This window comes from Mycobacterium sp. IDUB_1, assembly GCF_055419625.1.
Map to the genome: position 1 here is coordinate 169,930 of NZ_JBVAYA010000001.1, position 54,649 is coordinate 224,578.

A 54,649-nucleotide genomic window follows, 5' to 3' on the forward strand; every position below is an offset into this window, starting at 1 on the left:
TCCACCGGGCTCGACGGTGACGACGCTGCCGCCGGGCAGCGGGGGCAGCGTCGCGATGGTGGCGGTCAGCTCGTCCCAGCCGGGACGGCGCCCCGGATCGGCCAAGACGAAGCAATGGGCCTCGACCTCGAGGCCCACCCCGCCGACCGGCCCGTCGACGAGGCAGCTGGCGACGAGACGCTCCGCGGCGGCTTCGGCGCTGGCCAGGGTGTCGCCGGGCGAAGCGTCGCACGGCATGGTGCGGGCCATATCAGGCGCCCTCTTTCCATCGTTGGCGATCTGCGAAGAGAAGTCTTCCCGTTTATCTTCCAGATCGCACCGACAATTCCCCGTCCGCGCCGTGACACACCCATGACGTGCCTGCCAGGGCTTGCAGCGTTACTGCCCGAGCGTGTTCTGCATGGCGCCGGCGAGCACGTTGACCGCGGGTCCGCCGTTGCCCGACTGGCACACCTTGGCTTGCAGCAGCACGTTCTCCCTCAAGCGGGTGGTGACGAAGCACCGCCTGTCGGTGGCTGCGCCCGAGGTCGCCGGCCACGCGGCTCCGACCTCCTGCTTGACCCAGTCGGCCTGTGCGGCGCCCGCGGGCCCGCCCGTGAAGCTCCACACCTGGGTGCTGCCGTTGTCCAGGTGCATCGCGGTGGTCTGACCGCTGCAGCCGACGGTCCGATCGACGACCCGGTGGTAGGCGCGCCCGGCGGCGTCGGCGGTGGCGAAGACGCCGACCGCCTGTTTGACGAAGTGGGTCATGTCGGACGGGGATTCCTGCGCCGTCGCGCCGCTGAACGCGGCGAGGTCGGGGTCCAGGTACACCTCGGGCAACCCGATGTCAGCCCAGTTGTTGCACACCGGGTTGTCGACCCAATAGGCCTGGGACGGCGCGGTGAACGTCGACTCGAGCCCGAGGCGAGCACCCACGATGTTGCCGACAGAGCCCTTGTTCAGTACGGCGTAGTTCACGACTCCGGGGTCGGAGGGCCGGGCGGCGGCAGGGGCTGCGAACGCGAGGCCTAGACCGACACCCACAGTGGCGACACAGCCCACGGCGACGGCTTTCACCTCACCGATCATGCCAGCCCCTACGGGGCGGCTCCGACGACGCTCAGCAGCCGCAGGTTCGCCAACGCCGCGGACCCGGGCGGGGGTGTGAGCACCACCAGCTTCTGTCCGTGGGTGGCTGCCAGGACCTCGCAGTCCAAGGTGAGTGGGCCGACGGTGGTGAGAAATGTCTTGCGCTGCATCCGCCGGACGGCCACTTCGTGGCGCTCCCACAGTTCGGCGAACTCCGAACTCTGCTGTAGGAGAGCGTCGACGAGTTCCCTGACGTCCGGGTCCGCACGCCGACGCGCCCACACCGCGCGAAGGTCGGCCACAATGATCCGACTGTGCTCGGCGCGCTCGTGCGGTGGGACCCGCTCACGCATCCGCGGTTCGGTGAACCACCGATAGCTCATGCTGGCCGACAGGCCGCTGTGGGCGTGCGCGTCGACGAGATCACCCATCAGCACCGTGGCGAGATCGTTCTGCGCCAGCACGACGTAGGTGTCCGAGGTGACGAATGCGGCTGCGTCGCGCAGCTGGTCGAGCACGAACATCAACGCGGGACCGACGTGCATCGACCGGCTCCCGCGATCGGGCGCGGCGTGGCCTGCGAGGTGGTACAGATGGTCGGTCTCGTCCTCGGAGAGTCGGAGCGCCCGCGCCATCGCCCGGACCATCTGGGTGGACGGTTGCGTGCTCCTGCCCTGTTCCAGCCGGCCGTAGTAGTCAGCCGACATTCCTGCCAGCTGGGCCACCTCCTCGCGCCGCAGTCCTGCGGTGCGGCGACGCGCGCCGTCGGGTAGACCGACCTCGGCCGGCGTGATGGCCTCCCGGCGTCGGCGCAGGAAGCCGGCGAGCGCGTCACGATCCATAGGGGAATTGTCGTCGCGACGTCCCCGTTCAGCCAGGGACTCCGAGTCCCCGGCAGAACGTGCCGTGGCTGCCAACTCGCAGTGCGTCGACAGTGAGGTCATGCGAACCGCCACACTCAGAACACTGACCACATCCGCACTCGGGCTCGGCTGCATGGGCATGTCGGGTGCCTACGGCCACGCCGACCGAACGGAGAGCATGGCGACGATCCATGCGGCCCTCGACGCGGGAATCACGCTGCTGGACACCGGAGATTTCTACGGCATGGGCCACAACGAACTGGTGCTGGGCGAGGCACTGAGGTCGATCCCCCGCGACTCGTACCAGCTGAGCGTCAAGTTCGGTGGGCAACTCGGTCCGGACGGCGCATGGCTCGGCTTCGATGCTCGTCCGGCGTCGGTGAAGGCCGCCGCAGCCTATTCGTTGCAGCGACTGGGCACCGATCACATCGACGTCTACCGTCCCGCACGCCTGGATCCGATGGTGCCGATCGAGGAAACCGTAGGTGCCATCGGCGAACTCGTCGACAGCGGCTACGTCCGGCACATCGGGTTGTCCGAGGTCGGCGCCGACACCATACGGCGGGCCACCACGGTACGGCCGATCACGGATCTGCAGATCGAGTACTCCCTCGCCTCCCGCGGTGTGGAACGCGAGATCCGTTCGGTCTGCCGGGAACTCGGCATCGGAATCACTGCCTACGGCGTGTTGGGCCGTGGCCTCCTGGGCGGACATTGGACCGCGTCCGGCGCCGGCGACATGCGGACCCGCAGTCCGCGGTTCTCCGGTGAAAACCTCACGCGCAACCTCGATCTGGTCGAATCTCTCCGCGCAGTGGCCGAGGACCTCGGCATCTCTGTGGCACAGGCCGCCATCGCGTGGGTGGTGGCACGTGGCACCGACGTCGTCGCGTTGATCGGCGCGCGCACTCGCATCCGGCTGCAGGAGGCCCTCGGCGCGATCGACGTGGACCTGACCGAGGCCCAGCTCGCCCGCATCGAGTCCGCGGTGCCCGCGAACCAGGTGGCCGGTGACCGCTACCCCGCCGCGCACCTGGCGTCGCTCGACTCGGAACGGTGAGCATCCACCGCCTCAGCCGTCGGCACGGTCTTCGCGCTCGGTCGGCCCCGCGGACACAGCGTCCCCACACGGGTCGGTGTGCCAGTCCCCGAAAGGGTCCGCGTAGCTGGACCATTCGTGTGCACTGTTCATCTCGGTGTCGGTGAGCACAGCGTCGCGCAGTGCACGCGTGATGTCCCGGGCGTGCGCGCCGCACGTCAGCACCGCCAACGAGGTGTGCCGGTCGCCGTGGCGCGCGTCCCACATCAGGTTCGCCATCGCCCGACGTTCCGGATTGACATAGGCGACCTCACGAGTTGTCATCGCAGCCAACCACTTTCCTGCGTTGCTCACCCTCAGTCCTCCGCCGGCGGACTCCAACCACATCACCCGGTCGGGCCGGTTGGCCAGCCAGAGCCGGCCTCGGCTGCGGATCACGCCGTCGAGCAGCACGTCGAGTGCGTCGTGTAGGCGTTGGGGATGAAAGGGACGCCGCGCGGTGAACTCGACCAATCCGACGCGGCCGTCGGAATCCAACGGCGGTTGACCACCCAACAGCGATGCGTGCGGATCGTCGCTGCGCCCGCGCCGCGCGTCGGGTTCCAGGTGCGCGAGTGAGAGTTCGAGCCGGTGGGTGCCGACGGTGACGCGGGCTCGCGGCGCGAGTCGGCGAACCACGGCGAGTGTCTCGGGCTCCGGGGCGCTTGCGACGACGACGTCGGCGAATTCGACCTGCCCGACGACCACCTGCGCCACAGTGCGACCGTCGGCCAGCTCCTCCTCGCCGAGCGCCTGGGACAGCCAACTGTGGGCGTCGACGGCGCTGATCACTGCTGCGAGGGACACCTCACGCGAAGCGGGCGAATGCGTGATCGCGACACAGACGGGTTCGGGTTCCAGCCACGGCGCGAGGCGCACGACGATCCGGTCGACGCGGCCGCGGCGGTGTAGGTGGCACAGATGGGCCAGCAGATCCTCGCGCACGGTGCAGCCGAGGCAGCAGTTCCTCAATTCCAGCACGGTATCGGCCTTCACGGTGATCCCGCGCTGCATCGACGCGGTGGTGCGGTGCACCACGTGGCCGTCGAAGTAGTGCTCTACCAGCGTCGTCCCCGGCCGTTCGAGAAGAACTCGGGCAATCTCGCCGGTGCCGTCCTGGCCGGTTACGACGATGACGGGGGTGCGCATCGGCAGACTCCTTATCGGGAATGATTTTCAATAATGACGCGTTCACGCTACAGTTCGGTCCGCATCTTGTCGAAAACGATTTCCATTAAGGAGGGTGTCGTGTCTGCTCACTGCCAAGTCACCGGCCGCGCACCCAGCTTCGGCAACGCGGTGTCGCACTCGCACCGCCGCACCCGTCGGCGCTGGGACCCCAACATCCAACACAAGACCTATTACCTACCGTCCGAAGGTCGCCGAATCACGTTGCGCGTCAGCGCTAAAGGCATCAAGACCATCGACCGTGACGGCATCGAATCGGTGGTGGCCCGCCTCCGCCGGGAAGGAAAGATCTGATGGCACGCACCACTGATGTCCGCCCTGTGGTCAAGCTCCGCTCGACGGCAGGCACGGGCTACACCTATGTCACGCGCAAGAACCGGCGCAATGATCCGGATCGGATTGTGTTGCGCAAGTACGACCCTGTCGCTCGCCGGCACGTCGATTTCCGCGAAGAGCGCTGATGGCCAAGAAATCGAAGGTCGTCGCTGACGCACCGGATCACCCGAGGCGCGCGCAGGGGCTCAGGTGAAGCAGGGGCTCAGGTGGAGCTGAACCGGATGCGCGGGCTCGCCCACCGCGGCGAGATGCCCGTCGCACTGGCGATCAAGACGGCGCGGGAGATGGCGCTGCTGCCCTATCCGGGTCAGCGCTGAGCGCACGGTTTCTGACGGATTTCGCGCGAAAACTGTCAGAAACCGTGCACTCGCTGCAGACCTAGGCGCCTCGCACGCCCTCTTCGACCTTCTTGCCCAGATCGGGATCGACGTTGCGCCAGTATTCGAAGACCCGGGACAGCACCGGCTCCTTCACACCGTCAGACACGTGACCGACGATGTTGTGCACCAGTCGATCTCGCGCGTCGTCGTCGAGAACGTCCCGCACGAGGGTGCCGGCCTGACTCCAGTCGTCGTCCTCGGCCCGCAACGCGTACGCCGAGCGCACCATGTCCCCGTCGGACGCCCAGTGCACTTCCGAAGCCCGCCGCGGATCAGCCTCGGGTCCGCCCATCGAGTTCGGCGCGTACACGGGATCGGTGACGTTGTGGATGCGCATCGGCCCGTCCTTGGAGTAGGCGCGCACCTCGACCTTGGGTTCGTTGACCGGAATCTGCTTGTAGTTCACCCCGAGCCGGTGCCGGTGGGCGTCGGCGTAGGAGAAGCCGCGTGCCAGCAACATCTTGTCGGGGCTCAGACCGGTGCCCGGCACGATGTTGTTCGGTTCGAACGCGGCCTGCTCGATCTGGGCGTGGTAGTCGACGACGTTGCGGTTGAGCGTCATCTTGCCGACCTGCTGCAGCGGGTAGTCGCTGTGCGGCCACACCTTCGTGAGATCGAAGGGGTTGAAGCGGTAGGTCTTCGCGTCCTCGAACGGCATCACCTGTACGTGCAGAGTCCAGCTCGGGAAGTTGCCGTCCTCGATCGCGGTGAACAAGTCCCGCTGGTGGTAGTCACCGTCTTCGCCCGCCAGCCGGTCGGCGTCCTCCTGGGTGAGGAAGTCGATGCCCTGATCGGTCTTGAAGTGGTACTTCACCCAGAACAGCTCATCGCTGGCGTTGACCCAGCTGTAGGTGTGGCTGGAGTAGCCGTTCATGTTCCGCCATGTCTTCGGGATGCCACGGTCCCCCATCAGCCACGTGACCTGATGCGCCGACTCCGGGGACAACGTCCAGAAGTCCCACTGCATGTGGTGATCGCGCACGTTGGAGGCCTGCAGCCGCTTCTGGCTGCGGATGAAGTTCTGGAACTTCATCGGATCGCGCAGGAAGAACACCGGCGTGTTGTTGCCGACCATGTCGAAGTTGCCCTCCGACGTGTAGAACTTCAGGGCGAACCCGCGCGGGTCACGCCAGGTGTCTGGGCTGCCCCGCTCGCCGGCCACCGTCGAAAACCGGGCCACCATCTCGGTTTTGACGCCCTGTTGCAGGAAAGCCGCCTTGGTGAACGCGCTGACGTCGTGTGTCACCTCGAACTCTCCGAAGGCGCCCCCACCCTTGGCGTGGGGCTGACGCTCGGGGATGCGCTCCCGGTTGAAGTTGGCCATCTGTTCGAGCAGATAGTGGTCCTGCAGCAGGATGGGCCCGTCGGGACCGACGGTCAGCGAGTGCTCGAGGCTGGGGACCGGTGCCCCGCCGTCGGTGGTCGCGTACTTCTCAGACATCTGATCTCCTCGGCGCTGGGCGGCTGTCGGGCTGAGCCGCCATCCACCGCCGCATACCCCCAAAGCCGCGCGAAAAATCCGCCCTCAGGGCCGCGGCGGCGCCGGCGTGTCGGGAGCCTGCGGAGAACCGCCGGGTGGGCGCGGGATCTCGATGATCTGTCCCGGGCCGAAGGGACCCGAAAAGGAGGGACCGCGCTGGAACCCTCCCGGCGGGCCCATCGGGAACATCGCCGGGCCGGGGCGCATCATCATCTCGTGGCCGCGGTCGTAGTCGCGGTGGTTGCCGACGGCCTTCCCGGTGAAGAAGCCCGCACCGAAGATCACGACCACGATGAACAGCGACCCGGCGACGATGCCGACCCAAGCGGCCACCTTGCTGAGGCGGCTGGACCGCTCGACGTACACGGTCTGGGGCGGGCCCGGGTAGGTGGCCGGCTGCTCGGTGGAGGTGGGAGGTGGCGGCGTGAAGACGGGTCCAGTAACGGGCTCGTTGTGGTCCGGCGGGGGTGACGAGGGTGTCGACGGTGGCGGTGTCTCACTCATGCGCACGATCCTGCTCCACGACGCACAACAACGGTTAGGTGTGGCCTGTGAATTGGCTATGAGGCTGCGCTGGTAGTCAGTCGAAGCTCGGGATATCTTGCGGAAACGTCACCGTGGGGAGAAGCCATGATCGGCATCGACGGACCCTGGCCCGGCGGACGTTGGCGCGGCGGCGGTGGGGTCACGTTCTGAGCTACCAAAGGCCCACCTCCCTGTCGATCTTTGTCATCGTCGTCATCCTCAGCGCCTGCGCGGGCCACGGCCCCGAGGTGGTCACGTCGATCCAGTACGACGGCGAACGCCGTACCATCACCACCCGGGATGTGAGCTGTGTCAGACAGCCGGATGACAGTGTGGTGATCCTGGTGAGCGAGGGGCGACGTCGAATGGTCCGCCTGCACATTGGCCGTCATCGCCAAATCACGGTGTTCAGAGTCGGGCTCCGCCACGACGACCTCAGGGGTTTCGTCGCCGACCCGGACGCCGTCGTCGGCACGAAGGTCGACGACACCTACACCGTCCGCGGGCGGATGCCGCCGAACGACAGCGAGCTCGAGGGGCACAGCTTCAGCATCGAAACCAGCTGCCCGGGATACCGCGATGCGGCGCCCGACGAGATGGTGCCGGCGCTCGGGGTGCCATGAGGCTCGCTCGGTGGATCTCGGTGAGAGACCTGCGATCAGGGTTTGAGCGGGTTCACCGCGAACTGAATGACGCGGTACGGGCTTCCGCCACGGGGGGCGGTGTTCCACTGGCTGACGAACACGCGCACGGCATCGGGTGTGGAGGCAGGCGAGAGATAGCCGCCGTAGGGCTGGGCGAGCCGATTGTCCTGTGGCGCAGGCAGATCGTCGGCCTGCTCCGGCCAGGGCGCCGCGACGACGACGGTGGTCACCGGTGCGGTTCCGAGCTGGGTCGGATCGTCGGCGACGCGCATCTCCATGTTCCCGGTGCTGGCATTGAAGTACGACAGCACTGTCCGCCCGTCGATCTGGCGCACGCTCATCTCACCGATCCGGTCACCCCACAGCGGGGCCGGCCGCATGCCCCATCCGGCGGGAGACCACGCCTGCCAGGAAGCCCGATCGGTGAACGTCTGCGGCGGAGTCCGGTAGAGGGTCAGCGGGCCGGTGCGATCGAAATTGTTCGCGACGATGTACACCCAACCCCGCGGCGAGTCAGGAGTCGGGATCGGATCGTAGTAACCGCTGATCTGGGACTGCCCGCCGCCGGCATAGCCGGCGTCGCGCACAGAGCCGGGCACGGTGGCCCATCTGCCCTGTCCTGCATCAGCTTTGACCAGCCGTGACGACTGGGGGCGCAGATCCTTGGTCGTGGTGACGAGCAGATAGTTCTCGCGGTTGATCTCGACGATGCCCGCGGGCAGCTGTGACGAACCCGGCGGCGTCGGGTCGGCGAGCAGCGGAGTGCCGATACCCGTCACTCCGTCGTAGCGCACTCCGCCGGGGTCTTCCAGCGAGCCGTCGACGACATGTAGTGCGATCGGCGAGTACCACCCGCCGAAGCCGACGCCCTGGCCGGCGAAGCTGTCACCGCACACCTGCAGGATGCCGGAGGGGAACTGCATGAACTCGCACAGGTCCGTCGCACCGATACCGTAATCGGCTGTCGGCGTTCCGGTTCCGGCCACCGGGCCGACGCGCAGCACCTGCCCCGGCTGCAGCGGCGGCAGTTCGACCGGCGTGGCATTCGCCCCGGCAGCGAGCACGAGGGTGAGCGCGGGCGGCAGCAGCAGCGCCGAGATCGACGAAATGGCGCCCATCTCTCGCACTTACCCGCCCAAACGTCGGTTTCGGCGTACTAGAGCTGGGCGGCCAGTAACTCGGCGATCTGAATGGTGTTCAGCGCCGCGCCTTTTCGCAGATTGTCGCCGGAGACGAACAGCGCGAGCCCTCGACCGTCGGGCACGCCCGGGTCCTGCCGAATGCGGCCGACCAGCGACTCATCGGCACCGGCGGCCGCCAGCGGCGTCGGGACGTCGACCAGCGTGACGCCCGGCGCGCCGGAGAGGATCTCGGTGGCTTCGGCGGCCGACAACGGCTGTGCGAACTCGACATTCAGCGACAGCGAATGCCCGGTGTAGACCGGCACCCGCACACAGGTACCCGACACTGCGAGGTCAGGAATCCCGAGAATCTTGCGGCTCTCGTTGCGCAGCTTTTGGTCCTCGTCGGTCTCACCGGAGCCGTCGTCGACCAGCGATCCGGCCAGCGGAACGACGTTGAACGCGATCGGCGCCACGTACTTGTTCGGCGCCGGGAACGCCACGGCGCTCCCGTCGTGCACCAGCGCCTGACTCTCGGACACCACGGCGCTGGCCTGACCGAACAGTTCCTCGACACCGGCGAGCCCACTGCCCGAGACCGCCTGGTAGGTGGAGGCGATCATGCGCACCAGGCCGGCCTTCTCGTGCAGCGGCTTGAGCACCGGCATCGCGGCCATCGTCGTGCAGTTCGGGTTGGCGATGATGCCCTTGGGCCGCACCCCGGCGTCCCGCGCGAAGTTCACCTCCGAGACCACCAGCGGCACATCGGGATCCTTGCGCCACGCCGAGGAGTTGTCGATCACGACTGCGCCCGCGGCGGCGAATCTCGGCGCCTGCACCCGCGACATCGTCGCACCGGCGGAGAACAGCGCGATGTCCAGTCCGGACGGGTCGGCCGTCTCGGAGTCCTCGACCTCGATCTCCTGCCCGCGGAACTCCAACTTCTTGCCCGCCGAGCGGGCCGAGGCGAAGAACCGGACCTCGGTGGCCGGAAAGTCGCGCTGCACCAACAGGGTTCGCATGACCTGACCGACCTGGCCGGTCGCTCCCACAACACCGATGCTGACCATTATTTCCCCCGTCGCTTCGCTCGCCCGGCCATAGTCAGCGTCCCGTTCCCGCATAGACGACGGCTTCCTCGTCGCCCCCGAGCCCGAAGGCTTCGTGCAGGGCGGCGACGGCGCGGTCGAGTTCGGTGTCCTTGATCAGCACCGAGATACGGATCTCGGAGGTGGAGATCAGGTCGATGTTGATGCCGGCCTTGGCCAGCGCCTCGCAGAAGGTCGCCGTGACGCCGGGGTGGCTGCGCATGCCGGCACCGATGAGCGAGACCTTGCCGATGTGATCGTCGTAGAGCACCCGGGTGAAGCCGATCTCGTCCTGCAGGGAGGTCAGCTTCTCCACCGCGCCCGGCCCGCTCTCCCGCGAGCAGGTGAACGTGATGTCGGTCTTTCCGTCTTCGACCTTGGAGATGTTCTGCAGCACCATGTCGATGTTGACGTCGGTGTCGGCGATCGCGCGGAACACCTGGGCGGCGTAGCCGGGGACGTCGGGCAGGCCGACGACGGTCACCTTCGCCTCCCCGCGGTCGTGGGCTACTCCGGTGAGGATGGCGTCTTCCATGGGGATGTCCTCGATCGATCCTGTGACGATGGTGCCCGGCCGGTCGGAGTACGACGAGCGGACGTGGATGGGCAAATCGAACCGGCGGGCGTACTCGACGCACCGCAACATCAGCACCTTGGCGCCCGCCGCGGCCATCTCGAGCATCTCCTCGAAGGAGACGGTGTCCAGGCGCCGGGCGTTGGGCACGATTCGCGGGTCGGCGGTGAAGATGCCGTCGACGTCGGTGTAGATCTCACAGACGTCGGCGTTCAGGGCCGCTGCGACGGCGACGGCGGTGGTGTCGGAGCCGCCGCGGCCGAGGGTGGTGACGTCCTTGGTGTCCTGGCTGACGCCCTGGAAGCCGGCGACGAGCACGATCTGGCCCTCGTCGAGCGCCGAGCGCAGCCGGGTGGGGGTGACGTCGATGATCTTGGCGTTGCCGTGGGTGCCGGTGGTGACCACGCCGGCCTGGGAGCCGGTGAAGGAGCGGGCCTGGGCACCGAGCGACTCGATCGCCATCGCGACCAGCGCGTTGGAGATCCGCTCCCCAGCAGTCAGGAGCATGTCGAGTTCGCGAGCTGGCGGGGCCGGGCAGACTTGTTTGGCCAGGTCGAGCAGCTCGTCGGTGGTGTCGCCCATCGCCGAGACCACGACCACGACGTCGTTGCCGGCCTTCTTGGTTTCGACGATGCGCTCGGCCACACGGCGGATGCGCTCGGCGTCGGACACCGAGGATCCGCCGTACTTCTGTACGACGAGCGCCACTGCAGAACCTTTCATCACTGTTTCGACAGCCGGGGAGATCCCGAACAAGGATAAAGGCTGCGCGCTCCCGATTTATTCGCGCCAGTAGCGTCGCCGGTGTGACGTCCCCTGATCGGTTGGCCCAGACCTCGGTCCCCGTGCACCCGCCTATCGCTGCTCGCTGGAGTCCGCGCGCGTTCGATCCGGCGGCCGACCTCACCGACGACGAGCTGATCGCGCTCCTCGAGGCCGCCCGGTGGGCGCCGACGTGGGGGCGACGCCAGCCGGTGCGGTTCGTGGTGGCCCGCCGCGGCGACGAGACGTTCGGCACGTTGGCCGACCTGCTCAGGGGAGGGAACAGCTACGCCAAGGTGGCCAGCGCCCTGATCCTGTTGTGCGCCGATCAGGGACCTGACGAGAACACCGCGCAGTACGCCTGTGTCGACGCCGGGTCGGCCCTGGGGATGCTGTCGGTCGAGGCCGTCGCGCGGGGCCTCATCGTGCACCCGATGGCGGGCTTTTCTACCGAGGGGGCCGTCGAGGCGTTCGATCTGCCCGAAGAGCTGCGCCCGTTGATGGTGATCGCGGTCGGCCGGCTCGGCGACTACGCCGACGTAGACCCCGACATCGCCGAGCGCGATCGCGCGCCCCGCGAACGGCGCCCGCTGGACGAGATCGTGCTCAACTGGCCGCTGAGCTGATCAGCGCGGGTCCGGGATCGCCCGGATGGCCATGAAGCCGGTGGGTTCGTGGGTCAGCTGGCGGTACTTGTCCGCGTCGATGCTCGCCGCCTCCGGGACCGGCCGCGGTTCCGTCAACCGCTCGATCAGGAAGCCGGCGGCGCGCAGCTCGTCGCAGGTCTGCTCGAGCGGCGCCAGCCAGTAACGCACCCTCCAGCCACGACTCCACGTCTCCTCGATCACCCTGCTCTCGAAGTAGTTCCCCCCGTGGCGCAGCCAGTCGCCGGTGGGATGCTGGCGCGACAGCACGAGGGCACCGTCGGGGCGCAGCACCCGTCGCAACTCGCGCAGCGCGCCGACACGGTCGTCGACGTACTCCAGCGCCAGCGCGAACAGCACGAGATCGACGGACTCATCGGCGACCCAGTGCAGGGGTTCGGCGAGATCGTGGACCCGGAAGCGTCCGGCTGGGGCGTGCCGGCGCGCCAACTCGACCATCCGGGGACTCTGATCGAATCCGACGACGGCGGCGCCGCGCCGGATCAACTCGGCGGCGTAGAGCCCCGGACCGCAGGCCGCGTCCAGAACGGTCTTTGCTGCCACGTCGCCGAGGAGCGCAAGGCACGCCGGGCGGTCGTAGTGGGCATTGAACAGGCCGTCGTAGGCGTGATCACGGAATTCGTCGGCGAACACGTCGTACTGGGGCGCGCGCCCCACCTCGTCCGGCATGGCTCCCTCCAATCTCGTTACGCGCCCGAAACCTGAGGAAACAGTCCACGTAACAGAGACATCGGTAACTGTCGGTGAACGGCTCCGCAGCGGAGCCGGTAATCGCAGGAGAACTCTATGGATACAGGGACGACCGCGTTCATGCTGTGTTGCATCATCGGCCTCACGCTGATGATCCCCGGTCTCGCGTTGTTCTACGGCGGCATGGTGTCCGTCAAGAGCTCGACGAACATGATGATGATGACGTTCGGCGCGGTCGCCGTGGTCGGCGTGCTGTGGGTGCTGTTCGGCTTCTCGATGGTCTTCGGCACCTCCTACGGCGGCTTCCTCGGCAACCTGACCGAATTCGCCGGAATGAAGGATCTTCTCGAGACGCAGACCACGATCTCTGGCCTGCCGGTCAGTTTGTTCTCGATCTTCCAGGCGCTGTTCGCCGCCATCACCGTGGCGCTGATCTCCGGTGCGGTCGCCGACCGGATGAAGTTCGGCGCGTGGATGGGCTTCGCGACGCTGTGGGCGGTGCTGGTGTACTTCCCGGTCGCCCATTGGGTTTTCGCGTTCGACGGCGTGGTCACCGAGGATTCGGCCGGTGGCTGGATCGCCAACAAACTCAAGGCGATCGACTTCGCCGGCGGCACCGCGGTGCACATCAACGCCGGTGCGGCCGCGCTGGCCGTCGCCATCGTGCTCGGCAAGTCGGCGAGCTGGGGTCAGCTGCGCAAGCCGCACAACGTGCCTCTGACGCTGCTGGGTGCCGGCCTGCTGTGGGCCGGCTGGTATGCCTTCAACGGTGGTTCGGCCCTGGCAGCGGGCAATTCGGCCGCGATCGTCATGGTGACCACGTTTGTCGCGACCTGCGCGGCGACGCTGGCGTGGATCGCCGTGGAGAAGATCAAGGACGGTCACGTCACCGGCGTCGGCGCGGCCTCGGGTGCGATCACCGGCCTGGTCGCGATCACCCCCGCCTGCGGTGCGGTGACCCCCGTCGGTGCCATCATCCTCGGCGCGATCGCCGGCGCGGTGTGCGTCTACGCGGTGGGCCTGAAGGAGCGCTTCGGCTACGACGATTCGCTCGACGTGGTCGGGGTGCACCTGGTCGGTGGCGTCATCGGCACCCTGCTGATCGGCCTCCTGGCCAGCGACTCGATGCCCAATGCGACCAACGGCCTGTTCTACGGTGGCGGCTTCGACCAGCTGTGGCGCCAAGCCGTGGCAGCGGGCGCGGTCATGGTCTACTCGTTCGTCGTCGCCGGCATCATCGCTTATGCGCTGAAAAAGACTGTCGGCATCCGCATTTCGCCCGACGACGAGGAGAAGGGCATCGACGCCGCGTTCCACCGCGAGGCGTCGTACGAACTCGCTCCCGTCTAACGGATCACTCGGCCGGCCGGTGCGAACAGCTCCATCGTTCGCACCGGCCGTTCGATGTGCGGGGTGTTTCCGCTACTGATACATTGATTCCCTACAAGAGACACAAGGTGGACGCCATGACCCAGGACCTCGCGATCGCAGCCGAGAAGGCCGGTACCAAATTCATCCTCGCGCTCTTCGTCGACCTGCGCGGAAAGCCCTGCGCCAAGCTGGTTCCCGTCGAGGCCGTGGACCTTCTGGCCACCGACGGCGTCGGCTTCGCCGGCTACGCCGTCGGGGCCATGGGTCAGGAGCCCAAGGACCCGGACCTGATGGCCCTGCCCGACCCCGCCTCGTTCACCCCGGTCCCCTTCCTCAAGGAGGGCCTCGCGATCGTGCACTGCGACCCCCACGTCGACGGCGCACCCTGGCCCTACGCCCCTCGGGTCATCCTGAAGAATCTCGTACAACGTTGCAGCGACGGCGGATTCGAGCCGTGGGTGGGCGCGGAGGTCGAGTACTTCCTGCTGCGCCGCACCGCCGACGGTGGCGTCACGGTCGCCGACGCGGCAGACACGGCGTCCCAACCCTGCTATGACGCACGCGGGGTGACCCGAATGTACGACCACCTGACGACCGTCTCGGCCGCGATGAACGGTCTCGGCTGGTCCAACTACGCCAACGACCACGAAGACGGCAACGGCCAGTTCGAGCAGAATTTCACCTTCGCGGACGCGATCACCACGGCCGATCGTGTCGTCACGCTGCGGTACCTGCTGTCGATGATCGCCGCGGAGCGCGGCATGATCGCGACGTTCATGCCCAAACCGTTCTCCGACAAGACTGGCAGCGGCCTGCACCTGCACCTGTCGTTGACCAGCGCGGGCAACGCAGTGTTCCCCGTTGAGGGCGCCGACGACCGAGGCCTCGGGTTGTCCGACACCGCATACGGTTTCATCGGCGGAATCCTCGACCACGCCTGCGCCCTACAGGCGGTGATCGCACCGACGGTCAACTCCTACAAGAGAACCGGCGCAGTGTCCACGCGCTCCGGTGCGTCCTGGGCGCCCCGCCTGCCTACCTACGGCGGCAACGACCGTACCCACTACATCCGGGTGCCGGACAACCAACGTGTCGAGTTGCGCGGCGGCGACGGCTCCGCCAACCCCTACCTGGCGATCGCCGCGGCGCTCGGCGCCGGCCTCGACGGAATCAAACGCAGCACCGATCCCGGTGCAGTCGGATCAGGGATCAGCGCCCGCCCGCTGCCGCCCACGCTGCTGCACGCCGTCGACGAATTCGAGAACGACACCGTCATCTCAGGCGTGCTCGACGCCGCCGGCGACGGGGTCGCCGCGTACTTCGCCGGCCTCAAACGCGAAGAGTTCTTCGACTACCACAGCGCGGTCAGCCCGTGGGAGATCGACCAGTACCTGACCGCCTTCTGACAGCGCTGAACACGGAGGACACAATGTGCGGCATCGTCGGGTTGCACCTGCGCACACCTGAGCTCTACTCCCACCTGGGCACCCTGCTGAGCAGCATGCTCTGCGAAATGGGCGACCGGGGAAGCGATTCGGCCGGCGTCGCCGTCTACGGCGATCCCGCGTGGGCCCCGCCGGGTCAGGGCTGCGTATCGGTGGCCGATCTGGGCACCGGGCGGGCCGAAGACGTCGAGCTGGTCCGACGCACCGTGGCCACCGCCCTCGACGAGGATGTGGTCGCCGTCGACGTGGTCGCCGTCGGCGACAGCCACCTGCTGTCCTGCGACACGTCGTCGGAGGCGCTGCTGGCGGCGGTCAGGTCGTGCTACCCGCACGCGATCATCGCCGGTTTCGGCTCCGATATGGCGGTCCTCAAAGGTGTCGGCCACCCCCGCGCACTCACCGAGCAATGGGGACTGGCCGGGGCGCAGGGCTGGCAGGGCGTCGGCCACACACGGATGGCGACCGAGTCCGCGGTCACCCCGTCGGGTTGCCATCCCTACGCAGTCGGGCCGGGCCAGTGCATGGTCCACAACGGGTCATTCGCCAACCACGCCACCATCCGTCGTGAACTGCGTTCCCGCGGCGTGGTGTTCGACAGCGAGAACGACACCGAGGTCGGCGCCCGGTTCATCGCGGCGCAGCTGTCGGAGGGCCGCGACGTGGAGAGCGCGCTCAAGGAGCTCTGCGCGACCTTCGACGGCTTCTACACGCTGCTGGTGTCCAACCGCGACTCGTTCGCCGTGGTCCGGGATGCGATCGCGTGCAAACCCGCGGTCATCGCCGAGACCACCAACTGGGTGGCGATGGCCAGTGAATACCGCGCCTTGTCAGGACTTCCCGGCGTCGAGAATGCCCGCATCTGGGAACCCGAACCGGAGGTCGTCTACGCATGGAGCCGTTGATGACACGCTTCGACCTCCAGACCACGACACTGCGCGAGGTCAACGCCGCGCTGCACGCCCCGGACCTGCAGGGCGAGTTCGTCATCGACCATCCCGCCGGTGCGCACAACGTCGCCGTCGGCCTCGACGCGCAGATCAGCGTGACGGTCAACGGCCACGTCGGGTACTACGCCGCGGGCATGAATCAGCAGGCCGATGTCGTGATCGCCGGCAACGCAGGCACCGGTGTCGCGGAGAACATGATGAGCGGCTCGGTGTGGGTGAAAGGCAGCGCCTCCCAGTCCGCTGGTGCGACGGCACACGGTGGCCTGCTGGTGATCGAGGGCGACGCCGCGGCACGGTGCGGCATCTCGATGAAGGGCGTGGACATCGTGGTGGGCGGCACCGTCGGGCACATGAGCGCGTTCATGGCCCAGGCCGGCCGTCTCGTGGTGCGCGGCGACGCCGGCGAGGCACTCGGCGACTCGCTGTACGAGGCGCGCATCTACGTGCGGGGTGAGGTGGCCTCCCTCGGCGCCGACTGTGTGGCCAAGCCGATGCGCGCCGAACACCACGAAGAGCTCGAACAACTGCTCAAGGCAGCGGGTTTCGAGGACGACGACACCGCCGCCTACACCCGCTACGGCTCCGCGCGATCGCTGTATCACTTCCACGTCGACAACTCTGCGAGCTACTGATGACCGACACCGACGACCGCGCGCGCCTCGGCCTGCGCGAGTCCGCCACCTTCGACCGCGCCACCATCGCCGCGATCCAGCGCGCCGCCGACACCGGCGTCTACGACATCCGCGGCTGGGGCGCCAAACGCCGGCTCCCCCACTTCGACGACCTGCTGTTCCTGGGTGCGTCGATGTCGCGCTATCCGCTCGAGGGCTACCGCGAACGCTGCGCCACCGACGTGGTTCTCGGTGACCGGCACGCCAAACACCCGCTGCACCTGGCGATCCCGGTGACCATCGCCGGCATGAGCTTCGGCGCGTTGTCCGGACCGGCCAAGGAGGCGCTGGGCCGCGGCGCCAGTGAGGTCGGCACGTCGACGACCACCGGAGACGGCGGCATGACGCCCGAGGAGCGCGGCCAGAGCAAGCACCTGGTGTACCAGTACCTGCCGTCTCGGTACGGGATGAACCCCGCCGACCTCCGCAAGGCGGATGCGATCGAGGTGGTTCTCGGCCAGGGCGCGAAACCCGGTGGCGGTGGAATGTTGCTGGGGCAGAAGATCTCCGAACGCGTCGCTGCGATGCGCACGCTCCCTCAGGGCATCGATCAGCGCTCGGCGTGCCGCCATCCCGATTGGACCGGCCCCGACGATCTGACCATCAAGATCAACGAGCTGCGGGAGATCACCGACTGGGAGAAGCCGATCTACGTGAAGGTCGGCGCCACCCGCACCTACTACGACGTGAAACTCGCGGTGCATGCCGGCGCGGACGTCGTCGTCGTGGACGGCATGCAGGGCGGGACCGCCGCCACCCAAGAGGTGTTCATCGAACACGTCGGCATCCCCACTCTGGCCGCGATCCCCGAGGCGGTACGCGCGCTGCAGGAGCTGGGGGTCCACAGGACCGGGGCGAGCGGAGCGACGGGAAAGGCTGGAGTCCAGTTGATCGTCTCAGGTGGCATCCGCAACGGCGCCGACGTCGCCAAGGCGCTGGCGCTGGGCGCCGATGCTGTCGCGATCGGCACCGCTGCCCTGATCGCGCTGGGCGACAACCATCCACGCTACGCATCCGAGTACGAAAAACTGGGCAGCGCAGCAGGTTTCTACGACGATTACCAGGACGGCAACGATCCGGCGGGCATCAGCACCCAGGATCCCGAGCTCGCCGCCCGCCTCGACCCGGTGGCCGCCGGCCGGCGACTGGCCAACTACCTGCGGGTGCTGACGATGGAAGCGCAGACGATCGCGCGGGCATGCGGCAAGTCCCACGTCTGCCACCTCGAACCCGACGATCTGGTCGCGGTCAGCATCGAGGCCGCCGCGATGGCGAAGGTCCCTCTGGCCGGCACGTCGTGGATTCCGGGACTGTGAACATGGCCGACGTCGTCATCGTCGGCGGCGGGCTCGAGGGATGCGCGACGGCATGGGCACTCGCCGAGCGCGGCGTCACGGACGTCGTCGTCGTCGAACGCGGCACTGTCGGCTCCGGTATGACGGGCAAGTCCAGCGGCATCGTGCGCTGCCACTACGGGGTCAGCTCGCTGGCCGCGATGGCGGCCACCGGGCTGGAGGTGTTCGAGCAGGCCATCGACATCTTCGGCACCGACATCGGGTTCCGCCAGACCGGTTATGTCGTCGGCGTCGGCGAAGCCAACGTCGACGCGCTACGGAAAAGCCTTGCCGCCCAACAAGCCGTCGGCGTGCACACCGAGGAGATCGACCGCAGCGAGGTTGCGACACTGTGGCCGTTCGCCGATCTGGAGCCTTTCGCGGCCTTCGGGTACGAGTCGCGCGGCGGGTACGGCGACGCGTACCAGACCGCCCAGGCATTCGCCACGACAGCTCGGACAGCCGGTGTCCGCATCCTCCAGGGCTGTGCCGCAACGGGATTGACCACCAGTGGCGATCGCGTGACCGGGGTCGCACTGGCCGACGGCACCGAGATCGCCGCGGGCACCGTCGTCGTCGCCACCGGGGTGTGGACACAACCGTTCCTCGCGCCGTACGGCATCGACGTCCCCATCCGCGTCGTACGCGAGCAGATCGTGCTGATCGACCCCGGCGTCGATCTTCCTCCGGTGCCTGTGTTCTCCGATCTGGTCTCGCTGCAGTACGTGCGGCCCGAGGTGGGTGGCGAGATCCTCTTCGGCAACAGTGACCTCAGCGATGCGCAGACCGCCGACCCGGACAGCTATCTCAACCGGGCGACCGAAGAGTTCGTCGACCTCACCGTGGACAAGGTCGGCACCCGCTTCCCCGGTTTCCCCGATGCGGTCATCACCAGTAGCTACGCCGGCTGCTACGACGTGACGCCCGACTGGAATCCGGTGATCTCCCGCACCGATCTCGACGGCGTCGTCGTCGCCGCGGGCTTCTCCGGGCACGGCTTCAAGATCGCGCCTGCGGTGGGCAGGCTCGCCGCCGACATCGTCACCGACGGGCACAGCCGCGACCCCCGCATTCCCGCATCGGATTTTCGGCTGTCCCGCTTCGCCGAGGGCGACCTGCTCACCACGCCGTACCCGTACGTCGGCGCCGGACAGATGCGCTAGACAGGTGAGCTGTGACCTCTGCTGACGATCACGCATCGCTGCTGCGCAACAAGTCCGGCACCGCCCGCGACCGCGATCCGCAGGAGCCGGTCGACGAACTCGAGATCGAGACGGCGATCGGACGCAACGTGAGGCTTCTGCGGCTGCAGCAGGGCCTCACCGTCGCCGACACCGCCGCACGCATCGGCATCTCGAAGGCGATGATGAGCAAGATCGAGAACGCGCAGACGTCCTGCAGCCTGTCCACGCTGGCGCTGCTCGCCAAGGGTTTCGACGTGCCGGTGACGAGCCTGTTCCGCGGCGCCGACGTCGAGCGCCCAGCGGCGTTCGTGCGGTCGGGCACCGGCGCGCGGATCGTGCGCGAGGGTACCCGCGAGGGGCACGACTACGAACTGCTCGGCTCGCTGCGCGGCGAACACAAGCGCCTGGAGTGTCTGCAGGTCACGCTGTCGGAGAAAAGCCGGACGTATCCGCTGTTCCAGCACCCGGGCACCGAGTTCATCTACATGCTCGAAGGTGTCATGGACTACAGCCACAGTCGCTCGGTCTACCGGCTGCACCCCGGCGATTCGCTGCAGTTCGACGGCGAGGGCGCGCACGGTCCCGTCGACCTGGTCGAGGTACCGATCCGGTTCCTGTCGGTGATCGCGTTCCCCGACTCACACATCTGAGGCGCCGAGTGTGCGTCCCGATACGCCCGCCGCGGCGTGTCGCGGATGACACCGCACCACCGCGGTCGCACAACCGGCGTTTTGCCCGGCGCGCCCGCGGGAGTACAGTCATCCGCGTGCAGCGGGTGCTCCTTCTCGGACGCCGCGACGGGGTCTGATCCAGACTGGCCTCCCGTCGCGGGTATTCGCGATGCGCCGGTCTGAGATTCCCAAGACCAACCCGGAGCCCACATCATGACCGAGAACTTCACCCCCGACGCCTTCCATTCGGTACGCACGATCACCACGCCTGCCGGTCCCCGTCCTGACGGCCAGCCCGCCTGGAACACCCAGCGCTCCTCCGCGATGCCGGTCAACCGGTACCGCAGCTTCGCCGCTGAAGTAGAGCCCGTCACGCTGCCCGACCGCACCTGGCCCGACAAGGTCATCGACGTGGCCCCGCTGTGGTGCGCAGTGGACCTGCGCGACGGCAACCAGGCGCTGATCGACCCCATGAGCCCGGCCCGCAAGCGTCGGATGTTCGACCTGCTGGTCCGCATGGGCTACAAGGAGATCGAGGTCGGCTTCCCGTCGGCGAGTCAGACCGACTTCGACTTCGTTCGCGAGATCATCGAGCAGGGCGCGATCCCCGACGACGTGACGATCCAGGTGCTGACGCAGTGCCGCCCCGAGCTGATCGAGAAGACCTTCAAGGCTTGTGAAGGCGCGCCCCGCGCGATCGTGCACTTCTACAACTCGACGTCGATCTTGCAGCGCCGCGTCGTGTTCCGCGCCGACCGTGACGCCGTCAAGAAGATCGCCACCGACGGCGCCCGGATGTGCGTCGAGGAGGCCGAGAAGTACCCCGGCACCCAGTGGCGCTTCGAGTACTCCCCTGAGTCCTACACCGGCACCGAGCTGGAATACGCCGTCGAGGTCTGCAACGCCGTCGCCGAGATCGTGGCGCCGACGCCCGAGGTACCGCTGATCGTGAACCTGCCGGCGACGGTGGAGATGGCCACGCCGAACGTGTATGCCGACTCCATCGAGTGGATGAACCGGCACCTGACCCCGCGCAACAGCATCATCTTGAGCCTGCACCCGCACAACGATCGCGGAACTGCCGTCGCCGCAGCCGAACTCGGCTATCAGGCCGGCGCGGACCGCATCGAGGGATGCCTGTTCGGCAACGGCGAGCGCACCGGCAACGTGTGCCTGGTGACGCTGGGGCTGAACATGTTCTCCCGCGGCGTCGACCCGCAGATCGACTTCTCCAACATCGACGAGATCCGCCGCACCGTCGAGTACTGCAATCAGCTGCCCGTCCACGAACGGCACCCATACGGCGGCGATCTGGTGTACACGGCCTTCTCCGGCAGTCACCAAGACGCCATCAACAAGGGCCTGGATGCGATGAAAGTGTCGGCCGACGAACAGGATTCGGATGTCGACGACATCCTGTGGCAGGTTCCCTACCTGCCGATCGACCCCAAGGACGTCGGACGCACGTACGAGGCCGTGATCCGGGTGAACTCGCAGTCCGGCAAGGGCGGCGTGGCCTACATCATGAAGGCCGACCACGGGTTGGCGCTGCCCCGGCGACTGCAGATCGAGTTCTCCGCGGCCATCCAGGCGATCACCGATGGTGAGGGTGGCGAGGTGTCGCCGAAGGAGATGTGGGACGCGTTCCACGAGGAGTACCTGGCGCCGATCACACCGCTGGAGCGCATGCGGCAACGCGTCGACGCCGCCGAGGTGGACGGCGGGACCGACACCATCACCGCGGTCGTCAAGGTCGACGGCGCGGAACGTGAGATCGTCGGCGCCGGCAACGGGCCGCTGGCGGCGTTCTGTGATGCGCTGGGCGCGATCGGTTACGACGTCAACGTGCTCGACTACTCCGAGCACGCCATGTCCTCGGGCGAAGAAGCGCAGGCCGCGGCGTACGTGGAGGCCTCGATCGACGGCAAGACCGTGTGGGGTGTCGGGATCGCGACCTCGATCACGACGGCGTCGCTGCGCGCGGTGGTGTCGGCGGTGAACCGGGCCGCCCGGCGCTGAGCTGATCTTGAAAAGTGTTGTGTTGATACAGTTTCCGTGCGGGGTCTACGTCATCGCGACGATTAGGCCGTTTAAACAGCGATCACGCCGGTAATTCACAGCAGCATGAAACTCTTCACCTTCGGAACAGCCATGCTGACCGGGGCCGCCGCGACGGTCATCGCGATGGCACCCATCGCCGGTGCACAGCCCAATGTGCCGTGTGACGACCCGGGCGGTGCCGCACGTGGCGCCGCATGTGACGCGACGGCACCCGAGGGCGGTCCGCCGCCCATCGTCGGGGAAATTCCGCCGGGTCAGGACGGGATGCCTGACGTCGCGGGATGCACGCCGGGACGGATCTGCGAAGCGCCCTGATTCAGAACAAGGCGAGTTGGTCATCGCCCAGGTCGGAGCCGACGAAGTCTTCGACCTGGGTACCACCTATGACTGACACCACAGTATCCATGAACTCCGCCGACGCCATCACCGGAACGTCCAGTTCTTTCGCCTGAAAACCCTTGCCCTGCTGCACTTCCGGTGTATCGCAGACGACCAGTGACGTGTTCTGGTCGATGGACTCGGTGAAGGCGAGGCCCGCCTGAAGCGCGCGCTCGATCAACTCCTCGTGGGTACGTTCGACCTCGGCGGCCACCGCGATCCGCATGCCTTGCACCAGCGGACGCCCGGGAACGTACCGGCCGGGATTGGCGAAGCAACACGGGAGCCGCGTAGCCACCGCTCTCAATGGACGCAGCTCGTCGTGAGTGATGCGACCGTTGGGCCACGTGCGCCGCGACACCGGGTGCACCGGCAGCCACGCGCGCCGCTCGCAGGCGCGCACCAGCACCGGCTTGAGGATCTGCGCGAGCACCATCGCGTCGTCCAGAGCGTCATGGGGGCGCATCTGGGTCACCCCGTAGTGCGCGGCCAGAGTCTCGAGCCGCAGGTTCTCCAGTCCGAGGTCCAACCGGCGGGCGAGCTCGACGGTGCACATGACGGTGTCCGTCGGTAGGGCCGCACCCACCATCTCGGCCTCGGCGGCGAGAAACGCGTAGTCGAAGCCGACGTTGTGCGCGACCAGCGTGCGGCCCCGCAGCACCTCGCACAGATCCTGGACGACGTCTGCGAAGGTCGGCTGCCCGGCGAGCATCTCCGCGGTGAGGCCGTGAATATGGGTTGGGCCCGGATCGACCCCCGGATCGAGCAGCGAGTAGAGGCTCTTCTCCACGTTGCCGTCGTCACTGAGCGCGAGCGCGGCGACGCTGACGACGCGCGCCTGCCCGGGCCGGAAACCGGAGGTCTCGACGTCGACGACCGCCCACCCCGCGCCCGCCTGCTCGGCGGGCCGGCCCCAGGTGCTGACGGCGGTTGAGCTCACCCCCCGAGGATGGCACGCAGCCCCGACAAGCCTTGCTCCCCACGCCGCGTGTCGGCCCCTTCTCTAAACTGCCGGGAATGGTCTCGGTACGCGCACGGGCGGCGCTCGCAGCAGGTGCAGGCGCCCGTTGGGCGTCACGGGTCACCGGCCGCGGCGCGGGGGCGATGATCGGCGGGCTCGTCGCGATGACGATCGACCGCTCGATCCTGGCGCAGCTCGGACAGGGCCGCCGCACGGTCGTCATCACCGGCACCAACGGGAAATCCACCACCACCCGGATGACAGCTGCGGCGTTGGCCACCGTCGGGCCCGTCGCGACCAACGCCGAGGGCGCCAACATGGATGCCGGGCTGGTGGCCGCGCTGGCCGCCGCGCCGGATGCGCCCCTGGCTGCGCTCGAGGTCGACGAGATGCACGTCCCGCATGTCAGCGACGCCGTCTCCCCCTCGGTGATCGTGCTGCTCAACCTGTCGCGGGATCAGCTCGACCGCGTGGGTGAGATCAACCACATCGAGCGGACCCTGCGCGGGGGCTTGGCGCGCCACCGGGCCGCCGTGGTGGCCGCCAACTGTGACGACGTCCTGATGACCTCGGCCGCCTACGACCACCCCCATGTGGTGTGGGTGGCTGCCGGCGGTGGCTGGGCCAGCGATTCGGTGAGCTGCCCGCGGTCGGGTGAGGTGATCGTGCGCGAGGGAGCGGACTGGCACTCGACGGGCTGCGATTTCCGCCGGCCCACCCCGGACTGGTGGTACGACGACACCCACATCTACGGCCCCGACGGCCTGAGCCTGCCGATGACGCTCACCCTGCCCGGCACCGTCAACCGCGGCAACGCGACCCAGGCCGTCGCCGCGGCAGTCACCCTCGGCGCCGACCCCGCCGCCGCCGTCGCCGCCGTCTCGGCCGTCGACGAAGTGGCAGGCCGCTACCGCACCGTGCCGGTCGCCCCGTCGCACACCGCCCGCCTGCTGCTGGCCAAGAACCCCGCCGGATGGCAGGAGGCGCTGTCGATGCTCGACCGCGACGCAGCGGGGGTGGTGATCTCGGTCAACGGACAGGTACCCGACGGCGAAGACCTGTCCTGGCTGTGGGACGTCCGCTTCGAACACTTCGAGGACGTGCCGGTGGTCGCAGCCGGGGAACGCGGCACCGATCTCGCGGTGCGCCTCGGCTACGCCGGAGTCGAGCACACGCTGGTGCACGACACGATGGCCGCGATCCGCAGCTGCCCACCGGGCCACGTCGAGGTCCTGGCCAACTACACGGCGTTCCTCCAGCTGAACAGGCGGCTGCCATGAGCGAATCCGCGGTCCGCATCGGACTCGTCCTGCCCGACGTGATGGGCACCTACGGCGACGGCGGCAATTCGCTGGTGCTGCGTCAGCGCCTGCTGTTGCGCGGTATCGACGCCGACATCGTCGAGATCACGCTCGATGATCCGGTGCCCGCCGAGCTGGATCTCTACACCCTGGGCGGCGCAGAGGACTACGCACAGCGGCTCGCGACCAAACATCTGGCCCGCTATCCCGGCCTGCAACAGGCGGTTTCACGCGGCGCCCCGGTGCTGGCCATCTGCGCGGCGATCCAGGTGCTGGGACACTGGTACGAGACGTCGGCCGGGGAACGGGTGTCGGGAGTCGGACTGCTGGACGTGACGACATCGCCGCAGCCGGAACGCACGATCGGCGAGGTGGCCTCGACACCGTTGATCGAAGGGCTCACGCAGCAGTTGACGGGTTTCGAGAATCACCGCGGCGGAACCGATCTGGGCGCACAGGCGCGTCCGCTGGCCGCGGTCACCAAAGGCGCGGGCAACCGGGCGGGCTCGGGCTTCGACGGCGCGGTGCAGGACAGCATCGTGGCAACATATCTGCACGGATGCTGCCTCGCGCGCAACCCCGAGCTAGCCGACTACCTACTCACCAAGGTGGTGGGACCGCTTGCCCCCCTTGACCTTCCCGAGGTCGACACGCTGCGGCGCGAACGTCTCGCGGCGCCCAGACGCGTCTGATCAGCGGGCGGCGACGATGCCGTGCCGGTAGGCGTAGACGATCGCTGCCGGGCGGTCCCGCAATCCCAGCTTGCCGAAGATGCGGCCGATGTGACTCTTCACGGTTACCCCGGAGATCACCAACTCTTCGGCGATCTCACTGTTGGAGCGGCCCTTGGCGATCAGCGTCAACACGTCGAGCTCCCGCGGTGTCAGCTCCCGCACCACGTCGGGCGCAGGGCTGGTAGCCGCAGTGCGGTAGGTGGTCAACACACGCGCCGTCACCGACGGGTCGAGGTAGCCGTCGCCGCGCGCGACGGCGTGTACAGCCCGGATGAGCTCCTCCGCCGGTGAATCCTTCAGCACGAAACCTGCTGCCCCGGCGCGTAATACACCCGAGAGCAGCTCCTCGTCACTGAACGTCGTGAGCGCCAGCACCGGCGGTCCGCCACCCTCGGTCAGGGCGCGAGTCGCCTCGATCCCGTTGACGCGCTTCATCCGCAGATCCATCACGACCACGTCGGGGTCGTGCTCGGCCACGGCGCCGGGCACCTCGTCACCGTCGGCGCACTCGGCGACGACGGCGATCCCGTCACGGCGGCGCAGGATGCGCCGCAGGCCCGAGCGCACCAACTCCTGGTCGTCGACGAGCAACGCGCTCACCATCTCGGTGGTCACAGCGTGCCGCTCGGGATCACCGCGCGCACCGACCACTGCCCGCCGTCCTGGCCCGCGTCCAGGGTGCCGCCGAGAAGTTCGATCCGTTGGCGCATCCCACGCATGCCTCGCCCTTCCTGCCGGTCTTGCCGGCGCGCGCCGGCGACGAGAGCCGGCATCCGGTTCACGACCGTGAGCGCCGTCGCCGAACCCGCGACCTCGAGGGTGACCGCCGTCGTCGACTCGGGTGCGTGCTTGGCGACGTTGGCGAGCGACTCCTGAGCGATGCGATAGAGCGCGAGTCCTTCCGCGGCGGAGATCCGACCGGTGTCGCCGGTGATGCGCAGTGACACCGACAGTCCCGCCTGCACGAAATCGTCGACGAGCGCGGCGACATCGCCGATTCCTGGCTCGGGAACCGCGGTGCTGGTCGCGTCGTCGAGCAGGCCGACGGTGTGCCGGATGTCGGCCATCGCCTGACGTCCGAGGCGCTCCGCTTGTTCGAGCGCGTCCACGGCCTCGTCGACGTCGCGGTCGACCTGCAGGTCGCGACGGGCACCGGTGACGTGCAGCAGAGTCACGCTCAGGGAATGCGCGATGACGTCGTGGACCTCACGGGCGATGCGGCGACGCTCGTCGGCGGCGGCGTGCTCGGCGCGTTTGGCCTGGGCCCGCCGCTGTTCCAGGAGCAACTCCTGCTGGGTGCGCATCAGCGAGCCGACGAGCAGGCCGATGGCGACGAAGCTCAGGTACAGCCACGGCGTGTCCACCCGACCGGCCATCGCCGCCACCGCGACCAGGACCGCCGCCGACACGGCGACGAGCAGCCCACCCCGCGATGAGGTGAACGAACCGATCACGCCGGTCAGAAGGCCGAGAAGGATCGGCGCGAAATCGCCGGCGATCGGGGTCGGGAAGCCGAAAAGGAACACCGCGGTGGTCACCATCCACGCCAGCCACACCGTCGTCGCCTCGACGGTGACGGGCACGCGCCGGCCGGCGACGACGAACACGATGTCGGGCAGGACACCGATCAGCACGGCGACGGCTGCAAGCCACCAGTGCGACCACGGCCGCTGAAGGGCCGCGATCACTGCCACCACGACCATCGTCACGTCGATGCTGACGACGAACGGCCATGTGTAGCCGCCCGGCACGTCCTGCACTGTGCGCGCGGCGTACACGCGCACGCGGTGCCGCAGCGCATCGAGCATCGACCCAGTCTAGGAGCGGTCCCGCAGCCGCGGAACCGTCTGCGGGCGGCGGTCGGTCTCCTACCAGGGTAGGAGATCATGATCAGCTCCTGGGCCGATGCGCCCATGCGCTGGAGTGCCTACCGTCGAGGTATGGCTGGCAACCTATCGACCTGGATGCGCTGGACAGCGCTGCACGGGCTCCCGCGGGCCTTTCTCTCCTATCGAGCTCGCCACGGGGAACCGATGGCGGCGTTGACCCTCGGACGGGAGGATTCTGCGGGTCGGCTGCGTCGCATCGAAGAGATCCGCGCGGGCGGCCCCCTGACGCAGACGCCAGCGGTGATGGTCACCGCAGACCACGCGGTCTGCCGGGAGATACTGCGCGACAACGATTTCCGCGTGGCCGATCCGTCTGAGACCGGCCTGCCCGACGCTCTCGCGCGGGTCGTCCGCCGACTCGACCCCGAGCTGCCCAACCCCGTCGAGGCGCCGTCGATGCTGATGACCGACCCGCCCGTGCACACCGGCTATCGCAAGATGGTGGCGCGCAGCTTCACCCCACGCGCCATCGCCACTCTCGACGCCCGCATCGACGAGCTGACCCTCGAGCTCCTCGACGGGCTCGACGGGCGCGGTGAGGTCGATCTGATCGGGGACTACGCCGCTCAGGTGCCGGCCGCGGTGATCAGCGACCTGCTCGGCGTGCCAACCGCGGAGCGCGCCCGAATTCTCCGCTGGGGCAACACCATCGCCCCGTTGCTCGACATCGGCATCACCTGGTCGGCGTATCGCGGCGCGATCACCGAGCTGCGCGACGTCGAGGCCTACATGCGGGAGCACTTCCGTCGGCTGCGCGCCGGCGGCTCGGACGGCACCCCGTTCAGCACGATGGCACTCGAGAGCGGGCTGACCGATCGGGTGCTGCGCGCGAACGCGGCGCTGCTCGTGGGCGCCGGGGTCGAGACGACCGTGAACCTCATCGGTAACGGCATCGTCGCGCTCATGAACCACCCCGACCAGCTCGCGCTTCTGCGCGACGATCCCGACCTCTGGCCGTCGGCGATCGAAGAGATGCTGCGCTTCGACAGCCCCGTGCAGATGACGGCGCGTCAAGCCAGCCGCGACACCGAGATCGCCGGCGTGCCGATCCCGCGGGACACCGCGGTGGTGCTGCTGCTCGGCGGAGCCAACAGGGACCCCAAGGTGTTCGACCGACCCGACCGCTTCGACATCACGCGCCCCAACGCCCGCGACCACCTGGCGTTCGGCAGCGGCATCCACGTGTGCCTGGGCGCTGCGCTCGCGCGCAACGAGGCGGTGACCGCGCTGCGGGCCCTGTTCGACCGCTATCCCGACCTGCAGTTGCGTGGCGCACCGGAGCACCGCGGGTTGGTGAACCTGAACGGGTACCGTCGGCTCACCGCTCGGTTGCGGCACGAGGCCGTCACGCGCACTGCGTCGTGACGAGCGCCGCGGGCAGCTGGCAACCCCTGTCCCGCAACGCGGTTGCGACACGGGCAAGCCAGGCACTGGGACGGTCCTCGGCGATCGCCCGGATCACGATCCACTCACGCTGCTCCAGCATCCGCAGGCCGGCGATGTCCTTGACGTGGTGGTCGTCGCCGTCACACTCGACCGCGACGCCGTACTCCGGATAGGCGAGGTCGAGGAATGCGACGGGCCGCGATCCGTCGAGCACCGGATACTGCGTCTCGGGACAGGGAAAGCCGTTGTCGTGCAGCGCAAGCCGGATCGCACTCTCGCGCGGCGACGCGGCACCGCCGTCGACCAGCGGCAGCAGTTCGCGCAGTTGCGCGACACCCCGCACCCTGGGGAAACGATCCGCCAGCTCGACGACCTCGGCGACATCGAACCGCTGATTCCACATCAATGCATCCAGCCGAGCCAACGCCTCGGCGCGGCCGAGGTGACGCCCGAGATCGAACGCGGTACGCACCCGCGTGGTCACCGGCAGCCCGCCGACAGTGGTGATCTGGTCGTCTGTGAGCACGTCGGTGTGGACGACCACGCCTTCGCGGGGGGAGCGCCTGACGCCGATCACGTCGATCGGAACATCGACATCCACCCACGGGGCACCGTGCAACCCCGCGGCCGCGACACCGGCGATCGTTCCCGTACGGCCCGTCGTCAACCACGCGCCGACCGCCCGGTCCCGCAGCGTGACCTCTACCCCGTTGCGGATGAACACGCCCCGGTAGAGCGTCGTGTAGTCGCGGCGAAGTTCATGCCGGGTCGCCACTCCCGCCCGGACGGCCTCGCCGCCGAGGATGACCCTGTTCATGCGGTCATGGTGTCAACAGCCACCGACAACGCCGACCGATCACGCGAACAGGTCAGGCCATGGCACTCAGGCCATGGCACGACGGCCCGCCAGCGCGCGGCCCAGCGTCAACTCGTCGGCGAACTCCAGGTCCCCGCCCATCGGCAGACCCGAGGCGATGCGCGTGACCGACAGCCCGGGGATGTCACGCAGCATCCGCACCAGATACGTCGCGGTCGCCTCCCCCTCGGTGTTGGGATCGGTCGCGATGATCACCTCGGCGACCTCGACCCCGTCGACACGCTCGCCGATCCTGTTCAGCAGCTCCCGGATACGCAGCTGGTCGGGCCCGATGCCTGAGAGAGGATCGAGCGCCCCGCCCAGCACGTGATAGCGCCCGCGGAACTCCCGTGTCCGCTCGACGGCCTGCACGTCCTTGGGTTCCTCGACCACGCACACCAGCGATGCGTCTCTGCGCGGATCGGCGCAGATCCGGCACCGCTCCTCGTCGCTGACGTTGCCGCACACCGCGCAGAACGTCACGCCGTCGCGGACCTTGTTCAGCACGGCGGTCAGCCGGTCGATGTCCGGCGGCTCGACGGACAGCAGGTGGAAAGCGATCCGCTGGGCGCTCTTGGGACCGATCCCGGGCAGCTTGCCGAGCTCGTCGATCAGGTCCTGAACGGGTCCTTCGAACAAGTCACATCCCCGGCAAGCCGAGGCCACCCATGCCGCCGGCCAGCGGGCCCAGCCGGTCGTGGGCCAGGATGGTGACCTGCTTGGCGGCGTCGGCGATCGCTCCGACGATGAGGTCCTGCAGCGTCTCCACGTCCGACGGGTCGACGACCTTCGGGTCGATGGCCACGCCAACCACCTCTCCGCTGCCCCGCATCGTCACCTGCACGAGACCGCCGCCGGCCTGACCGTGCACCTCGGAGGCAGCCAGCGATTCCTGCGCTTCCATCAGCTGCTGCTGCATCTGCTGAGCCTGGGCGAGCAGTGCGGACATATCGGGTTGGCCACCGGGCTGCATGCTGATCCTCTTGCGTGTTGATTGCGTGTCGGTCTCGACTTGGTTGCGCTCGCGCCGAAGCAGCGCTCAGGGCTTCCAGCGTAGTCCGCGCGCGGTCTACCGTGGCGGCGTGCTACTCCGAGCCACTCGCCGTGTCGGCGCCCTGACCGTAGCCGGGCTGCTCGTCGCGGCGTCGACGCTCGCCGCGCCGGCGCACGCCGCACCGTCCAACGTCGCGGGCATGATCGTGTTCCTCGACCCCGGCCACCAGGCGTCCATGGCGGGGTTGAGCCGCCAGGTCCCCACCGGCCGCGGCGGTACCAAGGACTGCCAGGCCAGTGGCACGGCCACCGACGACGGCTACCCGGAGCACACGTTCACCTGGGACACGACGCTGCGCGTCCGACAGGCGCTGACCGGACTCGGGGTGCGGACCGCGATGTCGCGCGGCGACGACAGTGGGCCGGGACCCTGCGTCGACGAGCGCGCCGCGATGGCGAACGCGATACGGCCGAACGCGGTCGTGTCGATCCACGCCGACGGCGGTCCGTCCACCGGGCGCGGGTTCCACGTGCTGTATTCGTCGCCGCCGCTGAACGCGGCGCAGGCCGGACCCGCGGTGCAGTTCGCCCAGGTGATGCGCGACACGATGGCGGGCTCGGGGATCCCGCCCGCGACCTACATCGGGTCCTCGGGGCTCAATCCCCGCGCCGACATCGCCGGACTCAACCTCGCCCAGTACCCGTCGATCCTCGTCGAATGCGGGAACATGAAGAACCCGATCGACTCGGGCTTGATGAAGTCCCCCGAGGGCCGGCAGAAGTACGCCGATGCGATCGTGCGCGGCGTAGTGGCCTTCCTCAGCGCCCAGCGCGGCTAGACGTCCTGAACCGCTAGACGTCCTGAACCGCTTCGGTGCCCTCGACCTCACGCTTGAGGTTTCCGAGCACCTCGGCCTGGATCTTGCGCAGACCGATCGGCGCGAACGTCTTCTCGAAGAACCCGCCGATGCCGCCGGCACCCTGCCAGGACGTCTTGACCGTCACCGACGATCCCGGACCGGCCGGTGCGACCGTCCAGTTGGTCACCATCGACGAGTTGGCGTCCTTCTCGATCACCGTGCGGCCCGCTACGTCGACGGTGGCCTTCACCTCACGTGAGCGCGACTTCGTGGCTTGCAGTGTCCACGTGGCGACCGTTCCTGCGCCCTGACCGCCTTCGAGCACGCGGTAACCGCGGTAGTGCTCGGACAGGATCTTCGGACGCATCGCCTCGTAATCGGCGACGGCGCCGAGCACTGTCGCGGGGTCGGCGTCGATCAGAACCGTGCTGGACGCGCTGACCTGTCCCATCGGTGGAACTCCTTGTCGTCGAGTCGGGTGCGGTCGCACCGGATGCAACCGCGGACTAGCGTATATGTGTGGCTGTGGGCTCGATCGACGCATGGGCCGCGCACGCCGATGGTGTGCAGCGGCTTCTGACCAGCTACCGGGCCATCCCGGTAGGTGCGACCGTACGGCTGGCCAAGCCCACCTCGAATCTGTTTCGCGCCCGAGCCAAGAGCACCGCGCCCGGTCTGGACGTCTCGGGCCTGACCGGTGTCATCGAGGTCGATCCCGCGGCGCGCACGGCGGACGTCGCCGGCATGTGCACCTACGAAGACCTCGTCGCGGCCACGTTGCCGTACGGACTCTCACCGCTCGTCGTCCCCCAGTTGAAGACGATCACCCTCGGCGGCGCCGTGACCGGGCTGGGTATCGAGTCGACGTCGTTCCGCAACGGTCTGCCGCACGAGTCGGTGCTCGAGATGGACATCCTCACGGGCACAGGGGAAATCGTGCGTGCCTCAGTCGACGAGAACTCCGACCTGTTTCGCGCCTTCCCCAATTCGTACGGCACGCTGGGTTACTCGGTGCGGTTGAAGATCGAGCTGGAGCCGGTGAAGCCTTTCGTGATGTTGCGGCACCTTCGATTTCACTCCGTCACCGAGCTCGTGGAGGCGATGGATCGCATCATCGAGACCGGCGGCTGGAACGGCGAGCGGGTCGACTACCTCGACGGTGTGGTGTTCACCACCGACCAGAGCTACCTGAGTCTGGGCACGCAATCGGCCACGCCCGGCCCCGTCAGCGACTACACCGGCCAGCAGATCTACTACCGGTCCATCCAGCATCCGACCGGGGAGAAGCACGACCGTTTGACGATCCACGACTATCTGTGGCGTTGGGACACCGACTGGTTCTGGTGCTCACGGGCTTTCGGCGCCCAGGACCCCAGAATCCGGCGCCTCTGGCCGCGACGCTTCAGACGCAGCAGCGTCTACTGGAAGCTGATCGGCTACGACCAGCGTTTCGACATCGCCGACCGCATCGAGAAGCGCAACGGACGGCCGCCACGGGAGCGGGTGGTGCAGGACATCGAGGTGCCCATCGAGAACACCGCCGCCTTCGTCGACTGGTTCCTGGACACCGTCCCGATCGAACCGATCTGGCTGTGCCCGTTGCGGCTTCGCGAATCGACGAGTTCAGCTGGCGGCTGGCCGCTGTACCCGATCCGGCCGCAGCACAGTTACGTCAACGTCGGATTCTGGTCCTCGGTGCCTATCGGTCCCGAGGAGGGGTACACGAACAAGATGATCGAACGCAAGGTCAGCGATCTCGCGGGGCACAAGTCCCTGTACTCGGACGCCTTCTACTCGCGGGAGGACTTCGACGAGCTCTACGGCGGCGAGGTGTACACGACGGCGAAGAAGACCTACGACCCGGACTCACGGTTCTTGGACCTGTATGCGAAGGCGGTGCGGCGACAATGACGACTTTTCGAGAGGCCACGGAGGCCCCCAAACTCAGCCTGGCCGAGATCCTGGAGATCTTCGCCTCGGGCACCCAGCCCTTGAAGTTCACCGCCTACGACGGCAGCAGCGCCGGGCCCGCCGATGCCGAACTCGGACTCGATCTGCGAACCCCGCGTGGCACAACGTATCTGGCCACCGCCCCCGGCGACCTGGGGATGGCGCGTGCCTACATCTCGGGTGACCTCGACATGCACGGCGTCCACCCGGGTGACCCGTACCCGTTGCTCAACGCGCTGACCGAGAAACTCGACTTCAAGCGGCCACCCGCGCGCGTGATGGCCCAGATCGTCCGCTCGATCGGCATCGAGCGCCTCAAACCGATCTCACCGCCACCGCAGGAAGCCCTGCCGCGCTGGCGTCGGGTCGCAGAAGGGCTGCGGCACAGCAAGACTCGTGACGCAGAAGCGATCCATCACCACTACGACGTGTCGAACACGTTCTACGAGTGGGTGCTGGGCCCGTCGATGACTTACACGTGCGCCTGCTATCCGAGCCCGGATGCGTCGTTGGAAGAGGCGCAGGACAACAAATACCGGCTGGTGTTCGAGAAGCTCCGGCTGAAGCCTGGCGACCGACTGCTCGACGTCGGCTGCGGCTGGGGTGGCATGGTGCGCTACGCCGCCCGCCACGGTGTGAAGGCCATCGGCGTCACGCTGTCGCGTCAGCAGGCCGACTGGGCCCAGAAGGCCATCGTCGACGAAGGATTGGGAGATCTGGCGCAGGTGCGCCACTGCGACTACCGCGACGTGCGCGAGTCACAGTTCGACGCCGTGTCCTCGATCGGCCTGACCGAACACATCGGTGTGGCGAACTATCCGGCCTACTTCCGGTTCTTGAAGTCCAAACTGCGGACCGGCGGGCTCCTTCTCAATCACTGCATCACCCGGCACGACAACCGGCACGGCGCAGCCGCCGGCGGGTTCATCGACCGCTACGTGTTCCCCGACGGGGAGCTGACCGGATCCGGGCGCATCATCACCGAGGTCCAGGACGTCGGCTTGGAGGTTCTGCACGAGGAGAATCTGCGCCACCACTATGCGATGACGCTGCGGGACTGGTGCCGCAATCTGGTCGACAACTGGGACCAGGCGGTCGCCGAGGTGGGGCTGGCCACCGCCAAGGTGTGGGGCCTGTACATGGCGGGCTCACGCGTCGGCTTCGAGCAGAACGCGATTCAGCTGCACCAGGTGTTGGCGGTCAAACTCGACGAGCGGGGTGGCGACGGCGGTCTGCCGCTGCGGCCCTGGTGGAGCGCGTAGCCGCTCAACCGTCGATGCGGCGCGCGCCCAACTCGCTCTGCAACAACTCCAGCGCCGCCTCCTCCGGATCCCGGCGGGGCGCGGCGGGATCGATGGTGTCGGCTTCGGCCAGCATGCTCGCCTCGTCATCCCCATCCGGCGGCGGCGGCGGTTCGTCGGCCATCCGGCGCGGCCGAGCGGGAGCCTCCTGCGCCGCTGCGGGTGCGGACCCGACTTCGCAGCGCACGGACCAGTTCACCCCCAGCGCGTCTTTGAGCGCCTCCCGGATGACGTCGGCATTGCGCTGCTCGGTCAGCCGTTTGGCCAGCGGTGCCGATTCGTGGCTGAGGATCAGCGTGCCGTCTTCGACCGCACGCACGATGGCCCCGGCCAGCATCACCTCGGTGGTGCGGCTGCGCTCCCTGACCTTCTCACGCACCGTGGTCCACATGCTGCGCACGGCCGCCGCGTTCGGTTCGCCGGCGGCGACGGTCGCCGCCGGGGTCACGGGGGGCGCCTCGACCGCGGGTGCCGCCGGCTGGCGCACCGGCGGCGGTGACGAAACCGGTTGAGCGGCAGCAGGTTCAGGCTCGGGTTCGGGCGTGGGCGTGGGAGGTGAGGGTGGCGGCGGCGTCGGCACCACCGGAGGAGCAGGTGGTCGCGCGGCCGGGGCTGTCGCCGCCGGAGCGGGTGGGGCCGCCGGAGCCGGCGCGTGGTCGGCGGTCTGGGTCCTGCGGACGTACTGCTTGACCGGTGCCGCGGCAGCTGGGGCGCTGGTCCCATCGCCGGGGATCGACATGTCCAGGCGGGTCTCGATGCGCTCCACCCGCTGCAGCAGCGCCGCCTCGGTGTCGCTGGCCGACGGCAACAGCAGGCGCGCGCACACCACCTCGAGCAGCAGGCGCGGCGCCGTCGCCCCGCGCATCTCCCCCAGCCCCGCGTGCACCACCTCGGCGTAGCGGGTCAACGTGGCCGTTCCGATCCGTGCCGCCTGCTCCCGCATCCTGTCCAGTTCGTCCTCGGCGCCGTCGACGACGCCGCGGGCGACCGCGTCGGGCACGGCCTGCAGCACGATCAGGTCCCGGAACCGCTCCAGCAGATCCGTCGCGAAGCGCCGCGGGTCGTGGCCCGCGTCGACGACACCTTCGACCGCGCCGAACAGCGCCGCGGCGTCACCGGCGGCCAGCGCGTCGATCGCGTCGTCGATCAACGCGACGTCGGTGGCGCCCAGCAGTGCCAGTGCCCGCTGGTAGGCGACATGGTTTCCCTCGGCCCCGGCGAGCAGCTGATCGAGCACCGACAGCGTGTCTCGCGGTGAACCACCGCCTGCCCTGATGACGAGCGGATACACCGCGTCGTCGACGTCGACGGTCTCCGACGCGACGATCTTCTCGATCAGCGACCGCATGGTGCGGGGCGCCAGCAGCCGGAACGGATAGTGGTGGGTGCGCGAGCGGATCGTCGGCAGCACCTTCTCCGGCTCGGTGGTGGCGAACACGAAGATCAGGTGGTCGGGTGGCTCCTCGACGATCTTGAGCAGCGCGTTGAAACCCGCGGTGGTGACCATGTGCGCTTCGTCGACGATGAAGATGCGGTACCGCGACTGGGCCGGGGCGTAGAACGCGCGATCGCGCAGCTCTCGCGTGTCGTCGACACCGCCGTGGCTGGCCGCATCGAGTTCGACGACGTCGACGTTGCCGGGGCCGTTGGGGGCCAGGGCCACACAGGAATCGCACACTCCACAGGGAGTGGCGGTAGGCCCCTGGGCGCAGTTCAGCGAGCGGGCCAGGATGCGCGCCGAGGACGTCTTCCCGCATCCGCGGGGCCCGGAGAACAGGTACGCATGGTTGATGCGGCCCGAGTTCAGCGCGACCGACAGCGGCTCGGTGACGTGTTCCTGGCCGACGACCTCGGCGAACGTCGCCGGACGGTACTTACGGTAGAGAGCCACGAAAGCAGGCTACCGACCTACCCCGACTACTTCTCCGCCAGCAGCGACTCGGTCGCCGACAGCAACGCACACGTGGCCAAACCGTCGATGGCCTCACGCAGATCGGCCATTCCCGGGAACGTCGGCGCGATACGAATGTTGGTGTCCTGCGGGTCTTTACGGTACGGGAAGGACGCGCCGGCCTCGGTCACCGCGATACCCGCGTCCTTCGCCAGCGCCACGGTGCGCTTGGCGGTGCCGGGCAGCACGTCGAGGCTGACGAAGTAGCCGCCCTTGGGGTCGGTCCACGACGCGATCTTCGACTCACCCAGGCGGTCCTCGAGGATCTGCTGGACGAGCGCGAACTTGGGCGCGAGCAGCTCCTGGTGACGGCGCATGTGCAGGCGCACACCGTCGGCGTCGCCGAAGAAGCGAAGATGCCGAAGCTGATTGACCTTGTCGGGTCCGATCGACTTCTTGCCCGCGTGCTGCAGGTACCAGGCGATGTTGCCCAGCGATCCGCCGAAGAAGCTCACGCCCGCGCCGGCGAAGGTGATCTTCGAGGTCGAGGCGAACACCAGCGGCCGGTTCGGATGATTCGCCGCCGCAGCGAGGCCGAGCACGTCGACCTGCTTGGCGAACTCGAGGGTGAGCGTGTGGACCATGTAGGCGTTGTCCCACATCAGACGGAAATCCGCTGCCGCCGTGGGCATCTGGACCAGACGCCGGACCACTTCCCACGAATAGGTGGCACCCGTGGGGTTGGCGTACACCGGCACGCACCACATGCCCTTGATCGCCGGGTCCGCTGCGACGAGCTCTTCGATCAGGTCGACATCGGGTCCGTCTTCGCGCATCGGCACCGTGATCATCTCGATGCCGAGACTCTCGGTGATCGCGAAGTGCCGGTCGTATCCGGGCGCGGGGCACAGGAACTTCACACCGGTGCCGTCACGCAGGTCGTCGATCCACGGTCGCGGCGAGTCGACGCCGCCGTGCAGCAGCGAGTAGACGACCACGTCGTGCATGAACTCGAGGCTGGCGTTGTTGCCCGCGATCAGGTTCGACACTCCGATGCCGAGCAGCTCGCCGAAGATGGCTCGCAGCGCCGGAAGTCCGTGGAGGCCGCCGTAGTTGCGGGTGTCGGTGCCGTCGGGGTCGCGGAAGGCATCCGGGCCGTCGCCCGGCAGGCTCAGCAGGCCGTTGGACAGATCGAGCTGGGCCGGCGACGGCTTGCCGCGGGTGAGATCGAGCTGGAGCTTCTTGGCCTGCAGCTCGACGTAGTTGCGCTGCTGCAGTTCGTGCTGCTGAGCCAGCTCTTCGCGGCTCAGCGACTGAAACGACACCGCTCGCCTTTCCCGTCGTCTGTGCATGACATGAAGGGGACCCCGCGCACCCGCCAGAGCCCGTTGACCCTTGCTGCCTTCCGGCCCTGGGGGAGTTCACAGGATGGACGCCGCGCGGGGTCCACGAGGAGTCTAACGGGTGGCGGATTTTTCGAGCCACCATGCCGGTCGGTTACGATTGCCGACGGAGGATTCGCCTAGTGGCCTATGGCGCTCGCCTGGAACGCGGGTTGGGTTAACGCCCTCGCGGGTTCAAATCCCGCATCCTCCGCACTCGTCCGGGGTGCGATCGACCGGTTCACCCACGTCGTCGCACCCCGGGCACCACGATCGAGGAGGAGTATGGGCCGCACCGTCGCGGTGGTCTGGCACGTGTCGTTCGCCGTTGCCGCAGGTGTCCTCTACTACTTTTTCGTCCTCCCCCGCACGTTCGAACTGCTCGGCGACACCTCGCACACGTTGGGCACCGCGCTGCGGATCGTCACCGGCGCACTGATCGGCTTGGCCGCGCTCCCCGTCGTGTTCACGCTGCAGCGCACCCGCCGGCCGGAATTCGGCGTGCCCCACGCGGCGCTGCGGCTGCGCACCGCCTCGATCGTGCTGCACGTGCTGGCCGCGGCACTGATCATCGGGGCAGCGATCGCCGAGATCTGGATCTCGCTCGACAGCGCCGGACAGTGGTTGTTCGGCATCTACGGCGCCGCCGCGGCGGTCGCCCTCCTTGGATTCCTGGCGTTCTACCTGGCCTTCGTCGCCGAGCTGCCGCCTCCGCCGCCCAAACCGGTGAAGGTCAAGCAGCGCACGTCGCGACGGGGCCGCAAGGCCGACACGACTGGCGACAACGACGACGAGAGCGAAGAGAGCGAAGAGAGCGAAGAGAGCGACGAGAGCACGGACAGTGCCGACGCCGCGGCCGGTGACGTAGAGAACGCGGCGGATGACGCCGCCGAGACGGATGACGAAACGACGAAGGAGCCCGCCCCGGTCGCCGAGGCGGAACCTGCTGACGATTCCGACACGGACGACTCCGAGGCCGCCGGCAAGCTCCAGAACAAGCGCCCGAGCGGCAAAGGGACCCTGCTCAGCAAGCGTCGCCGTACCCGCGGTTCTGTGGCGGTCGAGGACTGAGCAAGCACGATCTCGTTCGACAGCAGCTCGTCCGACGGCCACTATTGACTGTTATGGGTTCCTTTCCCCGGCTGAGGTTCGCCCTGGCCGCAGTGACCGCAGTGCTGGCGTTTGTCGCCCCCGTGGCGCCGGCTGCCGCCGCCCCCACTGATCTCGTCGCAGTCTCGACGCAGGTCGAGCCGTCGGTGGTGCGGATCGACACGCAGGTCAACTATCAGGGCGTCATCGGCGCAGGTACCGGCTTCGTGATCGACCCGGGTGGTCAGGTGCTGACCAACTTCCATGTCGTCCAGGGCGCAGACAGCATCACCGGCACCGTCAACGGGCGCGCCTACCCCGCCACCCTGGTCGGCTATGACCGCAAGCGCGACGTCGCCGTCCTGCAGCTGCAGGGTGCCGGCGGGCTCCCCCCGGCCCGCATCGGTGACTCCAACGTCCTGGTGCCCGGCGAACCCGTCGTCGCGCTCGGCAACGCCTCGGGCACGCAGGCCCCACTGACCCGTGAGACCGGCACGTTCACCGCGTTCGGTCAGACCGTGAACGCCGAGGACAGCCTGACCGGCTCCAGCGAAGAGATCACCGGCCTGATCGAGTTCGCCGCGCCGGTGCGCGCAGGTGATTCTGGCGGTCCCGTCGTCAACGGAGACGGCGAGGTCGTCGGTATCACGACGGCCGCCTCGGTGAACTTCCGGATGGGACCGGGCGGAAAAGGTTTCGCGATCCCGATCAACGACGCGATGTCGATCGCCAACCAGATCCGCGCCGGGGCTGCCTCCGACAGCGTGCACATCGGACCGCCGGTCCTGCTGGGCGTCGGTATCCGCGCCGCGGACAGCGGCGAATCGGGCGTCGTCATCCAGGAGGTGCTGCGCGGCGGCCCCGCCGAGCAGGCCGGGCTGGCCGACGGCGACCTGTTGATCTCCGTCGACGGGGTGCGGCTCGACTCGTCGAAGTCGCTGCCGGCGCTGCTCGACCGGCACTACCCGGGCGACGTCGTCGACCTCACCTGGATCGATCGCAGCGGCGGGACGCGCACCGGCAAGGCGGTCCTCACCCCGGGTTCGTGACCGGTCAGCCCGGGAGCCCCCGCAACGTTGCAGCGATGACGTCGATCACCTGCTGCGGCTGCTTCTCCAGATAGAAGTGCCCGCCGGAGAAGGTGTGCACGGACCCGCCTGCTGAGGTGTGCTCGTGCCACGCTGAGGCGTCGGCCACGCTGGTCTTGGGGTCATCGGTCGCCGTCATCACGACCACGGGAGCGTGGACGCCGATGTCGGTGCCACGGTGGTAGGCCTGCAGGGCGCGGTAGTCGTTGCGGAACGCCGGCAGGAACGTCTCGAGCATCTCCTGGTTCTCCAGCACCCGCGGATCGGTGCCGCCGAGTTGACGCATCACGTCCACCAGCTCGCGGTCGTCCTTGTGATCCCGTTCGTCGCCGTAGCGGCTGGGGGCGCGTGAGCCGGAGGCGAAAATCGTCACTGGTGTGCGGCCCTGCGCGGCCTCCAGCCTGCGGGTCACCTCGAAGGCAAGGACGGCGCCCATGCTGTGCCCGAAGAACGCGACCGGCCCGGCGGGCACCGCGGCGAGTTCGGCGGTGATCTGGTCGGCCAGCTCGTCGATGGTCTCGACGAACGGCTCCTTGTAGCGGTCCTGGCGCCCCGGGTACTGCACGGCGAAGACGTCGAACTCCGGGGAGAGTGCCCGTGACAGCGGGAAGTAGTAGCTGGCCGACCCGCCCGCGTGTGGGAAGCACACCAGACGAAGCGGCGCAGCCGGCGCCGGGTTGAAGTTGCGGATCCAGGGGCTCCGCTGCGGTTCGGTCACGGCTGCGGCGCCGTCGGTGCGGGTGGCGGCGGTGGTGGCGGCGCACCGGGTGGCGGCGGAGCAGGCGGTGGCTCCTCGACGACGCGCAGCACGTTCACCGACAGGCGCGCCCCCGGCGGCCCCTCGATCTGGACGTCTTTGAAGATCTCCGCCTTCTCGCCCTGCACGGTGAACCTGCCCGGCTGTGGCGCGTTGCCGCCCGTGACCTCGTACTCGACGGCGAACGGCGTCTCCGGGAAAGGATGCAGGCCAACGTATTTGGGCTCGATCGTGTAGGTGTACACGCACGGGCCGTTCGGCTGGCAGGCCTGGTTGGTCACCGTGACTCCGATCAGGAACTCCTTGACCGTGGGCACCGACGGCGGTGGCGGCTCGGGCGGTGTCCGGCGCGGCACCGCGGACTGCTGATCGTCGGACCTGGCGACCAGCACGAGCGACGCGATGCCGACGCCGCTGGCGAGCACCCCGAAGATCGCCAGCGCGGCGAGGAGTTTGCGGAAGGTCACCTGGGCAGGGTAGCGACTGCGGTCACGCCGCGACGCGATTCCCCTGTCGGTCAGGGCGCGAAGGGCGGCCGGCCGACACCGCTGATCATCAGGTGTCCACCCGCGGTCCGCTCCACGAGCCGAGCGGCGACATCGACGTCGGCTACGCACAGGCGTGCCGCCGCGCTGCCAGACCGCACCTCCGGCGGGGCGTCGTACACGGTGCCCTGCCAGTGGTAATGCCCGTCGAAGGGGTTGATGGAGCCGGTCAACCGCACTCGTACGGGATGACGGACGTCGCCGACGACCAGGCTGGCCGGTCCGGCGTAGCCCGGCCTTCCGTCCTGCCCCTCACCGAGGTCGATCACAGGAAGTGCCTCCGCTTCCACATCCGGCGCGCCAGCGGCCCCATCAGGCCGACATCGTCGAGGAATTCGCCCAGCGATGCGAAACCCGTTCGCTGCACGGCGTGGAAGTTCTTGTTGGCGCGTGCTTGCCGCTGCGCTTCGGCGGCGTCGAGTCCTACGCGCTGGTACAGGCCGCGTCGGGTGAAGTTCTGGAAGTAGAGCCGAGCGCCGAGGCCGTGCAGATTGGCCAACAGCCAGCGCAAGCGCGGCGACAGCGTGGCCACGTCGCGCCGGATGCCGTCGCGGGCGAACTGGATGTGGCGGGCCTCTTCGGTGACGTGGATGCGCATCACGCGTTGCACCAGTAGCTGCACGTCCTGCCCGTCCTCGAGGATCCTGCGTTGCAGCGCATCGAAGATCTCTTCGCCGACCAGCGCTGCGATCCACAGCATCGGGCCCCGGAACACGAAGGCCATGGCGTTCACCCGGCGCGCTGCGTTCCCTGTCGGCCAGAAAGGCTCGACGCCCAGCCGCTCGATGGCTCTGCCGAACATCAGCATGTGGCGCGCTTCGTCGCCCAGTTCCGTCAGCTCGTAGAACGTGGTGTGGGCCGTCGGTGAGGAGTGGATCATCCCTCGCAGCAACGACTGGTTGAGCATGTTCTCGAACCAGATTCCCATCGACAGGTAGTTGACGAACTCTTGCCGGGACAATTCGATCCGCTGCTGATCGGACATCTGCTCCCAGAGCGGCGTGCCCCAGAGCGACGACATGTGCGGTGGGACGAAGTACTTGTCGTCGGCCAGCGGGGCGTCCCAGTCGATGTCGACGACGGGTTCGTAGGACTTCTTGGCCGAGCCCTTGAGCAGCCGCAGCGAGATGTCCTCCCGGCTGGTGCCGCTACCGGGCATGGTCGAGGAGATGGTCATGGCCCCATTCTTCTTCACCTCTGTGGTCAACTTCTCGCCCTGAACGGCCAATTCTTTGCGCTAAAACTGTCGCTGGCGGCCAGTTCGCGGTTCTTCGAACCCGTACAGTCGGCCTCATGCCTGAGCTGCCGATCCCGGGAACGCGAATCGTCGGGCTGCCTCCGCACACACTGGCGGCGATGCGGGCGGGATTGCCGGCTCTCATCGACCGCATGGTGCTGGCCGTCATCGCCGAGGTCCCTGAGCTCGCGACCGCTGCCGAGGACTCGTGGCGTCCGGTCATCACCGCCTCGGCCGACCAGCTGTTGGGCGCCCTGCTCGACCAGTTGCACGCGTCGACCGAACCGCTCACGGCTGTGCCCATGCAGGACGTGCTGGACACCGCGTACCGCTTCGGTCGGCGTGAAGCCCGTAACGGCCGACCCACCGAGGTACAACTGGCGGCCTATCGTGTCGGCGCGCGCGAACTCTGGCGCGACTGGAGCTCTGTGGCCGTCCGTGACGACATCGACCGGGACCAGATCAGCGCGTTCGCCGAGATGTTCTTCGCCTACTTGGACCAGATCTCCGCGGCCGGGGTGGCGGGTTACGCCGAGGAGCAGGCGAGGTCGGGATTGGACCGTGAGCGGCACCGTGAGCGACTGGTTCGCGTGTTGTTGAACGGGGCACCGGCCGACGAGGTGGAACGTGCCGCGGCCGAGGCGAACTGGACCGCCCCGCGCACGCTCACCGCGGTGGTCCTGGCGAGCCGACGGCACACCCCGATCTCATCCGACTCCCGCACGCTCAACGTGCCCGACGATGCCGTCGAGGTGGCCCCGGGGCAGCGCGTCGTCCTGGTGTGCGACGTCGGTGGCTCAGCACGTCCGCCGTTCCTCGTGTCGCTGGAATCCACGAATGCCGTCGTGGGGCCGGCGGCGTCGTGGCAGGCGGCGCGGACGTCGGTTCGGCGGGCGGTGCGGGCCGCGGCGCAGCGCGGGCCGAACGCAGCCGGCGTCCTCGACACCGACGAGTTCCTCCCGGAGTTGGTCGTCGGCGCGGACGCCGACGCGCTCGCCGATCTACGTGACCGAGTGTTGTCTCCGTTGGCGGGGCTGCCCGATCGGACGCGGGAGCGGCTCGTCGAGACGCTGCGGTCCTGGTTGTTGCATCACGGCCGCCGTGACGACGTGGCAGCCGACCTGTTCGTGTCGCCGTCGACGATCCGCTATCGGCTGCGGCAGCTACGGGACGCCTACGGCGAGAGGCTCCAGGACCCGCGGTCGATCGCCGAACTCACTGTCGCCCTTGCGGTTACGTGATCACCTCTGGCCGGTGTGTGGTCCAGCGCGAAGCCAGGGCGTCGATGATGGCCCGCTGCTGACCTTCGTCGTGGTGGTGCATGAGAAGCCCTTCGACCGTGAAGACGCCGATCGCGACTTCGGCGTCGGGCGCGGGAACTCCGGCGGCCTGGAGTTCGAACTGAAGCAGGCTGCCGGTGATCGCATGGAAGTTCTGATGCCATTCGGCAATGGCCCCGGAGTGCTCGACGCGGGCATGCACCGTCGTGACGAGACGGCTCATCTCGGTGAGCTTGCCGACGATCCATAGCAGCCGTTCCGCGATCGGCTGACTTGCGATTGCCTCGTACTGCGGCCACACGTCGGCCATGACCGCGTCGAGCACCGCGATCAACACGTCGTCTTTGTCACCGAAGTACCAGTAAATGGTGTTGGGCGCGACGCCGGCTTCCTTGGCCAGGCGGCTCATCGAGGTCGCGTCGTAACCCGCGTCGATGAACAGTCGCCGTGCTGCTGCAACGATTTCGGCACGCTTCTCTTCGGCGGCCTGCGGGCGCTTCTGCGCCATCACGTCCTCCTGGGTGCCGTCTACGTCACACCGTGTTGAATGCCATTCAACACGGTGCTACGTTTTGTTGAACGCCATTCAAGATACCCGACGGAGGGCAGATTGATGACCCCACGACCCAGCTACGACCGGCATGACGTCACTTTCACGTCCGAGGGAACAACCTGCGCGGCGTGGCTCTACCGGCCCGACGGCGTCAAGAATCCGCCTATCGTCGTGCTGGCCCACGGCTTCGCCGCCTTCCGCGAACTGCGTCTGGACGCCTATGCCGCACGATTCGCCCAGGCGGGCTACGCGGCCCTGGTGTTCGATTACCGGCACTGGGGAGCCAGCGACGGGCAGCCCCGTCGAATCCTGGACATCGCAAAACAGCAGACGGACTGGCGCGCCGCCATCGCCTACGCGCGCAGCCTGGACGGTGTCGACACCTCTCGGGTCGTGGGGTGGGGTTCCTCTTTCGGTGGCGGCCACGTGCTCACATTGGCCGCCGCTGACCACGAATTCGCAGCCGTCGTCGTCCAGGTGCCGCACGTCTCCGGTCCGGCGTCCGCGTTCTCACAATCACCGAAACTGGTCGCGAGGCTGGTCTCGGCTGGTTTGCGCGACCAGATCGGCGCATGGCTGGGGCGCCCGCCCTACCGGACAGCGGCCATCGGTTACCCCGGCGACGTGGCGATGATGACCTCCCCCGGGGCCGCCGAATTGGTCGAACGGATGGCCGGGGAGAAGCGCGAGGAACTACTCGCAGAAAACGACGTGGCTGCGCGCCTCGCTCTGCAGGTGCCGCTGTACTCGCCGGGCCGTCACGCCGCCAAAATCACCGCACCGACGCTGGTGCAGTTGGCCATCAAGGACGACGTCACCCCCTACGCGAAGGCTCAAAGGATCGTGGCGCGCATCCCCCGCGGGGAGGTGAAGTCCTACGACATCTCACACTTCGAGCCCTATCTGGATCCGCACTTCGAGCAGATCGTCACCGATCAGATCGACTTCTTGGACCGACACGTCGGCGGTGGTGGTACTCGATGAGCGCACCGTCACCGACGACCTCTGCCCTTCCGCCATCGGTGCACACGCTGGTCGTTGGCGCGGGATTCGCCGGAATGGCCGCCGCCGCGGCGGTATTGCGCGCCGAACCCGGAGCCGACCTACTGATCATCGAGCGGGCCGACGAGGTCGGCGGCACGTGGCGTGACAACACCTACCCCGGGTGTGCTTGCGACGTACCGACATCGCTGTACTCGTTCTCCTTCGCACCGAGCGCGAAGTGGAGTCACACCTTCGCCCGCCAACCCGAGATTCACCGCTATCTCATCACGGTGGCCGACCAGACGGGACTGCGGCGTCACCTGGTCACAGGATGCGAATTGCTCGGTGCATCCTGGGATGCGCAGCGGCAGTGCTGGAGAGTCCGCACCTCCCTGGGCAATCTGACCGCGACGGTACTGGTCGCGGCTACTGGCGCGCTGTCCACCCCGAAGCTGCCAAACGTGCCGGGACTGAACGACTTCGGTGGCATCGTGTTTCACTCCGCCACCTGGAAACACGACCACGACCTGACGGGCAAGCGAGTCGCCGTCATCGGCACCGGTGCCTCAGCGGTGCAGTTCGTACCCGAAATTGCAGACCGGACCTCTCATCTGACGGTGTTCCAACGCACCCCTGCCTGGGTGATGCCCCGTCTGGATCGCACGCTGGGCCGCCTCGAGAAGGCTCTGTATCGCCGAATTCCGCTTGTGCAGAGGCTGGTTCGCGGGATGGTCTATGGCTACCGCGAAATCTACCTCGCAGCACTGGCGCACCTGACCTGGCTGCTCCCTCTGGTCGAACTCGTCGCGAAGGCTCAGCTGCGCCGCCAGGTGCCCGACGCGGAGTTACGCGCGGCGTTGACGCCTAGTTTCCGCATCGGATGCAAGCGGATCCTGCTCACCAATGACTGGCTACCCACGCTCTCCCGCGACGACGTCGAGGTGGTCACCACTGCCCTGGCCGAGATCACCCATACCGGCGTTCGCGACGGCAGTGGCAGGCATCACGACGTCGACACCATCATCTTCGCCACCGGGTTCACCCCCACCGAGCCGCCGGTGGCGCACCTACTGACCGGCGCCGACGGCGCCACCCTGGCCGCGCACTGGGCAGGCAGCCCGAATGCGCACCTGGGCATGACAGTTGCGGGCTTCCCGAACCTGTTCGTGATGTACGGACCCAACACCAACCTGGGTCACAGCTCGATCGTGTACATGCTCGAATCCCAAGCCGCCTACCTCGCCGCCGCGCTGGCAACGATGCGCCGCGAGGGTTTTGCGTCGGTCGATGTCCGTCCTGAAGCGCAAGCAGCACATAATGATTGGGTCGACGACGCACTCAAGGAAACCGTGTGGAACTCCGGGGGGTGCTCGAGCTGGTATCTGGACTCCCGCGGCCGCAATTCAACGATGTGGCCGACCTTCACCTTCCGGTTCCGCTCCCGCACCAGGACCTTCGACGTGCAGAACTACCTCACCCACACGCGTCAGACCGCCGCGTGACACCCACACGAGTCAACCTGAAAGGGGATGTTCATGATTGATCCGCAACGGGCCGCACTGATCACCGGAGCGTCCGCCGGCATCGGCGCCGCGTTCGCCCGCCACCTCGCCGCCCGAGGCTACGACGTCCTGCTCGTCGCGCGCCGTGCCGAGCGCCTCGAAGAACTCGCCGCCGACCTACACCGAACACACGGTCGGCGCTGCGAGGTCCTCGCCGCAGACCTCAACGACCCCACCACGCCGGCAGCCATCATCGAACACGCCACCAACATCGACATGCCCATCGATGTGCTCATCAACAACGCCGGACTGTCCGCGAGCACGAAATTCTCGCAGAACCCCTGGGAATCGGTCGCCGCCGAACTCCAATTGATGGTCACCGCCACAACCGAACTCGCTCACCGCGTGGTCCCGAACATGAAGCAGCACCGCTGGGGCCGCATCATCAACCTGTCCTCCCTGGCCGCCATGGGGCCGCCCGGAGAAGGTCTGCTCTACACCGGCATCAAGGCCTACGTACTCCACATGTCCCAGTCACTCGACATGGAACTCAAGCCGCACGGAATCCACGTCACCGCACTCTGCCCCGGCTTCACCCACAGTGAGTTCCACGATGTCATGGGCGCCCGCGACGCGGCCGACCGCCTCCCCGGCCTACTCTGGCAAAACCCAGAAGACGTCGTGCGCGAGGGATACGACGCGGTCATGGCCGGCAAGCCCATCTGTATTCCGGGCACGGTGAACAAGCTCACCGCGGCGGCCGTACGCCCACTGCCGCAACGCCTTCAATACGTACTGGGTCGAGATCTCAACCCCTTCAAATAGATGCCGCGGTCGCAGTCCCGTCTCGTGCTAGTCCCGCGTGACCGGGTTGCCTTCGTCATCCCAGTGCGCGGCCACTTTCTTGCTCGGCTGCACGCGCGGCGGTTCGCCCGGCATCTTGGGATAACTGGGCGGATAGGGCAGATCGCCGAGCCCGCGCTCCTCGTCGGCGGCCACCATCTCCAGCAGGGTGTCGATGCGGTGGGCTGTCGCGTCGATGTCGGCCCACGGATCGGGCCGGCCCGCGACGAAGTCGGGCACGGTGAGCATCGTGTAGTCGTCGGGGTCTGCGGTGCGCAGCTCATCCCACGTCAGCGGCGTCGACACCGTCGCGATCGGCGTCTTGCGCACCGAATACGGCGAGGCGAACGTGCGATCGCGGGCGTTCTGGTTGTAGTCGATGAACAACCGCTCTCCACGCTCCTCCTTCCACCACGACGTCGTCACCGCGTCCGGCGCCCGCCGCTCGACTTCGCGGGCCAGCGCGATCCCGGCGCGGCGGACCGCGATGAAATCCCACTCGGGCGCGATGCGCAGGAACACGTGCACGCCGCGTCCGCCCGAGGTCTTGGGGTAGCCCACCAGCCCGAGCTCGTCGAGCAGCGGCTTGAGGACGTCGACCGCGACGGTGCGGGCCTCGACGAACCCGGTGCCCGGTTGCGGGTCCAGGTCGATGCGCAACTCGTCGGGATGTTCGGTGTCGGGGCAACGCACCTGCCACGGATGCAGCGTCACCGAACCCATCTGGGCGGCCCACGCGATCGCCGACGGGTGGGTGATCTTCAACGCGTCGGCGGTGCGGCCGGACGGGAAGGTGACCGTGCAGGTCTCGAGGTAGTCGGGATGCTTCTGCGGTACGCGTTTCTGGTAGATCTCCTCGCCGTCGATACCGTCGGGGAACCGCTGCAGGTGCACCGGGCGGTCCCGCAGCAGCGCGACCATCCGATCGGCCACCGACAGGTAGTAGTCGACGAGTTTGCCCTTGGTGCCGTCGGCGCCCAGCTGCGGGAAGTAGGGCTTGTCCGGGTTGGTCAGCCGGACCTTCACCCCGTCGACGTCGAGTTCGGTTGCAGGACTGGGCATCAGGACTCCAGAACGTCGTAGAGATCGTAGGTCGCCGGCACGTCGAGCTGGTCGAACGTACAGCTGGCGGGGTCACGGTCGGGCCGCCACCGGCGGAACGAGACGGCGTGGCGGAAGCGGTCCCCTTCCATCTGGTCGTAGGCGACCTCGCAGACCCGCTCGGGCCGCACCGGTATCCAGCGCTTGTCGGCTGCGGAGTTCCACCGGCTGGGCTCCCCGTCGCGGACGTCGTCGCCGATGCGCAGCGGCTCGAGGTCGGCCAGCAGCGACAGCCGCGCCTTCGCGGTGAACGAGGCGGCCCCGCCCACCATGTGCAACGAGCCGTCCTCGCGGTGGAGACCGAGCAGGATCGAGCCGATTCCCTCCCCGCTCTTGTGAATTCGGTAGCCGATGGCCACGCAGTCGGCGTCGCGGGCATGCTTGACCTTCACCATGTCGCGCTTGCCCGGGAGATAGACGCCGTCGAGTCGCTTGGCGATCACCCCATCCAGCCCCGCGCCTTCGAAGTCCTGCAACCACCGGGTGCCCAGCTCGGGATCCTCGGTGGTCCGGGTGACGTGGCACCACTGCTTCTCGTTGACCGCGTCGATCAGGGCTTCTCGCCGGGTGCGGAACGGCTCCTTCAGCAGCGAGGTGTCACCAACGGCGAGGGCGTCGAAACCGATGAAGTGCGCCGGCGTCTGCTCCGAGAGCATCCGGACCCGGGAGTCTGCGGGATGGATGCGCTGACTCAGCGACTCCCAGTCCAGCCGCACCCGCCCGTCGACGTCGCGGGGCACGACGATCTCCCCGTCGAGCACGCAGCGCGGCGCCAGTTCGTCGCGCACGGCGTCGAGCACCTCCGGAAAGTAGCGGGCCAGATCCTTGCCGCTGCGCGACAGCAGCACCACCTCGTCGCCGTCGCGGAACACCAACGCCCGGAATCCGTCCCACTTCGGCTCATAGGACCACACGCCGACTTCGGCGGGAACCGCCTTCTGCGCCTTGGCGAGCATCGGCTCCAGCGGCGGCATCACGGGCAGGTCCATGGCATCCATACTCACGTAGACCCGAGTACCCAGACAATGTCATCGCTGTCGTCATCGCGCTCAGTTACCGATGCCGACTCCGATGCCGCCCGGGCCGCCCTCGATCCAGACGCCGCCGTCGTCGTGATCGTTGGGACAAGACACGTCGACGTACACCGTCGTGAACGTCTCCGGCGGCGGGCCGGTGAGGTCTGGATTGTGAACGCCCAGCGAGCGGCACTCCGACAGCGGTCGGCTACTGATGCCGCTCACCCAGTTGATCGCGACGTCGTAGCCCTGATCCTCGAGTTCGTCGATGACGGCCGCCGCAGACCCCGATTGCGGCTGAGCCGCGCAGGGGGCCGCGAGCGCAACGACTACCGGCACGCACAGCGCGATTCGCAGCATGCCGTCATCATGCGCTCATCGCACGGCCCGATTCAGCAGATACAGGAACGGCCGGTGACTCGCCTGGCCGTCGCGGCGCAGCGGCATGCTGTCGATCGCCGCGGCGTACCAGTCAGCGCGCTCGATCCCGGTGAAGTCGAGGTGCCGGCCACAGCGCGTCGCAATACCCAGGAGGAACAGGGCGCCGGCCCGTCCATTGCCCTCGCGGAAGGGGTGAATCTGGTTGTAGTCGGCGTAGATTCGCGCAAGCTCGTAGGCCATCCGCGGCGCATCGTGATCTTCGCCGGTCAACTGCTGCGCTCGTGCGTGCACCGCCGCCATCGCATCGTCGATCGACGACACCGAGCCGAACGAGTGCTTTCCTCGGCGTATTTCGACGGTTCGGTAGCGTCCCGCCCAGGCGTACACCCCGCCGAACAGGTGCCGATGGATATCGCGGACGTCGAGAGGGTCTGCACCGGGCTGTCGGCAGAGCCACTCCACCATCCGCGCCGCGGACGTCATGTACTCCAGGTCGGCGAGGACCTCGGCAGTGGTCACCCCGAATTCGTTGCGCAGCAACTGCGTTCCCGGGATCAGGTAGGGCGCGGGCCGTCCGACGCGCCACCGGCGGCGCTGCGGAACAGGCGGTGGGTGACGATTCCGGTAGGCGGCCAGATGGTCGTCGCAGTTGAGGTCGCCCCGCACGATGGCGGTGAGCGCGTCGAGGTGCTCGGTGTCGGGGCGCCATCCCTCGATACGGTGCACGGCCACCGTCGTCGCGACGATGTGCTCTTCGGGGTCCACCGGCATCAGGTGTCGGCGAACGCCGAGATCGAGGACAGGTACGACAGTTTGCGCATCACCCCGGACACGTCGCGGGCGACGCTGCGCAGCCCGGCGCGATCCTGTGGGGAGAGATCCCCCAGCGCGACAACATCGCGGCTACGCACATCCGCTACGCGTCCCTGCCATCGGAAGCGCGTCAACCATCGGTGGCATTCGTCCAGCGTCGCGGCGTCATCGTCGTCCAACACCCCGCCGGCGGCCCCGTCGGCCAACCTCTGCCGGGTGGGCAGCGCCGTCGAGCCGACCGACAGCGCCGCCCAGCGGGCGATCTTGACCACCGGATCCAGCACCGCGCGCTTGACGTCGACGGAGTCCCCGGCGCTGACGAACACGCGCAACCGCGACGGAACGGTCGCGCGCACCGCGGTGGCGTCGTGCAGCATCGCCTGGCGGACCGCGTAGTGTCGGCCCGCCGCCGCACGCGCCGACACCCGCAGCGTGTCCTCCGCTCCTGACAGGGCGGACGCGTCGGCCATCAACCCCGTCATCACCACCCCCCGGTCACGCTCGGGCTCACTGGCCCACCGTTCGATGCCCTCGACCCAGCTGCGCTGCCTCCGGCAGAACCGCGCCCGGCTGGCCAGGACGCCGTTGGCGTCGCCGGAGACACCGCAGCGCTCCAGCAGCGCGTGCACCTGGGCCGCACGCGCCAACAGGTCGGTCTTGGCGGTGTCGCCGATCCCGTCGCCGAGGATCACCATCGTCTCGACATCGGACCCCGGGACGGCCTCGCCACGCGCCACGCTGCCCGAGACGAACCACGTCCAGTCCGCCGGTTCCACCAGGCGCACCCCCGCGGCCACGGCGTGGCGCAGGACCGCCGACCACGCCTGCGACTGTTCGGGCCGTCGGGTCAGGCTGGTCGCCGCACGGGTGATCTCGGCACGCAGGCCCGCCTCGTCGGCGCAGCCGTCGAGCGCGGCGACGCTCTGCGCGAGATCATGAGCGTGCGGCATGGAGTCGATTGTGACCTGTCCAGGCTCCGGTCACACAGCCGTGACATAACCGAAACGGCCAGCACACGAAGACTTTGTACGTTTCTGTCGCACGACAGGAATGTCTCATGTCAGGAGCGCCATGACCGCCGGCTACGACCCCGCCATCTCCTCCGCGGAGGACGCCTCCACGCTGGAGGACCTCGGCTACACCCAGGAACTGCACCGCGGCATCGGCGGCTACGCCTCGTTCGCCAGCGGCTTCTCCTTCGTGTCGATCCTGACCACCGTGTTCGCGTTCTTCCCGCTCGGCTTTGCGCTCGGCGGCCCGGCCTTCTTCTTCACCTGGCCCATCGTGTTCATCTGCCAGTTCTGCGTCTGCCTGGTGTTCGCCGAACTGTCCGGCAAGTTCCCGGTCGCGGGTGCGATCTACCAGTGGTCCCGCCGGCTCGCCGGCAACGCGATCGGTTGGTTCGCCGGGTGGTTCATGCTGATCGGCTACATCGTGTCGATCGCGGCGCTGGCGATCGCGATGCAGACGGTGCTGCCGCCCATCTGGAGCGGTTTCCAGGTGGTGGGTTCCGATATGGATCCGCTGTCGGTCGACGGCGCCACCAACGGCATCATCCTGGGCGCGGTCACGATCGTGCTGTGCACGATCATCAGCGCCGCGGGCGTGCGCTTCATGGCCCGCATCACCGTCACCGGGGTGACGCTGGAGATCATCGGCGTCGTCCTGATCATCGGCGCGATGTTCCTGACCGCCGAGCGCGGCCCGGTGCAGGCCGTCGCCGACACCGGCGGCCACGGCAGCGGCGTGGCCTACCTGCCGGCGTTCCTCGCCTCGATGTTGATGGCCGCCTACGTGATGTACGGATTCGACAGTGCCGCAGAGCTTTCCGAGGAGACCCGCGACCCGCGTCGCACCGCGCCGAAGGCGATCGTCATGGCCCTGCTCGTGTCCTTCGTCGGCGGAGGCCTGATGATCCTGGCCGCGCTGATGTCGGCGCCCGAACTCGGTGACGACCTGGCCCACGGCGGTATGGCGTGGGTGATCGAGAGCCAGCTCGACACGTGGCTCGGCAAGACGCTGCTGGGCCTGGTTGCCGTCGCAATCTTCTCGGCGACGCTCGCCATCCAGGCCTCGGCGTCCCGCGTGATGTTCTCGATGGCCCGTGACAACCGGCTGCCCCTCGGCTCGTTCCTCGCCCGGGTCAACAAGCGGACCGGAACCCCGGTGATCACCGGCATCTCGGTCAGCGCGCTGGCCATCCTCGTCCTGCTGGTCAACCTCGGTCAGGCCAGCGTGTTCGCCGCCATCGCGTCGGTGTCGGTCGTCATCGTCTACCTCGCCTACCTGATGGTCACCGTCCCCGCACTGGTGCACCGGCTGCGCGGGACGAGCCTGTCGCACGGCAAGCCGATCATGGACCTGGGTCGCTGGGGCATTCCGGTCAACCTGATCGCCGTCGTGATGGGCGGCCTGCTGGTGGTCAACATCGGCTGGCCACGGCAGGAGGTCTACAACCCCGCCGGCGACTCGCTCTTCCTGCAGTACTTCGCGCTCATCTTCGTCGTGCTGACGCTGATCGTCGGGTACGTCGCGTTCCGGGTGGTGCGCGGGCGCGACGGCGCACCGGATCCCGTCGACGCGCTGGTGGGGCGCAAGGGCTGAGGCCGCGCGCTACGTCCCGGCCGCTATCGCGAGCAGCCCGGTGAGGTAGGTGAAAATCATGTGGTCAAGGGATTCGGCGAATCCCTCGACCGTGGCCAGCGCTGGTTCGTCGCGATAGACCGCCGCCATCGCCGGAGACGGGTGGCTGTGTGTCCACATCGCTCCGACCAGGACGATGGTGGTGAACGCCGCATCGTGCCCTGACTCGGCGTCGAGTTCGGGTAGGACGTCGACGATCAAGGCAGCCAGCCCGTCGAGGGCCTCGAGCGCTCCGCGCTTGTAGCGAAGAGCCACCTCTTCGGAGACGTTGTGTTCGAGCACGGAGGTCTCTGCGCTGAGCAAGTCGCACAGCACCCGGTGCTCGGTGAACAAGGCCGCGAAGATCTGCGCGAGCGTGTGCGCTCTCTCCGGGGCGTTTCCGTCCCGCGAAAGGTGCTGTTCCACTTGGGCTGTCGCCTCGACCAACCATTCAGCCGACATGCGGGACAGCAGGTCGAGAAGGATTGCCTCACGTGACTCGAAGTAGCGCATGACATTTGACTTGGCGAGTCCCACCCGGCGCGCCAAGCCGTTCATGGTCACCTGACTGACGGGCATCTCGGTGAGCATCTGATGCGCGGTGCCCAGGATCGCTTCTCGTCTGGCCTCGCGTTGCTCGGCACTGCGCGCTCGTTGAAACGTCTGCACGCGACGACAGCCTAGCCACCCGGTTGACAAAGGACCAGCGGTCTCTTACGTTCCAAATACAACAGACCGGCGGTTCCTTAAGAAGGGAAATGAGACATGGCAGCGAAAGTGGCGCTCGTAACGGGGGGATCCTCGGGA

General features: G+C 68.0%; 58 protein-coding genes, 1 tRNA gene and 1 other RNA gene (2 of these 60 running past the window's edge). 29 read left to right on the forward strand and 31 right to left on the reverse strand.

The window, feature by feature from the left end; genetic code table 11:
- The 3 genes from egtA to ACZYYX_RS00835 form a co-directional block, all read right to left on the reverse strand.
- Positions 1-249, reverse strand: the beginning of a protein-coding gene (gene egtA / locus ACZYYX_RS00825; RefSeq protein ID WP_463812510.1) for an ergothioneine biosynthesis glutamate--cysteine ligase EgtA. 1,017 nt of this gene lie to the left of the window's left edge; 249 of the gene's 1,266 nt are visible here — the first part of the coding sequence; it begins with the start codon at positions 247-249; its stop codon lies beyond the left edge, outside the window.
- Positions 250-378: 129 nt separating this feature from the next.
- Positions 379-1,071, reverse strand: coding sequence for a sensor domain-containing protein (locus tag ACZYYX_RS00830; protein WP_463812511.1), 693 nt, complete (start codon positions 1,069-1,071; stop codon positions 379-381).
- A gap of 8 nt (positions 1,072-1,079) precedes the next feature.
- Positions 1,080-1,913, reverse strand: coding sequence for a helix-turn-helix transcriptional regulator (locus ACZYYX_RS00835; protein ID WP_463812512.1), 834 nt, complete (start codon positions 1,911-1,913; stop codon positions 1,080-1,082).
- Between the two features lie 100 nt (positions 1,914-2,013).
- Here ACZYYX_RS00835 and ACZYYX_RS00840 point away from each other — a divergent pair, with 100 nt between their 5' ends.
- Complete coding sequence (locus ACZYYX_RS00840; protein WP_463812513.1) at positions 2,014-2,994, forward strand: aldo/keto reductase; 981 nt, start codon at positions 2,014-2,016, stop codon at positions 2,992-2,994.
- 12 nt (positions 2,995-3,006) lie between these two features.
- On the opposite strand, the gene mrf is transcribed toward ACZYYX_RS00840, so the two are convergent.
- Entirely contained in the window at positions 3,007-4,161 is a 1,155-nt protein-coding gene (gene mrf, locus ACZYYX_RS00845) for a ribosome hibernation factor-recruiting GTPase MRF (protein ID WP_463812514.1), read from the reverse strand.
- 99 nt (positions 4,162-4,260) lie between these two features.
- On the opposite strand from mrf, the gene rpmB reads away from it, so the two are divergent.
- Together rpmB and rpmG are read left to right on the forward strand one after the other, a co-directional pair.
- Entirely contained in the window at positions 4,261-4,494 is a 234-nt protein-coding gene (gene rpmB / locus ACZYYX_RS00850; protein WP_463812515.1) for a 50S ribosomal protein L28, read from the forward strand.
- The gene (gene rpmG / locus ACZYYX_RS00855; protein ID WP_241204663.1) at positions 4,494-4,661 is read left to right on the forward strand and encodes a 50S ribosomal protein L33; all 168 of its coding nucleotides are present in this window, start codon (positions 4,494-4,496) and stop codon (positions 4,659-4,661) included. Before rpmB ends, rpmG begins: the two co-directional genes overlap by 1 nt.
- Before the next feature lie 253 nt (positions 4,662-4,914).
- On the opposite strand, the gene ACZYYX_RS00860 is transcribed toward rpmG, so the two are convergent.
- Both ACZYYX_RS00860 and ACZYYX_RS00865 read right to left on the reverse strand, forming a co-directional pair.
- The gene (locus ACZYYX_RS00860; protein ID WP_463812516.1) at positions 4,915-6,357 is read right to left on the reverse strand and encodes a catalase; all 1,443 of its coding nucleotides are present in this window, start codon (positions 6,355-6,357) and stop codon (positions 4,915-4,917) included.
- An 84-nt stretch (positions 6,358-6,441) separates the two neighbouring features.
- Positions 6,442-6,900, reverse strand: coding sequence for a hypothetical protein (locus ACZYYX_RS00865; protein WP_463812517.1), 459 nt, complete (start codon positions 6,898-6,900; stop codon positions 6,442-6,444).
- 113 nt (positions 6,901-7,013) lie between these two features.
- Here ACZYYX_RS00865 and ACZYYX_RS00870 point away from each other — a divergent pair, with 113 nt between their 5' ends.
- A complete protein-coding gene (locus tag ACZYYX_RS00870) occupies positions 7,014-7,544 on the forward strand; it encodes a hypothetical protein (protein WP_463812518.1) in 531 nt (176 codons plus the stop codon).
- Between the two features lie 35 nt (positions 7,545-7,579).
- Here ACZYYX_RS00870 and ACZYYX_RS00875 read toward each other — a convergent pair whose 3' ends face one another.
- Genes ACZYYX_RS00875 through ACZYYX_RS00885 form a run of 3 tightly spaced genes read right to left on the reverse strand, consistent with a single transcriptional unit; the run spans position 7,580 to position 11,056 of the window.
- Positions 7,580-8,683 (reverse strand): DUF4185 domain-containing protein, encoded by a 1,104-nt coding sequence (locus tag ACZYYX_RS00875; protein ID WP_463812519.1) that lies wholly within the window; start codon positions 8,681-8,683, stop codon positions 7,580-7,582.
- A gap of 38 nt (positions 8,684-8,721) precedes the next feature.
- Positions 8,722-9,759 (reverse strand): aspartate-semialdehyde dehydrogenase, encoded by a 1,038-nt coding sequence (locus ACZYYX_RS00880; protein WP_463814749.1) that lies wholly within the window; start codon positions 9,757-9,759, stop codon positions 8,722-8,724.
- Positions 9,760-9,790: 31 nt separating this feature from the next.
- Positions 9,791-11,056, reverse strand: coding sequence for an aspartate kinase (locus ACZYYX_RS00885; RefSeq protein WP_463812520.1), 1,266 nt, complete (start codon positions 11,054-11,056; stop codon positions 9,791-9,793).
- Positions 11,057-11,154: 98 nt separating this feature from the next.
- Between ACZYYX_RS00885 and ACZYYX_RS00890 the strand changes: the two genes are divergently transcribed.
- Positions 11,155-11,736, forward strand: a complete 582-nt coding sequence (locus ACZYYX_RS00890) for a nitroreductase family protein (protein WP_463812521.1) — start codon at positions 11,155-11,157, stop codon at positions 11,734-11,736.
- On the opposite strand, the gene ACZYYX_RS00895 is transcribed toward ACZYYX_RS00890, so the two are convergent.
- Positions 11,737-12,444 (reverse strand): class I SAM-dependent methyltransferase, encoded by a 708-nt coding sequence (locus ACZYYX_RS00895; RefSeq protein WP_463812522.1) that lies wholly within the window; start codon positions 12,442-12,444, stop codon positions 11,737-11,739.
- Positions 12,445-12,561: 117 nt separating this feature from the next.
- Between ACZYYX_RS00895 and ACZYYX_RS00900 the strand changes: the two genes are divergently transcribed.
- The 9 genes from ACZYYX_RS00900 (at position 12,562) to ACZYYX_RS00940 (ending at position 22,464) form a co-directional block, all read left to right on the forward strand.
- The gene (locus ACZYYX_RS00900; protein WP_463812523.1) at positions 12,562-13,815 is read left to right on the forward strand and encodes an ammonium transporter; all 1,254 of its coding nucleotides are present in this window, start codon (positions 12,562-12,564) and stop codon (positions 13,813-13,815) included.
- Positions 13,816-13,931: 116 nt separating this feature from the next.
- A complete protein-coding gene (gene glnT, locus ACZYYX_RS00905; protein ID WP_463812524.1) occupies positions 13,932-15,242 on the forward strand; it encodes a type III glutamate--ammonia ligase in 1,311 nt (436 codons plus the stop codon).
- Positions 15,243-15,265: 23 nt separating this feature from the next.
- A complete protein-coding gene (locus ACZYYX_RS00910; protein WP_463812525.1) occupies positions 15,266-16,183 on the forward strand; it encodes a class II glutamine amidotransferase domain-containing protein in 918 nt (305 codons plus the stop codon).
- Positions 16,171-16,860, forward strand: a complete 690-nt coding sequence (locus ACZYYX_RS00915) for a protein glxC (RefSeq protein WP_463812527.1) — start codon at positions 16,171-16,173, stop codon at positions 16,858-16,860. The genes ACZYYX_RS00910 and ACZYYX_RS00915 overlap by 13 nt, the downstream gene beginning before the upstream one ends.
- On the forward strand, positions 16,860-18,215 hold the full coding sequence (locus ACZYYX_RS00920; protein ID WP_463812528.1) for an FMN-binding glutamate synthase family protein: 1,356 nt from the start codon (positions 16,860-16,862) through the stop codon (positions 18,213-18,215). Before ACZYYX_RS00915 ends, ACZYYX_RS00920 begins: the two co-directional genes overlap by 1 nt.
- Positions 18,216-18,217: 2 nt before the next feature.
- Entirely contained in the window at positions 18,218-19,396 is a 1,179-nt protein-coding gene (locus ACZYYX_RS00925) for an NAD(P)/FAD-dependent oxidoreductase (protein WP_463812529.1), read from the forward strand.
- Positions 19,397-19,407: 11 nt separating this feature from the next.
- Positions 19,408-20,067, forward strand: a complete 660-nt coding sequence (locus tag ACZYYX_RS00930) for a helix-turn-helix domain-containing protein (protein WP_463812530.1) — start codon at positions 19,408-19,410, stop codon at positions 20,065-20,067.
- A 234-nt stretch (positions 20,068-20,301) separates the two neighbouring features.
- Complete coding sequence (gene leuA, locus ACZYYX_RS00935) at positions 20,302-22,107, forward strand: 2-isopropylmalate synthase (RefSeq protein WP_463812531.1); 1,806 nt, start codon at positions 20,302-20,304, stop codon at positions 22,105-22,107.
- Positions 22,108-22,212: 105 nt separating this feature from the next.
- Positions 22,213-22,464, forward strand: coding sequence for a hypothetical protein (locus ACZYYX_RS00940; RefSeq protein WP_463812532.1), 252 nt, complete (start codon positions 22,213-22,215; stop codon positions 22,462-22,464).
- Position 22,465: 1 nt separating this feature from the next.
- Here ACZYYX_RS00940 and ACZYYX_RS00945 read toward each other — a convergent pair whose 3' ends face one another.
- The gene (locus tag ACZYYX_RS00945; protein ID WP_463812533.1) at positions 22,466-23,467 is read right to left on the reverse strand and encodes a DEDDh family exonuclease; all 1,002 of its coding nucleotides are present in this window, start codon (positions 23,465-23,467) and stop codon (positions 22,466-22,468) included.
- Between the two features lie 77 nt (positions 23,468-23,544).
- On the opposite strand from ACZYYX_RS00945, the gene ACZYYX_RS00950 reads away from it, so the two are divergent.
- Both ACZYYX_RS00950 and ACZYYX_RS00955 read left to right on the forward strand, forming a co-directional pair.
- Positions 23,545-24,768 (forward strand): MurT ligase domain-containing protein, encoded by a 1,224-nt coding sequence (locus ACZYYX_RS00950; RefSeq protein WP_463812534.1) that lies wholly within the window; start codon positions 23,545-23,547, stop codon positions 24,766-24,768.
- The gene (locus tag ACZYYX_RS00955; RefSeq protein WP_463812535.1) at positions 24,765-25,481 is read left to right on the forward strand and encodes a type 1 glutamine amidotransferase; all 717 of its coding nucleotides are present in this window, start codon (positions 24,765-24,767) and stop codon (positions 25,479-25,481) included. The genes ACZYYX_RS00950 and ACZYYX_RS00955 overlap by 4 nt, the downstream gene beginning before the upstream one ends.
- Here ACZYYX_RS00955 and ACZYYX_RS00960 read toward each other — a convergent pair whose 3' ends face one another.
- Positions 25,482-26,126: a response regulator transcription factor gene (locus ACZYYX_RS00960; protein ID WP_463814750.1), complete on the reverse strand. Its 645-nt coding sequence runs from the start codon at positions 26,124-26,126 to the stop codon at positions 25,482-25,484.
- 8 nt (positions 26,127-26,134) lie between these two features.
- Positions 26,135-27,331: a sensor histidine kinase gene (locus ACZYYX_RS00965; protein ID WP_463812536.1), complete on the reverse strand. Its 1,197-nt coding sequence runs from the start codon at positions 27,329-27,331 to the stop codon at positions 26,135-26,137.
- 132 nt (positions 27,332-27,463) lie between these two features.
- Between ACZYYX_RS00965 and ACZYYX_RS00970 the strand changes: the two genes are divergently transcribed.
- A complete protein-coding gene (locus tag ACZYYX_RS00970) occupies positions 27,464-28,777 on the forward strand; it encodes a cytochrome P450 (protein WP_463812537.1) in 1,314 nt (437 codons plus the stop codon).
- Here ACZYYX_RS00970 and ACZYYX_RS00975 read toward each other — a convergent pair.
- The 3 genes from ACZYYX_RS00975 to ACZYYX_RS00985 form a co-directional block, all read right to left on the reverse strand.
- On the reverse strand, positions 28,758-29,615 hold the full coding sequence (locus ACZYYX_RS00975; RefSeq protein WP_463812538.1) for a hypothetical protein: 858 nt from the start codon (positions 29,613-29,615) through the stop codon (positions 28,758-28,760). The two genes, ACZYYX_RS00970 and ACZYYX_RS00975, sit on opposite strands and share 20 nt — an antisense overlap.
- 66 nt (positions 29,616-29,681) lie before the next feature.
- Complete coding sequence (gene recR, locus ACZYYX_RS00980; protein ID WP_048422551.1) at positions 29,682-30,293, reverse strand: recombination mediator RecR; 612 nt, start codon at positions 30,291-30,293, stop codon at positions 29,682-29,684.
- Between the two features lies 1 nt (position 30,294).
- Positions 30,295-30,627, reverse strand: a complete 333-nt coding sequence (locus ACZYYX_RS00985; protein WP_463812539.1) for a YbaB/EbfC family nucleoid-associated protein — start codon at positions 30,625-30,627, stop codon at positions 30,295-30,297.
- A 109-nt stretch (positions 30,628-30,736) separates the two neighbouring features.
- On the opposite strand from ACZYYX_RS00985, the gene ACZYYX_RS00990 reads away from it, so the two are divergent.
- A complete protein-coding gene (locus ACZYYX_RS00990; RefSeq protein ID WP_463812540.1) occupies positions 30,737-31,486 on the forward strand; it encodes an Rv3717 family N-acetylmuramoyl-L-alanine amidase in 750 nt (249 codons plus the stop codon).
- A gap of 13 nt (positions 31,487-31,499) precedes the next feature.
- Here ACZYYX_RS00990 and ACZYYX_RS00995 read toward each other — a convergent pair whose 3' ends face one another.
- Positions 31,500-31,958: an SRPBCC family protein gene (locus ACZYYX_RS00995; protein WP_463812541.1), complete on the reverse strand. Its 459-nt coding sequence runs from the start codon at positions 31,956-31,958 to the stop codon at positions 31,500-31,502.
- Between the two features lie 68 nt (positions 31,959-32,026).
- Between ACZYYX_RS00995 and ACZYYX_RS01000 the strand changes: the two genes are divergently transcribed.
- Together ACZYYX_RS01000 and ACZYYX_RS01005 are read left to right on the forward strand one after the other, a co-directional pair.
- The gene (locus ACZYYX_RS01000) at positions 32,027-33,418 is read left to right on the forward strand and encodes an FAD-binding oxidoreductase (protein ID WP_463812542.1); all 1,392 of its coding nucleotides are present in this window, start codon (positions 32,027-32,029) and stop codon (positions 33,416-33,418) included.
- On the forward strand, positions 33,415-34,719 hold the full coding sequence (locus ACZYYX_RS01005) for a class I SAM-dependent methyltransferase (protein ID WP_463812543.1): 1,305 nt from the start codon (positions 33,415-33,417) through the stop codon (positions 34,717-34,719). Before ACZYYX_RS01000 ends, ACZYYX_RS01005 begins: the two co-directional genes overlap by 4 nt.
- Positions 34,720-34,723: 4 nt before the next feature.
- Here ACZYYX_RS01005 and ACZYYX_RS01010 read toward each other — a convergent pair whose 3' ends face one another.
- The 3 genes from ACZYYX_RS01010 to ffs form a co-directional block, all read right to left on the reverse strand.
- A complete protein-coding gene (locus ACZYYX_RS01010; protein WP_463812544.1) occupies positions 34,724-36,649 on the reverse strand; it encodes a DNA polymerase III subunits gamma/tau in 1,926 nt (641 codons plus the stop codon).
- A gap of 26 nt (positions 36,650-36,675) precedes the next feature.
- Complete coding sequence (locus ACZYYX_RS01015) at positions 36,676-37,974, reverse strand: aspartate aminotransferase type Ic (protein ID WP_463812545.1); 1,299 nt, start codon at positions 37,972-37,974, stop codon at positions 36,676-36,678.
- A gap of 31 nt (positions 37,975-38,005) precedes the next feature.
- Positions 38,006-38,100: signal recognition particle sRNA small type (ffs, locus tag ACZYYX_RS01020), an RNA gene on the reverse strand.
- 60 nt (positions 38,101-38,160) lie between these two features.
- Between ffs and ACZYYX_RS01025 the strand changes: the two genes are divergently transcribed.
- The 3 genes from ACZYYX_RS01025 to ACZYYX_RS01035 all read left to right on the forward strand — a co-directional run bounded on the left by ACZYYX_RS01025 (position 38,161) and on the right by ACZYYX_RS01035 (position 40,169).
- A tRNA-Ser gene (locus ACZYYX_RS01025) sits at positions 38,161-38,245 on the forward strand.
- 71 nt (positions 38,246-38,316) lie between these two features.
- Entirely contained in the window at positions 38,317-39,102 is a 786-nt protein-coding gene (locus ACZYYX_RS01030; RefSeq protein ID WP_463812546.1) for a hypothetical protein, read from the forward strand.
- A 53-nt stretch (positions 39,103-39,155) separates the two neighbouring features.
- Positions 39,156-40,169, forward strand: a complete 1,014-nt coding sequence (locus tag ACZYYX_RS01035; protein ID WP_463812547.1) for a S1C family serine protease — start codon at positions 39,156-39,158, stop codon at positions 40,167-40,169.
- A gap of 4 nt (positions 40,170-40,173) precedes the next feature.
- Here ACZYYX_RS01035 and ACZYYX_RS01040 read toward each other — a convergent pair whose 3' ends face one another.
- The 4 genes from ACZYYX_RS01040 to ACZYYX_RS01055 are packed head-to-tail and all read right to left on the reverse strand — an operon-like array spanning position 40,174 to position 42,687.
- Positions 40,174-40,926 (reverse strand): thioesterase II family protein, encoded by a 753-nt coding sequence (locus tag ACZYYX_RS01040; RefSeq protein ID WP_463812548.1) that lies wholly within the window; start codon positions 40,924-40,926, stop codon positions 40,174-40,176.
- Complete coding sequence (locus ACZYYX_RS01045; RefSeq protein WP_463812549.1) at positions 40,923-41,432, reverse strand: hypothetical protein; 510 nt, start codon at positions 41,430-41,432, stop codon at positions 40,923-40,925. The genes ACZYYX_RS01040 and ACZYYX_RS01045 overlap by 4 nt, the downstream gene beginning before the upstream one ends.
- A 50-nt stretch (positions 41,433-41,482) precedes the next feature.
- On the reverse strand, positions 41,483-41,779 hold the full coding sequence (locus ACZYYX_RS01050) for a DUF4873 domain-containing protein (protein WP_463812550.1): 297 nt from the start codon (positions 41,777-41,779) through the stop codon (positions 41,483-41,485).
- Positions 41,776-42,687 (reverse strand): AurF N-oxygenase family protein, encoded by a 912-nt coding sequence (locus ACZYYX_RS01055; RefSeq protein ID WP_463812551.1) that lies wholly within the window; start codon positions 42,685-42,687, stop codon positions 41,776-41,778. Before ACZYYX_RS01055 ends, ACZYYX_RS01050 begins: the two co-directional genes overlap by 4 nt.
- 116 nt (positions 42,688-42,803) lie before the next feature.
- On the opposite strand from ACZYYX_RS01055, the gene ACZYYX_RS01060 reads away from it, so the two are divergent.
- Positions 42,804-43,988: a PucR family transcriptional regulator gene (locus tag ACZYYX_RS01060; protein WP_463812552.1), complete on the forward strand. Its 1,185-nt coding sequence runs from the start codon at positions 42,804-42,806 to the stop codon at positions 43,986-43,988.
- On the opposite strand, the gene ACZYYX_RS01065 is transcribed toward ACZYYX_RS01060, so the two are convergent.
- Positions 43,981-44,535 (reverse strand): TetR/AcrR family transcriptional regulator, encoded by a 555-nt coding sequence (locus ACZYYX_RS01065; protein WP_463812553.1) that lies wholly within the window; start codon positions 44,533-44,535, stop codon positions 43,981-43,983. The two genes, ACZYYX_RS01060 and ACZYYX_RS01065, sit on opposite strands and share 8 nt — an antisense overlap.
- A 105-nt stretch (positions 44,536-44,640) precedes the next feature.
- Here ACZYYX_RS01065 and ACZYYX_RS01070 point away from each other — a divergent pair, with 105 nt between their 5' ends.
- From ACZYYX_RS01070 to ACZYYX_RS01080, 3 genes are read left to right on the forward strand one after another with little or no spacing between them, the layout of a single operon-like run.
- Positions 44,641-45,564: an alpha/beta hydrolase gene (locus ACZYYX_RS01070; RefSeq protein WP_463812554.1), complete on the forward strand. Its 924-nt coding sequence runs from the start codon at positions 44,641-44,643 to the stop codon at positions 45,562-45,564.
- A complete protein-coding gene (locus ACZYYX_RS01075; protein WP_463812555.1) occupies positions 45,561-47,066 on the forward strand; it encodes a flavin-containing monooxygenase in 1,506 nt (501 codons plus the stop codon). The genes ACZYYX_RS01070 and ACZYYX_RS01075 overlap by 4 nt, the downstream gene beginning before the upstream one ends.
- A gap of 33 nt (positions 47,067-47,099) precedes the next feature.
- Positions 47,100-47,891 carry an SDR family NAD(P)-dependent oxidoreductase gene (locus tag ACZYYX_RS01080; RefSeq protein WP_463812556.1) on the forward strand — a complete coding sequence of 264 codons (792 nt, stop codon included), beginning with the start codon at positions 47,100-47,102 and terminating at the stop codon, positions 47,889-47,891.
- Positions 47,892-47,918: 27 nt separating this feature from the next.
- On the opposite strand, the gene ligD is transcribed toward ACZYYX_RS01080, so the two are convergent.
- From ligD to ACZYYX_RS01105, 5 genes are read right to left on the reverse strand one after another with little or no spacing between them, the layout of a single operon-like run.
- A complete protein-coding gene (gene ligD, locus ACZYYX_RS01085; protein WP_463812557.1) occupies positions 47,919-48,971 on the reverse strand; it encodes a non-homologous end-joining DNA ligase in 1,053 nt (350 codons plus the stop codon).
- The gene (locus ACZYYX_RS01090; protein WP_463814751.1) at positions 48,971-50,008 is read right to left on the reverse strand and encodes an ATP-dependent DNA ligase; all 1,038 of its coding nucleotides are present in this window, start codon (positions 50,006-50,008) and stop codon (positions 48,971-48,973) included. Before ACZYYX_RS01090 ends, ligD begins: the two co-directional genes overlap by 1 nt.
- 51 nt (positions 50,009-50,059) lie before the next feature.
- Positions 50,060-50,386 (reverse strand): hypothetical protein, encoded by a 327-nt coding sequence (locus tag ACZYYX_RS01095; RefSeq protein ID WP_463812558.1) that lies wholly within the window; start codon positions 50,384-50,386, stop codon positions 50,060-50,062.
- Positions 50,387-50,401: 15 nt separating this feature from the next.
- The gene (locus ACZYYX_RS01100) at positions 50,402-51,178 is read right to left on the reverse strand and encodes a Fic/DOC family protein (protein WP_463812559.1); all 777 of its coding nucleotides are present in this window, start codon (positions 51,176-51,178) and stop codon (positions 50,402-50,404) included.
- Complete coding sequence (locus tag ACZYYX_RS01105) at positions 51,178-52,170, reverse strand: putative nucleotidyltransferase substrate binding domain-containing protein (RefSeq protein ID WP_463812560.1); 993 nt, start codon at positions 52,168-52,170, stop codon at positions 51,178-51,180. The genes ACZYYX_RS01100 and ACZYYX_RS01105 overlap by 1 nt, the downstream gene beginning before the upstream one ends.
- 121 nt (positions 52,171-52,291) lie before the next feature.
- Between ACZYYX_RS01105 and ACZYYX_RS01110 the strand changes: the two genes are divergently transcribed.
- Positions 52,292-53,824, forward strand: a complete 1,533-nt coding sequence (locus tag ACZYYX_RS01110; protein WP_463812561.1) for an amino acid permease — start codon at positions 52,292-52,294, stop codon at positions 53,822-53,824.
- Between the two features lie 9 nt (positions 53,825-53,833).
- On the opposite strand, the gene ACZYYX_RS01115 is transcribed toward ACZYYX_RS01110, so the two are convergent.
- Complete coding sequence (locus ACZYYX_RS01115; RefSeq protein ID WP_463812562.1) at positions 53,834-54,511, reverse strand: TetR/AcrR family transcriptional regulator; 678 nt, start codon at positions 54,509-54,511, stop codon at positions 53,834-53,836.
- A gap of 96 nt (positions 54,512-54,607) precedes the next feature.
- Between ACZYYX_RS01115 and ACZYYX_RS01120 the strand changes: the two genes are divergently transcribed.
- A protein-coding gene (locus ACZYYX_RS01120) for an oxidoreductase (RefSeq protein ID WP_463812563.1) crosses the window boundary here: on the forward strand, positions 54,608-54,649 show its 5' portion. The gene runs 795 nt beyond the window's last position; only the first 42 of its 837 coding nucleotides appear in the window; the start codon lies at positions 54,608-54,610; its stop codon lies off the right edge, out of view.

What these genes read in the sequence shown, in the direction of transcription:
- ACZYYX_RS00830 (WP_463812511.1), bottom strand. Translation starts at nt 1,071, where the DNA reads ATGATCGGTGAGGTGAAAGCCGTCGCCGTGGGCTGTGTCGCCACTGTG.
- ACZYYX_RS00835 (WP_463812512.1), bottom strand. Translation starts at nt 1,913, where the DNA reads ATGGATCGTGACGCGCTCGCCGGCTTCCTGCGCCGACGCCGGGAGGCC.
- ACZYYX_RS00840 (WP_463812513.1), top strand. Translation starts at nt 2,014, where the DNA reads ATGCGAACCGCCACACTCAGAACACTGACCACATCCGCACTCGGGCTC.
- mrf (WP_463812514.1), bottom strand. Translation starts at nt 4,161, where the DNA reads ATGCGCACCCCCGTCATCGTCGTAACCGGCCAGGACGGCACCGGCGAG.
- rpmG (WP_241204663.1), top strand. Translation starts at nt 4,494, where the DNA reads ATGGCACGCACCACTGATGTCCGCCCTGTGGTCAAGCTCCGCTCGACG.
- ACZYYX_RS00860 (WP_463812516.1), bottom strand. Translation starts at nt 6,357, where the DNA reads ATGTCTGAGAAGTACGCGACCACCGACGGCGGGGCACCGGTCCCCAGC.
- ACZYYX_RS00865 (WP_463812517.1), bottom strand. Translation starts at nt 6,900, where the DNA reads ATGAGTGAGACACCGCCACCGTCGACACCCTCGTCACCCCCGCCGGAC.
- ACZYYX_RS00875 (WP_463812519.1), bottom strand. Translation starts at nt 8,683, where the DNA reads ATGGGCGCCATTTCGTCGATCTCGGCGCTGCTGCTGCCGCCCGCGCTC.
- ACZYYX_RS00895 (WP_463812522.1), bottom strand. Translation starts at nt 12,444, where the DNA reads ATGCCGGACGAGGTGGGGCGCGCGCCCCAGTACGACGTGTTCGCCGAC.
- ACZYYX_RS00900 (WP_463812523.1), top strand. Translation starts at nt 12,562, where the DNA reads ATGGATACAGGGACGACCGCGTTCATGCTGTGTTGCATCATCGGCCTC.
- glnT (WP_463812524.1), top strand. Translation starts at nt 13,932, where the DNA reads ATGACCCAGGACCTCGCGATCGCAGCCGAGAAGGCCGGTACCAAATTC.
- ACZYYX_RS00910 (WP_463812525.1), top strand. Translation starts at nt 15,266, where the DNA reads ATGTGCGGCATCGTCGGGTTGCACCTGCGCACACCTGAGCTCTACTCC.
- ACZYYX_RS00915 (WP_463812527.1), top strand. Translation starts at nt 16,171, where the DNA reads ATGGAGCCGTTGATGACACGCTTCGACCTCCAGACCACGACACTGCGC.
- ACZYYX_RS00920 (WP_463812528.1), top strand. Translation starts at nt 16,860, where the DNA reads ATGACCGACACCGACGACCGCGCGCGCCTCGGCCTGCGCGAGTCCGCC.
- ACZYYX_RS00925 (WP_463812529.1), top strand. Translation starts at nt 18,218, where the DNA reads ATGGCCGACGTCGTCATCGTCGGCGGCGGGCTCGAGGGATGCGCGACG.
- leuA (WP_463812531.1), top strand. Translation starts at nt 20,302, where the DNA reads ATGACCGAGAACTTCACCCCCGACGCCTTCCATTCGGTACGCACGATC.
- ACZYYX_RS00940 (WP_463812532.1), top strand. Translation starts at nt 22,213, where the DNA reads ATGAAACTCTTCACCTTCGGAACAGCCATGCTGACCGGGGCCGCCGCG.
- ACZYYX_RS00950 (WP_463812534.1), top strand. Translation starts at nt 23,545, where the DNA reads ATGGTCTCGGTACGCGCACGGGCGGCGCTCGCAGCAGGTGCAGGCGCC.
- ACZYYX_RS00955 (WP_463812535.1), top strand. Translation starts at nt 24,765, where the DNA reads ATGAGCGAATCCGCGGTCCGCATCGGACTCGTCCTGCCCGACGTGATG.
- ACZYYX_RS00960 (WP_463814750.1), bottom strand. Translation starts at nt 26,126, where the DNA reads ATGGTGAGCGCGTTGCTCGTCGACGACCAGGAGTTGGTGCGCTCGGGC.
- ACZYYX_RS00965 (WP_463812536.1), bottom strand. Translation starts at nt 27,331, where the DNA reads ATGCTCGATGCGCTGCGGCACCGCGTGCGCGTGTACGCCGCGCGCACA.
- ACZYYX_RS00970 (WP_463812537.1), top strand. Translation starts at nt 27,464, where the DNA reads ATGGCTGGCAACCTATCGACCTGGATGCGCTGGACAGCGCTGCACGGG.
- ACZYYX_RS00975 (WP_463812538.1), bottom strand. Translation starts at nt 29,615, where the DNA reads ATGAACAGGGTCATCCTCGGCGGCGAGGCCGTCCGGGCGGGAGTGGCG.
- ACZYYX_RS00985 (WP_463812539.1), bottom strand. Translation starts at nt 30,627, where the DNA reads ATGCAGCCCGGTGGCCAACCCGATATGTCCGCACTGCTCGCCCAGGCT.
- ACZYYX_RS00995 (WP_463812541.1), bottom strand. Translation starts at nt 31,958, where the DNA reads ATGGGACAGGTCAGCGCGTCCAGCACGGTTCTGATCGACGCCGACCCC.
- ACZYYX_RS01005 (WP_463812543.1), top strand. Translation starts at nt 33,415, where the DNA reads ATGACGACTTTTCGAGAGGCCACGGAGGCCCCCAAACTCAGCCTGGCC.
- ACZYYX_RS01030 (WP_463812546.1), top strand. Translation starts at nt 38,317, where the DNA reads ATGGGCCGCACCGTCGCGGTGGTCTGGCACGTGTCGTTCGCCGTTGCC.
- ACZYYX_RS01035 (WP_463812547.1), top strand. Translation starts at nt 39,156, where the DNA reads ATGGGTTCCTTTCCCCGGCTGAGGTTCGCCCTGGCCGCAGTGACCGCA.
- ACZYYX_RS01055 (WP_463812551.1), bottom strand. Translation starts at nt 42,687, where the DNA reads ATGACCATCTCCTCGACCATGCCCGGTAGCGGCACCAGCCGGGAGGAC.
- ACZYYX_RS01060 (WP_463812552.1), top strand. Translation starts at nt 42,804, where the DNA reads ATGCCTGAGCTGCCGATCCCGGGAACGCGAATCGTCGGGCTGCCTCCG.
- ACZYYX_RS01065 (WP_463812553.1), bottom strand. Translation starts at nt 44,535, where the DNA reads ATGGCGCAGAAGCGCCCGCAGGCCGCCGAAGAGAAGCGTGCCGAAATC.
- ACZYYX_RS01070 (WP_463812554.1), top strand. Translation starts at nt 44,641, where the DNA reads ATGACCCCACGACCCAGCTACGACCGGCATGACGTCACTTTCACGTCC.
- ACZYYX_RS01075 (WP_463812555.1), top strand. Translation starts at nt 45,561, where the DNA reads ATGAGCGCACCGTCACCGACGACCTCTGCCCTTCCGCCATCGGTGCAC.
- ACZYYX_RS01080 (WP_463812556.1), top strand. Translation starts at nt 47,100, where the DNA reads ATGATTGATCCGCAACGGGCCGCACTGATCACCGGAGCGTCCGCCGGC.
- ligD (WP_463812557.1), bottom strand. Translation starts at nt 48,971, where the DNA reads ATGCCCAGTCCTGCAACCGAACTCGACGTCGACGGGGTGAAGGTCCGG.
- ACZYYX_RS01090 (WP_463814751.1), bottom strand. Translation starts at nt 50,008, where the DNA reads ATGGATGCCATGGACCTGCCCGTGATGCCGCCGCTGGAGCCGATGCTC.
- ACZYYX_RS01095 (WP_463812558.1), bottom strand. Translation starts at nt 50,386, where the DNA reads ATGCTGCGAATCGCGCTGTGCGTGCCGGTAGTCGTTGCGCTCGCGGCC.
- ACZYYX_RS01100 (WP_463812559.1), bottom strand. Translation starts at nt 51,178, where the DNA reads ATGCCGGTGGACCCCGAAGAGCACATCGTCGCGACGACGGTGGCCGTG.
- ACZYYX_RS01105 (WP_463812560.1), bottom strand. Translation starts at nt 52,170, where the DNA reads ATGCCGCACGCTCATGATCTCGCGCAGAGCGTCGCCGCGCTCGACGGC.
- ACZYYX_RS01110 (WP_463812561.1), top strand. Translation starts at nt 52,292, where the DNA reads ATGACCGCCGGCTACGACCCCGCCATCTCCTCCGCGGAGGACGCCTCC.